The following is a 53,878-nucleotide window of genomic DNA, read 5'->3' on the forward strand; positions in this document are numbered from 1 at the left end:
GCAAGTTTGGCATCGCGAACGTGGTCGAGCAGATCGGCATCGTGCGGCGGGCCGCCGTGTACCACCCGGACGTCCTGGTCATGGAGTGCATGGCGGTGATGCCGGCGCTGCAGGAGGTCAACCAGAGCAAGTTGATCCGGTCGAACATCGGCGTGCTGTGCAACGTACGCGAGGACCATCTCACCGAGATGGGCCCCACCCTGGACGATGTCGCCCGGTCCCTGAGCCGGTCCATGCCGGTCGGGGGTGTCTGCGTCACCGCCGAGCGGGAGCGGCTGGCGATCCTGCAGGAGGAGGCCGAGCGGCGGGACTGCCGGCTCGTCGCGGTCGACCCCGAGTCGGTGACCGACCAGGAGATGGACGGCTTCGGCTGGATCACGTTCAAGGAGAACGTCGCCATCGCGCTGGCCGTTGCCGAAGAGCTGGGCGTCGACCGGCACAGCGCACTCAAGGGTATGTGGGAGGCGCCGCCGGACCCTGGCGTGCTGTCCGTGGCGCGGGTGATGCACGGCGACAAGCGCATGCGGTTCGCGAACATCTTCGCCGCCAACGACCCCGAGTCGACCTTCATGAACATCCAGCAGCTGGAAGGCCAGCACCTGATCACCCGCCCGCTGACAATGGTGATCAATTGCCGGCCGGACCGGATCGAACGCAACGGCCAGATGGGCGAGCTGAGCGGCCGGGTGCAACCCGAGACCATCATCCTGATCGGAGAGGTGACCAAGAGCGCGCGGACGAGCATTCCGGCGGAACTCCAGGACCGGGTGGTCGATCTCGGCGGCAAGCCCGATCCGAGCCGCCTGCTCGAAGGCGTCACCGCGGCGACGCCGGACGACTCCTCGATCGTCGCCGTCGGCAACATTCACGGGCAGGGTGAGGTGCTGCTCCACCAACTGGCGGGGCTGCCGGGGTGGACCTGCGAGGACGGCTCGGAATCCGGCTCCACGCTTCGCCTGCCGACCGGGGAAAGGACGCAACGATGACCTTCGGCGGAGAACTCAGTGCCCAACTGGCCACCGCGACCCTCGGCATCGGACTGGTGTTCGCGTTGCTGTGCTACCTGACCACCAACCTCTCACCCGGCGGCATGATCACGCCGGGCTGGATCGCACTGACCCTCATCGAGGACCAGCTCCAGGCGGTCATCGTCGTGGCGGTGACCGTACTGACCTACCTCATCGCCCAAGTGCTGCAACGGGTGGTGATCCTCTACGGAAAGCGGCTGTTCGCGGCGATCGTGCTCGTCAGCGTGGTGCTGCAACTGACGCTGTTCGTGATCGTCCAGCGTGACCTGCCGCTGCTGTTCGCCCACCAGACGCTGGGCTTCGTCATCCCGGGCCTCATCGCGTACCAGCTGGTGCGCCAGCCGCCCAGGGCCACCATCCTGGCAACCCTCGTGGTCACCGGGATCACCTTCGGGGTCGCGTACAGCGGCGTCGTCGCCGGTTTCGTGCCAGTGACCTGACCGATCGCGGAATCGAGTCGCGAAAGGAGAACAGGCATGAGGTACCTTCGCAGTCGGACTCCACTGCTGACGCTGGCCATGTTGGCCGTGGTGGTGGCGCTGAGCATGGCCACCTATCTCGTGGTACGGCCGTCGCCCACGGATCAACCGCAGCTGACCCTGGGTGCCGCCAAGGGCGCCGGTGGCCCGACGCGCGGTGCCATGGGCTACAGCTATCAACGGTCGACCGGCCCGGATCGCACCGAGATCCTGGACTCCTCCGGGCAGCCGGTCGCGGTCATGACCGATGGCGCGCGGACCGCGCACATCTACGGCCCGTCCCGAACCTTCGAGGATCCCCGCTTCACCGATGCCAAGATCGAGAACAACGTGTGGGTCCGGCTGGCGCCGCAGGCGTGGCACGCCGGTGCCGAAGGTGAGCAGTGGTTCGTCGACTGGCTCAGCGCCGCCCGCAACGACCGCTCGCCGGACGTGCTGGCGATCGCGTTCGAGTACGTCGACGGGGCCCCGGTGAAGAAGGACAACCAGGGACAGCAGTATTCCGGTGACGCGTCGTTCGGGCCGGTCGACCCGATGGACCCCGATGGTCGGCAGGAGCGCTCCGACTTCTTCGACTACCTGGGCCTGCCGTGGTCGTTCCTCGACGGAAAGGCGGGGGTGCCCGAGCCGCAGCGCGCGCTCTCCCTGGACTGCTCCGGCTACCTGCGCATGGTCTACGGTCACCGGCTCGGCTATCCGCTGCGGGGCACGAACACGCCCGGGGAGGGCCTTCCCCGCCGGGCGTTCGCGATGGCGGAGTTCGGACCGGGCGTCCAGTTGATGCCCAACTCGGGTCAGCGGGCCCGGGGGATGGACCGCCTGCTCCCCGGCGACCTGGTCTTCTTCAACGCTCAGCCGATACCGACGGGCCAGATCGATCATTCGGGTATCTACCTCGGCGTCGATGACGGCGGGCATCACCGGTTCATCTCCAGCCGCTCCCAGACCGACGGTCCGACCATGGGTGACCTCTCGGGGGCACCCCTGCTGGACGGCACCGGCTACTGGCCGGACCGGTGGCGCACCGCCCGCCGGCTCTGAGCCCATCGAGCGGCGCGTCCGGGCGGCTCAGTCGATGGCCACCCTGAGGGTTGGCCCGGCGGTGAGGGCGTCGCTGCCGACGAAGGCCAGGTCGACGGTGGTGTCGGTGAAGGTGATCGGGCTTGGCTGCGTGGCCGGGATGCCGTCGGGTAACGGCAGGTTCGGCGTCAGGATGATGTCGATGCCGACCATCCGGCCGGCGAAGCGGGTCGTGTAGAGGGCGACGTTCCCCTGCAGGGTCATTCGATCGGCCGCGAAGAGCGGTGTCCGGTCCGCCGGCCCGGTGGAGCGGAGCAGGAAGTCGTCGACGACCGCCTGGTCCATGGTGAACTTCAACGCCCTCAGGCTGCCCTCGGCGGTGGGCAGGTCCACGATGCCGTCCAGGCGCAGCCCGGTCATGGTCACCGCCGACCCGGTCAGCTTCCAGCGGCTTCCCGCGACCAGCGGCTGCGTCGGGTCGGCGGCGAGCCACGGCCACCCCCGCCGCACCCCGCCCCCGCCGCTCGGCGGCAGAGGCGCGGTGGCGCAGCCGGTATCGGGAGCCGGGGGCTCGGGGGCGGCCCACGCGTGCGCCGAACCGGCCGGGGCGCAGGCCTGCGCCGGCTCGGGGGCGGCGAGCGCCACGGCGGCAGACAGGCCGAGCAGCCCGAGCAGCACCGTGAAGAGCCGATCGGACTGCCCGGGCATCCTGGGAGCCGCCGACCCTCCGGCTCGCCGGGCCGCCCAGCACGATCGGGTCGACGGTGCGGAGGTTAACATTGTCGCCCTCCCCGGCGCCGTCGCCTCGTCACACCCGGCGGACGCGCGCCGCGCCAGCCGCGGCCCGGCGCGTCCGACATCAACTCTTCGACGAGGGCCGGCTGCCCGGGAGCGGGTTGCCGGCTGTCTCCCGGTCCAGCAGGTCAGGGTCCGCACCGCCCGTCCGCGTGTCCCGCGCCGCGGGCTCACTCTCGGCCGACTCGTCACGCCCGTCCTCGGTGTCGGTCGGTCCGTCAGGTGCGCCCTCGTCGGGAGCCGGCTCGTGCCGCTCACTGCCGTCGGCGGCCGACCCGCCACTTGGCGGGACGGTCGGAGCGGCCCCCGGCACCCAGGCGAAGCCGAGTGCGCTGCCCACCGCGCCGAGCATCAGACCCAAAAAGAAGCCGCCGAGGTTCACCCCGATCAAGGAGAAGAGCGCGGTCACCGCGGCGACCACGGCGTAGAAGATTCGCTGCTGCGGCTTGAACCAGATCAACAGCCCGCAGGTCACCAGGATGGCGGGTATCAGCCAGGACAGGAAGCCGGTCGGCCCCATCTGGAAGGTGAGACCACTGAGTGACATCTGGGTCGTGCCGAAGATTTCCAGACCGGCCAGTGCGGTGAGCAGGCCGCCCCAGAACGGGCGGGCCCGTCGCCAGCGGCGAAAGCCGTACCACCCGACCCAAGGGCGGTCGCGGCGTGGCAGCTGGACAGTCGTCACATCGTGCCTCCTGCCGGTTGACGGGACAGGGCTCACGGGGGTGCTCTCCGCGAGCCCCGCGGTCAGCTCAGAAGCATTCCTTGGCGGCCGACCCGACGTTGACCTTCAGCTTCAGTCCGGTCAGGTTGAACCTGCCCGCGTGGGTGGAACGGGCCACCTGTCGAAGGTTCTTGATGTTTACTGCATCGGCCTGCTGGCCGAAGGCCTTCCGCTCGCCTGTCGCGCCCGGAGGGCCGCCCTGGAGGGTCGACGCGTCCTGCCCGATGTTGATGTTCTCGAACACGACGTCGCCTTCCAGCGCCTCCGCCTCGATCAACAGGTCCTTCGCGGTGGCGGGTCTGCCGCCCCCACCGGCGGTGAGGGTGAGCACCACCGGGACCCCGGGTGTCTTCACCGACTGGCAGAGGTCGAACAACTCTGCCTTCCGGATGCCGGTGACGGCGACCGGATGCTTCGTCCCGTCAACCTCCTCGGCGACGCCCCCGAACTGGACGAAGCCCTCACCGCGCAACTCTGAGGCGGAGACCTTGAACGTCTGGCCGGAGACCGCGAACGAGGCCGCCATCGCCCCGTTCGACATGCCGAACACGATCGCGCCCGCGATGGCGGCGATGGGCACCAAGAGGGCGAGGAAACGCCCCCAGCGCGTACGACCCGGGTTGCCGGACACATCCTGCACGATTCCTCCTAGGGTGGACTTCGCGCGGGTGGACGGACGGGACGGGACGCCTCGCGTCGGGTCTCGTCGCTCGTTCCTGGGTAACGATCGGGCAGTCGTGGTGCGCCCATGCAGCGCACGTCACATTGCGTGACCCACTCCACGCTAACATGAGCCCGACTCAGGTTTGCGGATTGCCGCAGACAGGCACGGCGGAACGAGTCGCCAGAACAACCACCCAGGCCCCGCATCTCCGAAGCCGCCCCAGCTCCCCTCCTACTCGGGTATGCTGCGCCGTTTTCGCGGACCCCGACCGGGTAACCGGCTGGTGAGCGCCCGAGAGCCCGGGAGGATCCGGGACCGACCGGAGGCGGACGACCTCCGGCGCACCACGGGCGATCTCATCCCAACCGTGCTTGCGTCTCCGGTCCATGGAGGCGCCAACCGATGGGAGCTTGACATGAAGGCAACGCTCAGCCGGAGTCTGTCCGTCGGTCTCCTGGTCACCGGCACCATCCTCGGTCCGGCGACCACCGCCCAGGCCACTCCCGCACATAGCGGGCCGGTCAACGCGGTCCGGCCCGCGCCAACCGACGCGGGCAAGCGGGTGCTGGCGCACGACTACCAGCGCCAGCCGAACTCCTATTTCTGCGCCCCGGCCGCGACAAGGATCGCGCTGTCCACGCAGGGCAAGATCCTCAGTCAGCAACAGGTCGCCAATAAGCTGGGCACCACCAAGGCCGGCACCAGCTCCGCCAACGAGACCACCCGAGTTCTCAACGACGTGACCGGCGGGGGGTACGAGACCACCGAGATCAACGGCCCCACCGCCCAGGCGCAGCAGGTCGAGAAGCTGCGCGCTGACGTGGTCGAGGCGATCGACGCCAAGCGCGGTGTGGTAGCCAACATCACCGGCACGGCGGTCGACACCGAAGGCGCCGCGCACACGTACCCGGAGGGGCACTACCTGACCATCATCGGGTACCGCAACGGCGGCGAGACGCTGCAGATCGCCGATCCGTACGCCCGGGACGGGCACTACTGGATGAGCGACCAGAAGGTCGCCGACTGGGTCGCCGAGCGCGGCTACTCCAGCTGACCCCACCCACGGCCGCTGGCCGGGCTCCCATGAAAGGGTGCCCGGCCAGCGGCCGTCCGCGCCGGCTTTTGCTGGCCGGACCTCGGCCAGGGTGGCCGGAACGCCGTGCCGTTCAGGGCACCTGCCGACGGTGGTGAGGGGTTCTGTCGGTACCCGGATCAGCAGGCACTCCCCGATCCGACGATCGGTCGCTTCGCTGGCATTCCCTGCAACGGCAGCCACTGCCTCAGCGGCGCGGACCAGGGTCGGCTTGCCGCACCAGCCGGGCAGCCCGATCCGGGTACGAACACAATCGACCGCAGGAGGCTGCACAGGGGCGGCACCGGTTGCCGACCTGCGACCGGGTATAGGCCAAGCGGGGTTCTACAGCACCTGTTACGACAGAATCTCCCTGTCCCACGAGTACCCGTTTGAATGGGTATCGCACGGGCAGGCCGCTGCCGGGCGACAGCACCTGACAGACATATTCGGAAGGAATCTCATGCGAGCGACGCTGATGTACGGGGCCGGAGACGTACGGGTGGAGGACGTGCCCGACCCGGTGCTCGAGGAACCAACCGACGCTGTCGTGCGCGTGGTACGGACCTGCGTGTGCGGCAGCGACCTGCACCCGTACCACACCATGCCGGCATCAGCGCAGGGGGCGCCGATGGGCCACGAGTTCCTCGGCGTCATCGAGGACCTCGGCTCCGGGGTGACCGGGCTGAAGCAGGGCGACCTGGTGGTGGCGTCCTTCGCGTTCCAGGACAACACCTGCGCCTTCTGCCGCGAAGGTGTGCAGACCTCCTGCCGCCACGGCGGGTTCTTCACCACCGCCCAAGCCGAGTTCGTCCGCGTCCCCCAGGCCGCCGGCACCCTCGTCACGCTGCCGGTGGAAGAGGACTCGCCGCTGCTGCCGTCGCTGCTGACCCTCGCCGACGTGTACGGCACCGGGTACCACGCCGCCAAGCGCGCCAACGTCAACCCGCGCACGACCGTCACCGTCATCGGCGACGGCGCGGTCGGCCTGCTCGCGGTGCTGTCGGCCAAGCAGCTCGGCGCGGGGCGGATCATCCTCATGGGACGGCACAAGGCCCGCACCGACCTCGGTGTGGAATTCGGCGCCACCGACGTCGTCGCCGAGCGCGGCGAGGAGGGCATCGCCAAGGTCCGCGAGCTCACCGACGGCGACGGCACCCACACCGTGCTCGAGGCGGTCGGCCACCGGGAGGCGTACGAGCAGGCCCTCGGTGTGGTCCGCGCCGGAGGGGTGATCAGCCGGGTCGGTGTTCCACAGTACGACGAGGGGCCGATCGGGTGGGGCCTGTTCGGCGGCAACCTGACCCTGACCGGCGGGCCCGCGCCGGTGCGCGCCTACATCGACGAGCTGCTGCCCGCGGTGCTCGACGGCACCGTCCAGCCGGGCCGGGTGTTCGACCGCACCATCGGTCTCGACGAGGTGCCCGACGGGTACCGGGCGATGGACCGCCGCGAGGCCCTCAAGGTCCTGGTCCGCCCCTGACCGATCACCCGTGGTGGTGACACTCCCCCGCTTCGAAGGGCCGGGCGCGGCGTGCCGTCTCATGCTCGTCGCGCCCGGATCCAACCGCCTAGCAGCACGAAGGAGACCACCGATGCCCGGTTGGACACCAGACGAACTCACCAGCATCGCGCAAGCCGACGAGCTGGACCTCACCTCCGAACGCCGTGACGGCAGCCTGCGCCATCCCGTCACCATGTGGGTGGTCCGCGACGGCGACGACCTGTACGTGCGCTCCATGCACGGGACCTCCGGCGCGTGGTTCCGCGGCACTCAGACCCGCCACCAGGGCCACATCCGCTCCGGCGGCGTCCACAAGGACGTCACGTTCGTGGTCGACACCGACCCGGACCTCAACGACCGGATCGACGACGCCTACCGCAGCAAGTCCCGACGGTACGGAGCGGACATCGTCGGCGGCGTGGTCAACCCCGGATCCCGCGCCGCGACGATCCGGCTCGTTCCCCGCTGACGCAGGCCCTCGCCCATCCTTGCTACGGGAGGCAGGCGCCGCCCCGCCTGCCGACAGCGCTCACGACGATCCCTTCGGCATCAAATCATCAGTGCCCCAGAGCCCGCCGGACGTCGGCGTACCGGACGGTCTCGCTGGCGATCAGGGCGGCGAGGATGCCTGCCAGGACGGCGAGTGCGACCAGCGGCGGCAGGACCGCCGCGGCCGGTAGCCAGGCCAGCAGCACGGCCATGGTGACCAGCCGGCCGACGTGCACCGCGTACCGCAGGCGGTTGGCGAACAGCAGGTGCCCGGCGAGGTACAGCGCGGCTCCGCCGCAGAGCGCGGCGGCGTAGAACCAGCCCAGCGGGTGATCCCCGGCCGCGTGGGCGAGGACCAGGTGCACGCAGCGCACGACCAGATAGGCGGTCAGCAGCACCAGCGGACCGTTGAGACCGCCGGCCTTGTCATGCCAGGCCTCGGGGATGGTCAGGTCGACGACGAACAGCGCGGCCATCGCCACCGACATACCCACCCGCAGCAGGGCCTGATCAGCCCGAGCCTGGTTGCCCAGCCACGCGTACCCCGACCACGTCCACCACAACAGGGCGAGCAGCAGCAAGCCCTGCGCGACCCGTGCGCGGTGTGGGCGCCCGCCATGTAACTGGTGACCCGGGTGACGGCGAAGACGTACCCCAGGTCGAACAACAACTCGAACCGGGTGACCGGCTGACCCTCACCCGTGGGACTGACCGCGCCGAAGAACCCACGCCGCCCGCTGCCGCCCGCGGACACGCCGCCCGTCCCTCCCCTCCAGCCTCGGCCCGCCACGGGCCGGCGCCGCCGGCATCTGCACCGCCGGACTCGCCAACACTCTAAGCAGCAGACAGACGGAAGCATCGGTAGATGGCCACCACCGGGCAGGGAGGTGCTGACCGACGCGCACCGCAGATTCACTGGTTCGTCCGGGCGAACAAGGCCGCGGCGCGCCACCGCTTTGCGGGGAGGTTGTCCGTCCAGCGGACGATCAAGGAAAGGGGAAGTACGCACTCCCTTCCACTCTCAACATATACCGCACCGGGGGACTTGCCGCAAGACCCGGGTCGTGCCGCAGAATTGCCGGCCGAGGCCAGAACCTACGGAATTGGGAGCCGCGAAATGCGTGTGTTCTTGTCGACGATCGGGTCGCGCGGGGACGGGGTTTCATGCTGACGTGCATGGTCTTCACCCAAGCGGAACTCGACTACCTGGCCACGCAGCGCATCGGGCGGCTGGCCACCGTCTCGCCCGACGGGCAGGTGCAGAACAACCCGACCAACTTCTTCGTCGACGCCCGGCACTGGCACGATCGTCATCGGCGGGGGCGCGCTGGGCTCGTCGAAGAGGTTCCGGAACGTCCAGCAGGGCAGCACGGTCGCGTTCGTCGTGGACGACCTGGCGACGGTCGATCCGTGGGCGCCCCGAGGCATCGAGATCCGGGGCACGGCGGTCGCGCTGACGGACCAGGAGCCGCCCCTGCCGTACCTCTCTCGAGAGATCATCAGGATCACCCCTACCAGGATCATCTCGTGGGCTGAACGGGCCGCGAGCGAGCCGTACGGTGTGAAATCTCGCTAGGACGGGCTACCCAGGCCTGAGCGGGGGGATGGCGACGTAGCACACGGGGTGGAGCGGGCCTGGGCAGGCCGCTCGCCATGCTGTCGCGCCTGGACCGGTTGGGTGACTGCCGGTCGTGGTCATGCTGTCGTCCCCGCACCGCCCGCCGCACCCGCTGCCGGACCGGCCGTTCCCGCCGCGACGCGATCGACAACCGGGTGCGGTGGGACCTGGACGCCCAGAACTATGACGCGCTGTTCGACGCGGCGCTCAACATCCACCGGACGTCCATCGGCCCGCCAGCGGTGGACAACGTCCGCGACCACGTCTTGGGCCGCGCGACGACGCGTACGCGCAGGTCGTCGCGGCCGTGACGGGCGCCGCGTTCCGCACCGCGATGATCCGCCGGGCCACGGCGGGCGACGGCGCCTCCCCGCTCGCCGACCAGGTGGACGAGGCGTTCGCGATGCTCGCCGGCGGCCCGGCCACACCCACCAACACCAAGGAGAGCTGATGACGGTTCAACCCGAGCCGGGCGTGGCCGCTACCCCGGCGGCGATCGTGACGGACGACCTAGCTGATGACGTGGGCCCTCTGACCAACAGCGTGTTTGACCTTCCCGACCACCTTTCCCCCAAGGCCGACCCGACGCTGATCGCCCGCGACGAGCAGCACTTCGCGGCCATCGCGGAGAGCCTCGAGCAGTCGATCACCGACCTGTCCGACCGCCTCGATGCCGAGCGCAAGGCGCCCGGCGGCAAAGGCCGGCAGGCGGTGGTCCGGGACATGGAGATCCGCCGGCTGACCGCTCGCCTGCGCGCCCTGCGTCGCTTCGGTCTGGACCTGTGCCTCGGACGCATGGTCGGCGGGGACGGCTCCGAGCCGGTGTACGTGGGACGATTCGGCCTTACGGACAGCACCGGTCGTCGGCTTCTGCTCGACTGGCGCTCCCCCGCGGCTGAGCCGTTCTTCGGAGCGACCCACGCCAACCCGATGGGTCTGGCAAGCCGCCGCAGGTACCGCTGGACGCGCGGTCGCATCACCGACTACTGGGACGAGGTGTTCACCCCGGACGGGCTTGAGGCGCACGCCGCGCTCGACGACCAGTCCGCCTTCATCGCCAGCCTGGGCAGCAACCGGTCGGGCCGGATGCGAGACGTGCTCGGCACCATCCAGGCCGACCAGGACGCCATCATCCGAGCGGGATCCCGCGGCGCTCTCGTCGTCGACGGCGGTCCTGGTACGGGGAAGACCGTCGTCGCCTTGCACCGCACCGCCTACCTCCTCTACTCCGACCCTCGTCTCGGTCACCGCCGGGGCGGGGTGCTGTTCGTCGGTCCGCACCAGCCCTACCTGGCCTACGTCTCCGACGTCCTTCCCAGCCTCGGAGAGGAGGACGTGCAGATCTGCACCCTGCGGGACCTCGTGCCCGAGGGCGCCGCGGCAACCATCGAGACCGACCCGGACGTGGCCCGCCTGAAGTCGTCGGCGGACCTGGTGAAGGCGATCGAGGCGGCTGTCCGGTTCTACGAGGAGCCGCCGGCCAAGGGAATGACGGTCACGACCGGCGAGTCCGACATCTGGCTGAGCGCCGACGATTGGGCCGAGGCGTTCGAGGCGCCGGGACCCGGTACCCCGCACAACGAGGCGCGTGACGAGATCTGGGAAGAGCTGCTCACGATCCTGATGGAGAAGTACGACGGCGATGAGCCGGAGGACCTGGTCCGCAGGTCGCTGCTACAGAACAGGGAACTGCTCACGACCGTCAACCGCGCCTGGCCGCTGCTCGAAGCGACCGACCTCGTCGCAGACCTGTGGTCGGTGCCCGCCTATCTGCACAGGTGCGCTCCCTGGCTCAGCCCCGACGAGGTTCGGAGGCTACAGCGCGGCAACGCCCAGGCCTGGACAATGTCCGACCTGCCGCTGCTGGACGCGGCACGGCAGCGGCTCGGCGACCCGGAGGCGTCACGGCGTAAGCGCCGGCACGACGCCGCCGTCGCCGTCGAACGCGAGCGCATGGCCACGGTCGTCGACGACCTGATCGAGGCCGACGCCTACGACGACGGTGAGGGTCTGCTGACGATGCTGCGCCAACAGGATCTGCGGGATGCCCTGGTCGACGAGGCCGCACTGCCCAGCACCGAACCCGACCGGCTCGCCGGCCCGTCGCGCACATCGTCGTGGACGAGGCCCAGGAACTGACCGACGCGGAGTGGCAGATGCTGCTGCTCCGCTGCCCGTCCCGGAGCTTCACCATCGTCGGGGATCGCGCCCAGGCCAGGCACGGGTTCACGGAGTCGTGGCCGGAGCGGCTCGAGCGGATCGGGCTCGACCGGATCAACCTGGCGTCCCTGAGCATCAACTACCGGACGCCGGAAGAGGTCATGGCGGAGGCCGAGCCGGTCATCCGGGCCGTACTTCCGGACGCCAACGTGCCGACCTCCATCCGCAGCAGCGGGGTCCCCGTCGTACACGGATCTGCTTCTGATCTGAGCTCGATCCTCGACACCTGGCTCGCCGCGCACGCCGACGGAATCGCCTGCGTCATCGGCGACCCCACCTTCGGGGCGATGCCCCGCGTCCGGTCGCTGACCCCGGAGCTGTCGAAGGGGCTCGAGTTCGACCTGGTCGTCCTCATCGACCCAGAGGCGTTCGGCAAGGGCATCGAAGGAGCGGTCGACCGCTATGTCGCAATGACCCGAGCGACCCAGCAACTCGTCATCCTCACGAGCTCCTGACAACGTGCCCGCACCAGACACGGTGCCCGACGAGACCGCCGACAGGAGGAGTCTGCGCAGTGAGCGGTCGTGAGCAGCAGGTGTCAGTCACAGATCAACGCGTCGAACTCCGGCTCGCTGACCAATCTCGGCTCTGCGCCAGGCTCCCGCACGAGGATCTTCCCAACGGAAAGGTGCTCCAGGTCGTTCAGCGTGAAGCGGACATACACGACGGACCAGGAGTTGTCCGTGGTCCAGCCGCGCAAGGTGAAGGTCCGTTCCGGCGACATCGCCTCGGGTGGCCGCTCCGCGGTAACGCCCGCGGCGGATGTTGCCCCCAACGGCCAGGTCAGCGCTTGGGTCACGGTCGAGTCGGTGAACTCTCCCATCTCCCCACCACGGCGGCGTGCGGGTTGTCGGATCCCCCTGACTCATCCGACCACAGCGTCGCCCCGTCCAGCGGGTGCTTACAGGTGCGCAACACGCCGAGGGCGTTGCCGTTCTCGTCAAGGGTGACGCCCGCGAATCCGTCCCTCGGGACGGTGCAAGACGACAGCAGCATCGCAAGTGTCGCCAGCGCCATGGCGACGATCATGATCCGCTTCGGTCGGCATCCGCCCATGGCAGCAGTATCGCCACGCCGGCAACTCGTGCCCAGTGGTCCTGCCCCTTCCAAGGCTGAACCGTTACGTCCTGATCGACAGCTAGTGCTCTGACCACAAACGTTGGCGGGGTTGGTCGGGGTTGGGGAATTGTCGTAGGGCTGGTGTTGGCTTCGGTTCGTGCCTCGCCGTCGGGATCCCGCCTTGCCGCGGGTTGTGCATCGCACCGCGCGTGTCGCGTTGCGGGTGACGCCGGGGCAGCGGCGGCGGTGTTTCGGGCTGCTGCGCTCCGCCGGTGATGTGTGGGCGTGTGTGTTGGAGGTCAACGGGTGGCGGCGCCGGCGGCGGGACGCGCCGCTGTCCGGCTATCAGGAGTTGTGCCGCGAGCTGTCCGCGTCGGGGCCGGGCACGTTCGGGGAATTGGACTCGACGGGTGCGCGGTCGGTGTTGCGCCGGTTCTCCGATTCGTGGTTCGCGGCGGCGAAACGCCGCAGCGCCGGTGACCTGTCGGCGCGGTTCCCCCGTCGGCGGCGGGGGTTGGTGCCGGTGCGCTGGTATCACGGCACGTTCACCCTCGACGGCCGCCGGGTGCGGATCCCCACCGCCAAGGGCACTGCGCCGTTGTGGGTGCGTCTGGCGCGCGACGTGCCGTATCCGGTCGAGCAAGTCCGCTCGGTCACGCTGCTGTGTGAGGGTGGCCGGCTGTTCCTGGACGTGACCGCTGAGGTGCCGGTGGCGGTCTACCCGCCCGGCGACGAACCGGACCCGGCCAGGGTGGCCGGGGTGGATCTCGGGATCATCCACCCCTACGCGGTGGCCGGCCCCGACGGGGAGGGGTTAATGGTGTCGGGGCGGGCGATCCGCGCCGAGCACCGCATGCACCTGGCCGACACGAAAGCCCGCCGCCGTGCTGTCGCCCGCCGGGCCCCCAGGCCAGGGCAGAAGGGGTCCCGGCGGTGGCGGCAATACCGGCGTCGGGCGCGGCTGGTGGAGGGCCGGCACCGGCGGCGGGTCCGTCAGGCCCAGCACGAAGCCGCCCGCAGCGTCGTGTCGTGGGCGGTGCGGCAGCGGGTGGGTGTGCTGCACGTCGGCGACCCCCGCGGGGTGTTGGAGATTCCTGCGGGTCGGCGGCACAACCTGCGGTTGCGGCAGTGGCAGATCGGCCGGCTCCTGCAGGTCCTCACCGACAAGGCCACCCTCGCCGGCATCGCCGTCCGGCTGGTCGACGAACGCGGCACCTCGTCCACCTGCCCCGCCTGCCACCGCCGGGTACCGAAACCCCGCGGCCGGACCCTGTCCTGCCCGCACTGCCGCTTTTCCGGGCACCGCGACCTGGTCGCGGCCGCCAGCATCGCCACCCGCACTCCGGGTGGTGGACCCACCACCCCGACAGCCGTCGTGCTGCCGGAGGTGGTCGAGCACCGTCGAGCCGGCCGGCACCTACCCGGTGCCGGGCGGTCCCGGCGTGACCCCCGCCGCCCACCCCGGGCGGCGCGAGGATCAGTTGGCCCGCGCAGGCCCGCCCCACCACCCGATGGGGAGTCGCTCGCCCAACAGGCGAGGATCCACAACACCCACCGCAAACCCGGTGAACGTTAGTGGACACCGCACTAGGCAGCGACGCCCTCATCTAGGCAACACCAGACCGAACGCCTGAAGTGGCCGTACGCCGCCGACCAGCCCGGCCATCGGTCAACGGCGTCCGTGCAGCGGGGCCACGATCGAGGGGTCAGTGATCCGGGCGTCGTCGGCAAGCAGAAACGCCTTGCTGAGGATCAGCGCGAGCCGGTCGTCCTCGAAGGGCAGGAAGACCGGCTCGTGCCGATCGCGCCGCCGTTGCCGACAGCCTTGAGCTGCGTGCGGTCTTTGCCACCTTCGCGGCTGCCCGTGGGACGAGCATGGCGTAGGCGATGCCGAAGGCGAGGCTGGCCAGCAGTGCCAGGGGCAGGGAGATGTCGTCGATGGGCCGGAAAATCTGCCAGTGGGTGAGATAGATGTAGATGGAGCTGGTGGCCAGCGCTGCTGTGGCGCGGTTGAGCACCGGAAGGCTGGGTAGGTCGGCTACCCAGATCATGAGCAGAAGGCCGGTGACGATGACGCCCTCGCGTCCGACGTCCCCGAAGAACATTGGCACGGTGGCGATGATCGCGAGTGTCACGAGCAGTTTCCGGCCGGTGGTGGTGGCCTTCGCCGCTGCCCAACCGCGAACAGCCAGAACACGACGACCGGGGTGGGCAGTTCGACACCGGGTACGAGCTGGTAGCGCGATATGAGCCCGAGCGACTTATCGACCTCGTCGGTTTCGCCGGGTACGGCAAGCGGATGCCCCACCAGCTGTCCGGTGGACAGCAGCAGCGGGTGGCGGTTGCCCGCGCCCTGGCACCACGCCCACCGCTGATCCTGCTCGACGAACCGTTCACCGCACTCGACGCCAGCCTGCGCGCGGAACTACGCACCGACGTGCGCGCCGCGCTGCGCGCAGACAACACCACCGCCGTCCTCGTCACGCACGACCAGACCGAAGCACTCTCCATCGCCGACCAGGTCGCCGTCATGTACGACGGCAGGGTCAGGCAGACCGGCAGTCCTTCCGACCTCTATCACCGGCCGGCCGACCAATGGATCGCCGCCTTCGTGGGCGACGCCAACCTCGTGGACGCCACCGCCCACGGCAGCACAGCCGAGATGCGGCTTGGCACCATTGCCCTCGCCAGCTCGCACCAGGGGGACGTCACCCTCCTGATCCGGCCTGAGCAGCTGCGCCTGAACGACGCTGCCGCGTCGGGTGTATCCGCAACGGTCCGTCACTACCTGTTCCACGGCCACGACGCCCTCCTCGCCCTCCAGCTGCCCGACGGAACACGAGTGACCGCACGGATCCTGGATCAGCCAACCGACTATCCGCCAGGGGCACACGTCCGGCTCACCGTCCGCGGGACCGCCTACGTGCTACCTGGACCCGCCCTTTCCCGTTGACCACGGTAGGGACCATTCCGGAGGCGGGATATCATCGCGCCGTGGCGATTGATTGCACCTCGAGGCTGACCCCTGCCGTGGCGCTGTTCCGGTCGCTCGGCGACCCGACCCGGCTGGCTGTTCTGCGCCGGCTGGCGTACGGGGAGGCGCGAGTGGTGGACCTGACCGGCGAACTGGGATTGGCGCAGTCGAGTGTGTCGAAGCATCTGGCGTGTCTTCGTGACTGTGGCCTGGTCGACTACCGGGTGGAGGGCCGCCAGTCCTTCTACACCCTGACTCGGCCGGAGCTGCTGGACCTGCTGCGCTCGGCGGAACAGCTCTTGGCGGCCACGGGTGAAGCGGTTGCCCTGTGCCCGGTCTACGGACCTCCCGTCGACACCCCGGCCGAGGTGAGCGCGTGAGCCTGTCGCTGCTGACCCCGGAGCGTCGGGCGGTGCTGTCCCGGCGCAGCCTGTGGCTCGCCTACGCCACCGCCGGTTACAACCTTCTGGAGGGCCTGGTCGCGATCGCCGCCGGCGCGGCGGCCTCCTCCACGGCCCTGATCGGCTTCGGCCTGGACTCGTTCGTCGAGGTGTCCAGCGCCGCCGTGCTGATCTGGCAGTTCCGCTCCCGGGTGCCCGAAGACCGGGAACGGCTCGCGCTGCGGCTCATCGGCTTGTCGTTCTTCGCCCTGGCGGCCTGGGTGACCTTCGACGCCGTTCGCTCGCTGCTTGCCGGCGGGGACGCTGACGCCAGTCCTGTCGGCATCGGCTTGGCCGTGGCGTCGCTGATCGTGATGCCGCTGCTCGTGGCCGCCAAGCGGCGCACCGGTCGAGAACTGGGCTCGGTCACCGTCATGGCCGACTCGACGCAGACCATGCTCTGCACGTACCTGTCCGCGGTGCTACTTGTCGGCCTGGTCCTCAACGCCGCGTGGGGTTGGTCGTGGGCCGACCCGATCGCCGCGCTGGTCATCGCCGGCGTCGCGGTCAAGGAAGGCGTGGATGCCTGGCGCGGCGAGCACTGCGACGACTGCGCACCCCTGCCTGCCGCTGGCGCAGGCACCGGCCAACCCGCGGACTGCGTTGACGGCTGCTGTACCGACGGGAAGGCGTGACGATGCCTCCGGCTTGCTGGCTCGCTGTCTCACCAGCCGTCCTCACCGCAACTTCGTGACCGGCCGAGCGAACTGAGGATGCCGCCCGACGATCAGGAGTGGTCGGGAGGGACCACAGAGGCGGCGGCCGTCACGGTCGGTCGTTCCCGCGATCGATTGCCCGGTGGGCGAGCGTGCTTCCCGATCGGCTGGTGATGCCGATGGCGGCCAGCGCGCAGCAGGCGGCGACGGCGCCCAGGAGAGGCTGGTAGCTCCCGCTTGTGTGGAGCAGAGCTGCGGCGGCCAGGGGTGCGGCGGCTTTGGCGATGGTGACGGGGGCGGCGAGTCGTCCGGCGATGGTGGCGTAGGCGCTCGTGCCGTAGCGCTCGGCGAGGAGCGCGGGAGTGGCGAGGCTGGTGATGCCGAAGCCGAGTCCGAAGCCGACGACCGTGATGACGGCGCCGGCGCGGGTGCCGGCGAGCAGCGGCATGGCGAGGACGGCCACGGCCTGGATGGCGAAGACAACGGCCACGATGGTGGTGACGGGCAGCCGTCGGCGGGCGCCGGTGAGAACGAGCCTTCCGGTGACCGACAGGAGGCCGAGCAGGCCGGCGACGGCGGCCGCGAAGGTGGCAGGGTGGCCTCGGCTGGCCAGGTAGCCGACGAGGTGGACGGTGATGGTGCTGGTGGCCGCCCCTTGGGCGATGAACGTGGTGGCCAGGATCCAGAATCTGGCGTCACGCATCGCGGCCTTGACGATCGCGCGCCGCTGGTGGTGGTCCGGCCGGGTCGGGACGTCCGGTGCCGGCGTCGCCGGGGCGTGCGGGGGCCGGCGCACGGTCAGTGCGTGCAGGGGCGCGGTGAGCGCGCCGTGGACGGCGGCGAGGACGAGGAGGGCGCCGCGCCAGCCGAGACGTTCGGTCAGGAGGCCGGTCAGCGGCATGAAGATGGTGCTGGCGAAGCCGGCCACGATCGTGACCGCGAGCAGGGCGGTGGCGCGCCGGTCGGGGGTGAACCAGGAGACGATGACGGCGAAGGCTGGCTCGTAGAGCACCATCGCGCCGGTGATCCCGATGCCGATCATGACGGCGTAGAGCTGCCGGAGGGTGTGGACCTGGGACCAAGCCACGAGCAGGGCGGTGGCGGCGAGGGAGCCGCAGGTCATGAGGGCGCGCCCGCCGTGGTGGTCGAGCCACCGTCCGACGGGGATGGCCATGAGTGCACCGGCGAGGACGGAGGCGGTGAGCGCTCCGGTGAGGGCGGTGGTGGAGGCGCCGAGGGTGGTGGCCATCGGGTGCAGCAGAACCGCGTAGGCGTAGTAGAGGGTGCCGTAGCCGACGGTGGAGGTGATGGCGAGGGCGGCGACGATGCGCCAGCCGTGCGGATGGTGCCCGTCGACCGCGGGGTCGGCGGGCACCATCGTGGGGTTGCTGGTCATCAGCTGCCGCAGCAGCCGCCGGCCTGACCGCCAGCGGGTGCGGCGTTGAGGGTGATGAGGTTCAGCGGTGCGGCGAGCAGGCCGCCGGAGATGCCGGTGGCCAGTCCCTTGCCGGCCGGTTCGAGGCTCGGGGCGGGGCCGCAGCAGCTGTCGCCGCCGGTGGAGTCGGCGGGGTTGCTGTTGCAGACTCCGGTTCCGGGCAGGTCGAGCTGGACGTCGCGGGCCGCCTGCCAGTCGCCGGCGAGGGCGGCGACGACGGAGCGGACCTGCTCGTAGCCGGTGGCCATCAGGAACGTCGGCGCCCGGCCGTAGGACTTCATGCCGACGGCGTAGTAGCCGGCCTCCGGGTGGGCGAGTTCGTCGACGCCATGCGGCGGGACGGTGCCGCAGGAGTGCTCGTTGGGGTCGATCAGCGGCGCGAGGGCGCGGGTGGCGCCCATGACCGGGTCGAGGTCCAGCCGGAGTTCCGCGGCGATGGAGTGGTCCGGGCGGAAGCCGGTCGCGGTGACGATGCGGTCCACGGTGATCGACTCTTCGCCGCCGTCGGTGTGCCGCACGACCACGGCGAGCCGGTCGCCGGTCGGGGTGAGGGCGTGGACGGAGAAGCCGGTGAGCAGCCTGATGCGGCCGGCGTCGACGTGCTCGCGCAGCCGCGAGCCGAGCGCGCCGCGCGCCGGCAGGGCGTCGGCGTCGCCGCCGCCGTAGGTACGGGCCGGGGACGCGGACCGGATCGCCCAGGTGACCTCGGTGCTGGGCTCGGCGGCGGCCAGCTCGGCGAGGGAGAGCAGGGTGTTGGCGGCGGAGTGACCCGCGCCGACGACGAGGGTGTGCCGGCCGGCGAACCGGTCCCGGTCCCCGCCGAGCACGTCCGGCAGCGCGTGCTCCAGGTAGGCAGCGGACTGCCTCTCGCCTCGGGCGGGCAGGCCGGACGAGCCGAGGACGTTCGGGGTGCCCCAGGTGCCGGAGGCGTCGATGACCGCGCGGGCGAGGATCTCGTCGCCGTCGGCGAGGCGGACCAGGAACGGGGCGGAGTCGCGTCCCGCGGTGCGGAGCCGGTCCAGGCCGAGACGGCTGATCGCCTCCACGCGGGCGCCGTAGCGAAGGCGCGGCTTGAGCTGCGGCAGCTCTGCCAGGGGTTGGAGGTAGTCGTCGACGAGTTCCGCGCCGGTGGGCAGGGCTTCCAGGTCGGGGGCGACCCAGCCGGCGTCGTCGAGCAGCCGCCGGGCGGCCGGGTCGATGTTGTACCGCCACGGGGAGAACACGCGCACGTGACCCCACTGCCGCACGGCGGCGCCGGCGGTGTCGCCGGCCTCCAGGACGGTGAACGGCAGGCCGCGCTCGTGCAGGTGCGCGGCGGCGGCCAGGCCCACCGGACCGGCGCCGATCACCACGACGGGCAGGTCGTCAAGGGCACTCATCGGACAACTCCTCTTGTCTTGAAAACTTTCGAATCAAATCTGGATGCAGGCCCGCTTCGGGGCCAAGGGTTGGTCAGGTGATGGTGGGGCCGCGCCGTTCGAGCAGGACGACGTCGCGCCATCGGCCGTGGTGGCGGCCGACGCGTTCGCGGGTGCCGATGATCCGGAAGCCGGCGCGCTGGTGCAGGGCGAGGCTGGCGGTGTTCTCGGGGAAGACACCGGACTGGATGGTCCAGATGCCGGCGGCTTCGGTGGAGGCGATCACCGCATCGAGGAGCAGCCGGCCGGCGCCTCGGCCCTGCGCGGCGGGGTCGACGTAGACGGAGTGCTCCACCACGCCGGCGTAGACGGCGCGGGTGGAGGTCGGTGAGACGGCGATCCAGCCGATGACCCTGTCGTCGCCGTCGACGGCCACGAAGCGGTACGCGGGCAGCTTCCCGGCGTCGAACGCCGCCCAGTTGGGTGCGGTGGTCTCGAAGCTGGCGTGCCCGCCGTCGAGGCCCGCCTGGTAGATGGCCAGGACCCGGTCGGCGTCGTCGGCCGTCATGGGGCGGACGGTGAGGTCGACCATCAGAAGGCTCCGTTCGGGTTGGGGGCGGGTCGGCCCATGACGACGTCGGCGGCCGACGGGAAGCAACCGACGCAGGCGTCGTTGATGCGGTAGTGGCGGGCCGTGCCGACCGGTTCGACGAGGACGAACCGCACCTCGGTGAGGATCTTCAGGTGTTGGGAGACGGTGGACTGGGCCAGGCCGACCGCGGCGACGATCTCGCCCACGCTCATCGGCCGGGCGTGGCGGGCGAGGTATTCGACGATCTGCACCCGGGTCGGATCCGCGAGGGCCCGGAACCACGACGCGTACGTCTGTGCGGTCGCCCGGTCGAGCAGCTCGTCCACATCCGCCTCCTTCTATCGTCTATCGCCGATTTACGATGGAAGTGTAGCGGGCGCCGGCACCGCGAGGCAGGCGGTGGCGACAACCAGGCGGGCGATCGCCCGGAGCGTGTCCGGATCGACGCGGTCCGGGGTGTCGGCGGGGCTGTGGTAGCCGCCCATGCCGGCACCGATGCCCACCGCCGGAAGGCCGGCGGCGGCGTAGCGGCGGTTGTCGGAGGCGACCGGTCCGGCGGCGAGGGGGACGCCGGTGTGCCGGCCGGCCTGGTCGAGCAGGGCGAGCAGCGCGTGGGCTGGCCCGCCAGCCTCAACCGCGGCGGCTTTGTCGAGCAGGCCGGCGCCGTCGACGTTGATGACCAGGGGGTGAGCGTCGCTGGCTCGCAGCCGCCGGCTGTGGTGGGCGGAGCCCAGCGCGCCGACCTCCTCGGCGTCGAGCAGCGCGACGCACAGCCCCACCCCCGGGGGCCGTGCGGCGGACAGGATCCGGGCGGCTTCCAGGACCACGGCGACGCCGCTGGCGTTGTCCGCCGCGCCGGGCTGGCGCAGGTCGGGGTGGTCGCCGACGCCGTCGTAGTGGGCGGTCAGCAGCAGGTCGACCCCGCCCGGTGGCGCCGGGTGGAAGGTGGCGTGGATGTTGGTGCCGGTGACGTCGCGACGGCGCAACGGGGTGTTTCCGCTCAACCAGCCCCTACCGGTGGGGGCGGCGGCGAGGACGGCGCGGTGGGTGTCCGCGCCGAGGGCCAGGATGGGCAGCGGTCCCGGGTCCGGGCCGGCAAGGGTGGTGTACTGCCAGCCGTCGGCGTCGACGGCGCGGCTCACGAGCAGGCCGGCGGCGCCCTGGGCGTCTGCGTAGGCGTCGAACAGGCTCATGCCCGTGGGCACCACCAGCCAACGGTGCGTCGGGTCGCCGCTCCCGGCCACGCCCAACGGGCCGCGCCTGACCTCGTTGGCATCGCAGGAGGCCGAGTGGACCGCGACCTGCCGGCCGAAGACGAGCAGTGTCGAGGCGGAGCCCTCGCCCCACACCACGGTCGGCGCCGCGTACACCTCGGGCACGGCGCGTACCGGGAATTCGTCGGTGTCGACCGTGGCGCCGAGCGCGGTGAGGTGGCCGGCGAGCCAGGCACGGGCGGCGGCCCCGCCGTCCGTGCCGACCCGCCGGCCGGTGAAGTCATCCGAGGCAAGGGTGGTAACAGTGGCGGCCATCCGCCCGGCTGACACTCTCGCGAGGATCGCGTCCACGCCGGCTGATCCCGACGGCGGGGTCATCCGCAGCACCCCTGACCCGCGTTCACGGCTTCGGTCTTCGGCTCGGTACCGCAGCAGGAGCCCGCCGCTTCGGCGGCCTGTGCGGTGCCGCAGCACGGTCCCGCGGTCAGCGCCTCGCCGGCGGGCGGGAGGATCGAGCCGACCGCCTGGGCCGGGCTGCCGCAACAGGAACCGGAGCCGGTCACGGCCAGGGCAGCGGCCGGATCGCCGGCGAACCCGCCCGTCGTCGCGGGGGCGGTCTGGGTGTTCTCACTCATCACACGTCCTTTCCGATCCGGGGTTACCGAGGGCCGATCAGGGTGTAGGCGCTGGTGCGGGCGCGGTCGTAGCGACGCTCCACCCGCTGTGCCGAGGTGGAGACCTCGGCGCAGGAGTCGCAGAACCGCGCTCCCGCCTTGGCTGCCGCCGACCGCCGAGCCTTGTCGAACATGACGATCCCCTTCCCACGACGCCTGTCTAGACGTCCGTCGAATCAGAGAGTTGCACGCTGCTTAGACATCTGTCAACCTAGAGGCATGTCAAAGCAAGCGGCGTCGCTACCCGTCATCGACCTCACCGCCGATACGCCGTGCTGCCCGCCGCTGGCGCAGCGCCGGGTGCCGGCCGAGACCGCCGCCGTCCTCGCCCCCGCGTTCAAGGCGCTCGGCGACCCGGTGCGGCTGCAGTTGATGTCGATGATCGCTTCCGCCGAAGGTGGGGAGGCGTGCGTCTGTGACCTGACCCCCGCGTTCGACCTGACCGGGCCGACCATCTCGCATCACCTGAAGACGCTCCGCGAGGCCGGCCTCGTCGATGCCGAGCGGCGGGGCACCTGGGTGTACTACCGGGCTCGGCCGGCGATCCTGCGCCAGCTCGCCGCACTGCTCACCGTCGAACCGGCAACCGCCGCGTAAACCGTGGCCGGCGCCCCGCGCCGCGCACGTGCTCGGCCAGGGCGGTGACGACGTGGGTGGCGTCGCGGCCGACGCCGCGGAGGGTGTTCGACGAGAACGACCGCTGGAGCTCCAGCCCCAGGTAGACCAAGCCGGGGTGGGTGGTGGAGATGCCGCCCACCTGCTGAGGCATGCCGCCGAGCTCCACGGCTCCGAGTGGGGCGAGATAGGCGAGGTTCGGGCGGTAGCCGGTTGCGAAGATCACCGCGTCGACCGGCTCGGACGTCCCGTCGGGCCAGGTGACGCCGTCGGGGGTGAAGGCGGTGAACATCTTTCGGCGGGCGAGCAGGCCGGAGGCGAGGGTGTCGCGGTAGACGCCGGTGTCCAGCACGGCGGCGTGGCGGACCAGGCGGGTCAGCACCGAGCGCGGCAGGCGGTCCGCGCCCGTCACGTGGAGCCAGTGATGCAGGTCCCGGCCGCGGATGCGCTGGGGCACGAGCTGAATCGGCGCCCGGGCGGCCAGGGTGACTCTCGCCAGCGGCGCCAGTTCGTACGCCACCTGGACAGCCGAGTTGCCGGCACCGACCACGATGATCCGCTTGCCGACGTACGGCTCGGGCCGTCGGTAGTGCGCGACGTGCCGCACCTCGCCGGCGTAGTCGTCCTGGCCGGAAAGCTTGGGTAGGTACGGGTTTCCGAAGGAGCCGCTGGCAGCGACCACTCCTGCGGCCGCGATCTGATCGCCGGCGTTCGTGTTCACCAGGTAGCCGCCGCTCGGGCGGGGGTGCACGGCGGTGACACGGACGCCGGTGCGGATGTCGGCGTCGACGCTGCCCGCATAGCGGTGCAGGTAGGCGAGGACCTCGTCGCGAGCCGGGTAGCGGTCGGGATCTCCCCCACCGAACGCCATGCCGGGCAGCGCGCTGTATCGGGCCGGGGAGAACAGGGTGAGGCTGTCGTAGTAGGCCGGCCAGGAGCCGACCGGCTCGGCGCCCGCCTCGAGAACGACCGGGCGCAGGCCCGCGGACAGGGTGGCACGAGCGGCGGCGAGACCGGATTGGCCGCCGCCGACAATGATCACAGGTTCGGAGGAGGTGCTCACCTCAACATCATATCGTCGTTTTGTTGAATGACAATATGATGATGGTGCGGGAGGGTAGGAGACATGGACCAGCCAACGCCCAGAGCCGAGACACCCGGCGCCGGACAGAACGGGTTGGGACCGGACACGCAGGAGTTCCTCAAGGCGCTGGGCAGCCCGACCCGACAGCGGATCATGATGCTGTTCGCGAAGGGCGCCGAACTGTCGGTCGGGGAGGTGGCCGAGCGCACGGGCATCAGTCAGGCGACCGCGTCGCAGCAACTGACCCTGCTGCGCCGAGGGCGGGTGGTGACGTCCCGGCGCGACGGCAAGACCGTGTACTACCGGGCCGACCGCGACGGCACACTCGCGGCGCTGGCAGAGCTGCAGTCGTACCTGATGACCTGCTGCTGACCGCACCCTCACCATCGAGCGGCTTCGACCGGCCGCCCGAGCGGGCGCGCCGATCCGCACCCAACGACCACCGACTCACTCCCGCTTGACAGCTTCCCATTTGCTCAGTGATAGTTGAGTCAATGACTACTGAGTTTGCTTCCCTGCAGGGGCGCGCTCGGATCCACGCCGCGCTCGGCGATCCGGCGCGCCTGGCAATCGTGGACGCGCTCACCCTGGGCGACGCCTCCCCCGGCGAGATCGCCCACGACCTCGGCATGCCCACCAACCTGGTCGCCCACCATGTCAAGGTCCTCACCGAGGCCGGCCTGGTCGTCCGCGGCCGGTCCGAGGGCGACCGCCGCCGCACCTACCTCCGTCTACGGCCCGAAACGCTGGCCACGCTGACTCCGCCCCCGCTGACCGACGTCGGCCGGGTGGTGTTCGTGTGCACCCGCAACTCCGCCCGCTCCCAACTCGCCGCCGCGCTGTGGGCGAGCCGGGCCGGCATGCCGGCAGCCTCCGCGGGCACGAAGCCCGCATCCCGGGTTCACCCCCGCGCCGTCGCCGTGGCCCACCGCCACGGACTGCACCTCGACCCCACCGGCACCGCCCACCTCAACCAGGTCGCGCACGACGGGGACCTGGTGATCGCGGTCTGCGACAACGCCCACGAGGAACTCACCGGCCGGGTCCGGCCCCGGCTGCACTGGTCGGTGCCCGACCCGGTCCGCGTCGACACCGACGCCGCGTTCGAGGCCGCGTTCACCGACCTCGCCGCCCGCGTCGACCGGCTCGCCCCCGTCATCAATTCCGGAGACCGTCATGACTGACACCAGCCCGCAGTTGCGCGAAGGCTTCTCCGTCGACCAGCAGCTCGCGCTGCGCACCGCCGCGACCCGCCTCGCCGCCGAGTTTGCCGAAGTCCGGCCGATCCGCGACGAGATCGCACGCCGCGTCCGCCGGCTCCTCGACGCACTGCACGTCCCCGCCACCCGTCAGACCACGCAGGCCGACACGCGGCCCGCGACCTCACTGCAATGGGAGAGAACAGACCGATGACCATCGCACTCCGGCGGCGCTTGCTGGCCGAGTTCACCGGCACCGCGCTGCTGGTCACCGCCGTGGTCGGCTCCGGCATCATGGCCACCACGCTCTCCCCCGGCGACGTCGGCCTCCAGCTGCTGGAGAACTCGATCGCCACCGCGTTCGCTCTGGCCGCCCTGATCCTGATCTTCGGCCCGGTCTCCGGCGCCCACTTCAATCCCGTCGTCTCCGCCGCGGACTGGTTCCTCGGCCGCCGCACCGGCACCGGCCTGACCGGCCGCGACCTCGGCGGTTACGTCGCCGCCCAGGTCACCGGCGCGATCGGCGGGTCGATCCTGGCCAACCTGATGTTCGATTTGACCGCCGTCGACTTCTCCGCCAAGGACCGGTTCGCCGGGCACCTCTGGCTCGGTGAGGTGGTCGCCACCACCGGTCTGATCCTGCTGATCTTTGCCCTCGCCCGCTCCGGCCGCGCCCCGGTCGCCCCGGCCGCCGTCGGCGCCTACATCGGCGCCGCCTACTGGTTCACCTCGTCGACCTCGTTCGCCAACCCCGCGGTGACCATCGGCCGGGCGTTCACCGACACCTTCGCCGGCATCGCGCCCGCCTCGGTGCCCGGCTTCGTCATCGCACAGCTCGTCGGCCTCGCCGTCGGCATCGGTCTCCTGGCTGCGCTCTACCCCGACGCCGGGGAGGCCGCCGACCAGGTCGTCGTGCCGACCGAGGAGCGCGATCCGGCGCTCGACCACCGCCCATGAGCACCGACCCGGAGCACGGTGGAGCCGACAGGTCGTACCGCGAACTGGTCAATCCGCCGCGGTCGGCCGGCCGTTACCGGCTGCTCGACCGCAACAGCGATCCCCGCTGGTCCCTGCCCACAGCCCACCCGGAGGCGTCGGTGAACCGGCCCTGCGACCGGCACCGCCAGAAAGGCTCCTGATGTCCGACAAGCCCAGCGTCCTGTTCGTCTGCGTGCACAACGCCGGCCGCTCCCAGATGGCCGCCGGCTGGCTGCGCCACCTCGCCGGCGACACCGTCGAGGTCCGCTCCGCCGGCTCCGCCCCCGCCGAGACGGTCAACCCCGCCGCCGTCGAGGCCATGCGGGAAGTCGGCATCGACATCACCGGCCAGACCCCCAAGCTCCTCGAATACGAGACCGCCAAGTCCTCCGACGTCATCGTCACCATGGGGTGCGGCGACGCCTGCCCGGTCTTCCCGGGCAAGCGCTACGAGGACTGGAAGCTCGAAGACCCCGCCGGCAAGGGCGTCGAGGCCGTCCGCCCCATCCGCGACGAGATCCGCACCCGGGTCGAGCAGCTCCTCGCCGAGCTGCGACCCCCCGCCTGACCAACCCCCTCACCGCCCGCCGGCGATTGCTGGCGGGCGGTGACACCCTGAGCCGGAGCCCCTCGTGTCCGACCCGCACCGCCTGATCATCATCGGCTCCGGACCGGCCGGATACACCGCCGCCGTACCTGGGCTACGGGCGCAGCGAGGACTTCGCGTCGCCGAACGGCGCCCGTTCGACGAACGCCGCGCCTACGAACTCCCCGAGCGCCTGCGCCTCAACCACTGGGCTTTCCCTTGAGGACAATGCACCACCTACGCCGCTGGGTGGGTATCGGTGTTCTCCTCGCCACCGGTGCACCACTACTGGCCGCTCCGCCGCTGACCGCTGGGGTCACCGCCGCCGTCGTCCTGTTCGGCATCGCGGTTGTCGACGCCCGCCGCACACCCGAATCCCGCCAAGGCGGCGGACGGACATCGGCTCCACCGGCTCGACCTCGATCCCGTCACCGCGCAGTCGTAGAACTCAGCTTCCGGCAGTACGGTCGCGGCCGAGGGCTGCTGGCAATCGCCGGAAGACCTCACCCGCGAATCCGCAGGTTAGGAGCCCATGAGTGCGCGTCAGTATGGCGACTAGCGCCGGTAAGGCCGGCCAGCCGAACGAGGACTTCGCTGGCGCTGTTCCCGGCGCTGCGGTGCTGCTGGACGGCGCCGGCATCCCGGGAACCGAGTCGATCTGCTCCCACGGTGTCGCCTGGTATACGCACCGTCTCGGCGGCGCGCTGCTCGGCCGGCTGTCGCGTGACGACGGGCGAGACCTCGCGGCGATCCTCGCCACCACGATCGGCGAGATAGCCGCCGATCACCGCGGCGCCTGCGACATCACGAACCCCAGCAGCCCGCAGGCGACCGTGGTGATGGTCCGCGCCCACCGGGGCCGCCTGGACTATCTCCTGCTCGCGGACTCCTTCCTCGTCCTCGACCCGGTCCGCGGTGGCCCGCAGGTCATCACCGACGAGCGTGAGGTCACCACCAGGCGCATCTGCTCAGCGTCCCTGGATGGCGTTCCGAGCGGAACACCGGAGTACGACCGCATCCGAGACTCCTGCGTCGAGGCGCTGCGGGCTCGCCGGAACCAGCCGGGCGGCTACTGGATCGCCAAGGACGATCCGCACGCGGCGGAGGAAGCGGTAACCGGCAGCAGGCCCCTTCATGACCTGGACAGCGTCGCGCTGCTCAGCAATGGCGCCAGCCGCATCGTCAGCCCGTACGGCCTGACCGACTGGCCCGGCGTACTGGAACTGCTCGCCGCTGGCGGGCCGGCGGATGTCATCCGCCGCGTCCGGCAGGCCGAAGCCCGCACCTCCGCAGGCCCCGATGCTCGGGTCCCTGACGACGCCACGGTTGCGCACTGCACCCACCTGCCACGCTCCGAGGTCGGCGAACTGTCGCAGCCCTCACCACAATCGTGACCACAGCAGGGCGCCCGATCGGCCTGGTTAGAAGGCCGGCTCCCGGCCGCCCTCACGGCCATCACGTCCTTTCGTGGTCCGGCCGACTGAGGCCGAGGAGCAAGCCAGCAGGCGCCGACCGGTGTCGAGCGCATCGGTGACGCGTCGTGCATCGCCGGCACGAGTAGGCGCCTTGGCCCCTGCGGGCCGTCGATGTCATCGGTTGCGTGGGGCTACCAGGCCGGATTCGTAGGCGAGGACCACGAGTTGGGCGCGGTCACGGGCGTGGAGCTTGGCCATGGCCCGGTTGATATGGGTCTTGGCGGTCAGTGGGCTGATCACCATACGTTCGGCGATCTGGTCGTTGGACAGGCCCTGCGCGAGGAGGGCGACGGTCTCGCGTTCGCGGTTGGTCAACCCTTTCAGCCTCGCGTCGGCGCCTGTGTGGAGCGGCTCGGTGACGTACCGGTTGATCAGCTTGCGGGTGATCGATGGTGCGAGCAGGACGTCGCCGCGCGCGGCGACGCGAATGGCGTGCAGAAAGTCTTCCGGCTCGATGTCCTTGACGAGGAATCCGGCCGCGCCGGCGCGCAGCGCGTGGAAGACGTGTTCGTCAAGGCCGTAGTTGGTCAGGATGACGACGTGCACCCGGGCCAGGGTCGGGTCTGCGGCGATGCGCCGGGTCGCCTCGATGCCGTCCATGACCGGCATCTGGATGTCGATGAGCGCGATGTCGGGCAGGTGTTCCTTGGCGAGAGCCAGGCCCTCCTTACCGTCGGCGGCCTCGGCCACCACCTCGATGTCCTCTTCGACGTCGAGGAGCGCGCGGAAGCCGCTGCGAAGGAGCGGTTGGTCGTCGACCAGCAGAACGCGGATCATGACGTTCGGCCCACGGGGAGCTCAGCGTGGACGGTGAAGCCGCCCTCGTTGCGTGGTTCCGCGCGGAGGCGACCACCGAGGGCGGTGACTCGTTCGCGCATCCCGAGCAGCCCGACGCCGGGGATCGGGGTGGTGTCCGGCATGGCCTTGCCGTCGTCATCGACTCGGATCGCGAGGGCGTCCGGACGGTAGTCGATCCGGACCGACGCCGTAGCGGCGGCGGCGTGACGGGCGATGTTGGTAAGGGACTCCTGAACAATCCGGTAGGCGGTCCGGTCCACCGCGGCCGGCACGTCGTGTCGTTCTCCTTCGATCGTCAACGTCGCGTCCAGGCCGGTCATACGGGCCCGTTCCACCAGTTCCGGCAGATGGTCGAGCCCATGCGGCGGGGTCTTGCCGTCGTCGCGCAGCGCCTCCAGGGTCGCTCGCAGTTCTCGGGTCGCCTCACGACCGGCCTCCCGGATCGCGAGCAGGGTCTCCGGTACCTGTTCACCACGCTTGCGGGCCAGGTGGACGGCTACTTCGGCCTGCACCTTGATGATCGAGATCTGGTGGGTGAGCGAATCGTGCAGCTCCCGCGCGATGTGCAGCCGCTCCTCGTCGGCGCGGCGCCGCGCGGTCTCCTCCCGGGTGCGCTCGGCTTCGTCCGCCCGCCGCTCGGCCTGCCGCAGCGCTTCACCCGCGGCACCGGCGGCGACCAGCCAGGCCAGCTCGAGGGCGCCCCGGGCCCGTGCGAGCGCCTCGCCCACGGGCATGTCTTGGGGCAGGGCGAGGGCCGCGAGCGGGAGAGCGGCCAGCATCATCACAGCCGCCACGACCGTGATGATGCGGTGGCCTGCTCGCACGGCGGCGTACACCGCGAACAGGAACGCGACGGCGGGCACGTCAAAACCGACCGCCTGGTAACCCACCGCGCACACCCCGGTGACGGCCAGGACGAGAACCGGAGCCCGGCGGCGCGCGGCCAGAGCCAGGCCGCCGGCCGCCAACAGCGCGTAGCCGAGTAGGTCGAAATCCGTGGTGGAGTGGTTCCCGGACAGCCCGGCGACCAGCAGCGTCGCCGCGACGCAAACGGCGATCGCCCAGTCTCTGACACCGGCCCGGACACCGGACCGTCCTGTGCTCATGCGCGCACCTTAGCCGGATGTTGCTGCGGGCGACTCCTGCTCACGGACGAGCGGTCGCCTACCGCACACGCAGTACCTGGGCGGCGCCTGCGGCGTCTGCAGCAGCCGGGTGCGCCATCGGCGGCAGCGCTAATTGCCTCCGTCTGCTGGACGACCGGCGGTGCGCTCAGCGACATGATCAGGCGACATCCAAACCTCGGAAGCAGACGCACGAAAGAGAAGAGGGACATGAACTCATCAGGAGCCCTGAAGTCAGTCCGACTGGTGCTAACCGCCGCCGCAGCCGCCCTGCTCGGGGGGTTCGGGCTCGCCGCACCGGCGGCCGCGCACGTCTCGGCCCAGCCGGCCGCCGTCAGTGTTTACACCATGAGCGCCGGGCGACTCGGAGCAAGCGTGGCCGCCCTGTTGGGGCTGACCGGCGTGATCATCGGCGGGCTGGCTCTGGCTCGCCCCACCAGTGGTATCGGCACCGGGCGACTCGGAGCATCCATGGCCCTGGTGGCGGGAGTGATCGGCATCGCCCTCGGTGGGCTGGTTGTGGCCACCTCCGACAGCGGCATCGGCACCGGCAACGGACGAGGCGGAGCCTACGTGGCCCTGGTGGTGGGGCTGATCGCCATGGTCCTCGGTGGGCTGGCTCTGGCCCGCTCCCGCCGCACCGGCTGACCGACTGACCCGGCCATGGTTCCGGGACTCCACGATCAACCGAACCGTGGCTGGCCCGCGTCGCGGGCCAGCATTATTCAATTCTGCGTTCGCCTTCGGTGGCCATCGGAAGCCGAGCTGTTGTGCGGCTGCCTGGCTACCGCCGGCCAGCCGGTCTTGCCGGCGCCGGTCGCTGTCACAGAGTTCTCTGACGATGTCGTTGGCGACGTTCGCCGGGTCGCCTGGGGGGACGTCGAGAACAGCCACGAACTGGACCCAAGATTCCGCGCCGGCGCTCGGGCGCCGCGGATAGTAGTACGACACGTGGATGCAGCCGCGCTCATTCGGACGGGCTTCCATTCAACCTGGATGGCAGTCCCATCTGCCCAGCAGTTCGGGTTCCTCGCCCAGGCGCTTACGTACGAGGCGGGCCACGGTTCGCTCGTGCCACTCCCAGGTGTGGTCGGATTCGGCGCCTTCGATTTCGGCGCCGCGTCCCGGGCCACCGCCCGCACCAACGGCGCATCATCATCCAGGTATCCGGCGACATCGGCGTCTTGGCCGACCCGCACCAGCCCGGTCAACGCCACCACCCGCACCTCGGCCCGAGCTCACCGAGCCAGCGGACGTAGGACACGCCAGGCGCTAAGCGGATGATTGCCATTGATTTCTCACGGTCCGCAGGTGGTTCTGCCGCTGCCGGCGGATCGTCTCGCTGTCGGGTCCTGCCGGCCAGCGGAGGTCGCGTTCGGCGCAGCGGTTAGCCTGTGCGTATGCAGGAGGCGGTGTCCTGGAGCAACCTCGATGGGTGACGCCGACGATGTCCGCCACCTGGCACTGGCGCTGCCTCACGTAGTCGAGATCGACAGTGACGGCTTCGACTTCCGGGTCGCAGACAAAGGGTTTGTCTGGTCCTACCCCGAGCGCAGACCCGGTACGTCGCGCCTCATTCGGACCGATATCGCGGTGCTGTACGTCGGCGACGAAGCGGAGAAGCAGGCGTTACTCCTCGGCGAGCCCGAGGTCTTCTTCACCACGCCCGCGTACGACGGGCTGCCCCTGGTCATGCTGCGGCTGGCGCAGGTGAACGTCGATCGCCTGAAGGAGCTCATCACCGACGCGTGGCGCATGCGCGCCCCGGACTCGCTCGTCGACGACCTTGATAACGGCACCGATTCGTTGAACCCAGATCTGGGCAGAGCCGATCAGTAGGTCGAGGTAGCACTCGCCCGATGCCGCAGGCGGAAGCAGTCCTCGGCATCCGAGACATCGCCGTCGGGGTGGGCCGGAGTACTCATCGAGAGCCCTACATCGAGCCCGAGCCGCCGTCATTCGGTCGAAAAGTCCTGTTGGAGCGCGTCTGCGCTTCGAGCACCACCTGATCGAGGTTTGGCCCGGAGCCGACCAAACGACGATCATCTACAAGGCGACCGATCAAATCGGGGCGTACCGGCGGTTCGCCGAGCGGGACCAGCTGTCGGCCATCACATCGGCTCCCAGCGACATGGCGGTCTTTGGGCCGCCACCGTGGGACAGCGCTCCGCGGGGCGAGGCAGACCGTCGCGTGCCGTGTGGTCGAGTCCTGGTACGGACACCCACGCTGGAGATCACGCTGACGGCCGTCGTCGTGTACTCGACGGGCTGGATGTTCGAGCTCTCTGCGCACGCCATCCGCGGGGACCAGGACGAGAAACGGTGGCGTCGCATCGGACGGATCGTCGGCCAGGGATTTGTGTCCCTCAACGGGCCCGGTAGACCACCGACCAGTCATCAGGACGGCCTCCGACTGAGCGTCGCGTATGAGGGGCACCCGGCCGTGACGACGGCCCGGACTGTCGAGACGGCACCGGAGCTGTTGCCGCCGAATGCGTCCAGCTTCACCGGCTACTGGCAGGGTGGCAGCGTCCTGGGAAACACCGTCCACGCACAGCACCGCGCATGGTTGTGGCCGACTCCTCCGGCTGGACCGATCGCGCTGACCCTGCAATGGAACGCGATGGGCATCGCACCCGTCACCGTCGAACTCGACATCACTTCACTGAACTGACCTTCATCCGAAGAGCGCCCACAGCCGGGGGTATCGGCGGGACACCGCGTCGGCGTTCAATCGGCGCCACTCGGCGTCATCGGGGTTCGGGTCCATGCGTACGCGGACGCCGCGCTCTTCAGTGAGCACGTCGCGGACGTCGCCGTCAATGTCGGCGCGCTGCTCGCCGATCGCGAGCGCGACGTACTCCAGCGCCTCCCAGTCTGGATAGTCGTCGTCCTGCCATGGCCTCGTTAGGGAGGCCAGCCGACGTACCTCTGGGACGGTGGCAAGGCTGTCAGGGTCGGCGATCGCGGCCTCGTACGCGTTTCGACCGAGCCCGACAAGTCACATCTGGAAGTAGTGGAACGAGTCCGTACTGCAACGCCCATCCATGATGATGCCGGCGGCGCGCCATAGCCGGTACGTGTTGGCCGGTTCGCGAGTCGCGGAGAGATGCTGCACAAAGTCGAGCAGATGAGGACGAGGGGCGCGCCACAGCCGCTCATGCAGGAATGCCTCACGCTCGTCCCGCTTCGATCCGGCGCGACGCGACGCTTCGATGAGGTTCCAAAACTCGTCCACGTTCACGGCGTCAGCCTAGATCGGCAGTGCCGAGCCAGGACCAAACGCCAGGCGAGCATGATCGCTGTCTGCGACGCACTCATTGCGGCGGCCACTCGACACCCAGACATCCCCTCAATGGCAGGACCCGGCGCGCGGTCGACGGCGGGAGAGTGCGAGCGGGGCGCCGCAGCGGGCCTTTGTGATTCGACCATCACGCGACGCAGAACTCGTTGCCTTCCGGGTCGAGCATCACAACATGGCCAAGGTGCTCACCGTAGGACTCCTCGCGGACTGTTGTAGCCCCAGCGGTGACCAGTTCGGCAGCCTTCGCACGGATGAGCTGCTCGCGCTCGGCCATGTCCCATGGCGGCTCCCCTGCCACCCGGATGTCGATGTGCATCCTGTTCTTGGCGGTCTTGCCCTCGGGCACCCTGAGAAAGCCGATGGCTGGGCCCAGGCCCTCTGGGTCGACGATGGAAGCACCGTCGGGGTCGTCGTATCCCGGCTCAGCCACATACCCGAGCGCGATCGCCCAGAACGCGGCAATCCCATGCGGGTCGGCTGCGTCGCAACCGAGCGTCCAGTGTGTCGCCATGTTCGCACGGTACCCCCAAGCGCACTCTTCGGCGTGAGCGCTCTGATCGCCGGCAGGGGCTGGTGGCGGCAGGCTTCGGGTTTGGCCACGTGCCCCCGGCCTTCGCCCCGGCGCTCGGCGCGCTGGCGGACCGGATGCCGGTGGTGCTCACCTCGCCACCGGCGCCGGGTCGGTGCTGCGGCACGTACGGTGCGGTCGGATCGCGGCCAGATCCGCGCACCTGGTCTTGAGCCCTTGCTCTCCCAGGGTGTCGCTGAATCGAGGCCAAGCGAGGACGGGGGTTGCCTCGAGATGCGCCGATAGGTCAGGGCGGGCTGGGCACGTGGTGCACGGACAGTTGGCCGGTGTCGCCACCGCAAGCGAGCAAGGTGCCGTCGGCGGAGAAGGTGACGCGGTGGGTGCGGCCGGTGTGCGACGGTGCCAGCGCCATCGGTGAGGGCTCGCCGTTAGGCAGGTGCAGGCTGGCGCCGAGACGGCCGCCGATGGCGAGAAGATCCCCGTGCGGAGAGTACTGCCAACTGAAGCAGGCGCCGTAGCGGTCGGTGCGGTACGGGCCGGGCACGGCCCACGCGAGGGTGTCGCCGTTGACGGGCAGGGCGAACGGTCCCTCCGCGAAGCCGCCGGTGGCGAGAAGAAATCGTTCGGTGGGGTCAAAGCCCAAGCGGCTGATCCCGGTGCGGCCGGTCGTGCTGGTGAACGGGAACGGGAATCGGGTGCTATGTAGTAGCCGGCCGGTGTCGACGTGCCACAGCTGCACGGTGGAGTCGTGCACGCCGTAGGCGAGGGCAAGCAGCCGCCCGGAGGGCGACAGGGCCCCAGCGCGGCACTCGGGTTGGTCGGCGGTGTGCAGGACCAGCACGTCATCGCCGGTGCTGGTGGCACGGACACGAACCCGGTCATCGGTGTCGAACAGCAGCAGCCGCTGCCGGGCGGCGTCCTGGACCGGCCGGGCGCAGAAAGGGTTGAACCGAGCCGTGCTGAACTGCTCATAGCGTGCGAGAACGCGGGTGGTGCCGGTGCTGAGGTCGAGGTGACGCGTCTCGCCGTTGAGCGTGTACATCAAGCCGGTGCCGTCGGCGTCGAACAGCACGGTGTGGATGAAGGTCTGCCCCCCGCGGCCGGTGCCGGGTGTCTCGGTGTGCAGGAGTCGGCGCCGACCGGTCGTGACGTCGACGAGGTGCAGGTCAGCGCCGTAGGCATCACGGTGCAGCGAGGCAACTGCGAGGGTGTGGCCGTGTGGATGCAGGTCGAAGGTCTGTGGGCCGTCGCGGTTCGGCGGGGCGCACCGTAGGACGGGCTCACCGGGTGGGGTGGCGGCCGAGTCACGGACGAAGACGTAGCCTTCGCGCATGCGAGTGGCGGCCTCACGTGCGAGGGCATCGCGGGCGGCCTGCGGGTTGGGGAACTCGCGGGCACTGTGCCGACCTTTAGCGCTGCCTCGCCATGAACGGCGTAGCAGGCGGGCGCCATCGACCGCGAGGAGCAGGTGTCTGGCGGTGGGCGGGTCCGGATGGGTGAGCAGCAAGTCCTCGGTCGGCACGGGCGGACTGTAGCGGACCAGCGGCCGCATCCAAGCCCAAGACTGCTAGGCCGTCGCGGATTTTCCACGGTGACCGCGCCCGATACGCGTCCGGTTTTCGACACCCTGGACGCCGGACTCGCCTGGGCAGCCGGGCACCAAGTGAACCTCACCAGCCAGGGGCTGCTCGATCGGCGCCGCTGCCAGACCAGGCCGAACCGCTACGAGTACGTCCTCACCGAGCTGGGCCGCAGCCTGCGTCCCGTCGTGGTCGCCCTCGCCGCCTGGGCGGAACTCCCGCCCCGACCCCAGCGAAGGCAGCATGATCCTGGTCGACCGGAACACCGGTGGGGAGGCCGACCCGGTCATCGTCGACCGGACCACCGGGCGCCCGCTCGACGTCGACGACTTCGTCTTCGCCGCCGGCCCGGCCGCCAGCGAGGTCATGCGCAAGCGTTACGAGCGCATCCCGACCCGGCCGGTCCCGAGCCAGCACCGGCCCTGACCGGCCGGCGGGGCGAAAACCCGGGAACCGTCGCGACACCATCGGCGGGTGAGCCAGGCCCCTGGCCAAGGTCATCTCCGTACTCGCCCGACGTCGTCGGTGAGCGGCGCGAATACTCGGGGCGGAAAGGTTCGGCCGGGTCAGGGACGGGGCGTTCCGGGCCGCGCCCACGAGGGGGACAGATGGTTTCCGTGCACCATCGCACCACGAACATCGACGGCATGGAGGTCTTCTACCGGGAGGCCGGCCCGACCGGCGCCCCGGCGGTGGTGCTCCTGCATGGCTTCCCCAGCAGCTCGTTCATGTTCCGCGAGCTGATCCCGCCGCTCGCCGACCGGTACCACGTGATCGCCTCCGACCACATCGGGTACGGCTCGTCCGCCGCGCCTCCGCCGGACAAGTTCCCGTACACCTTCGACGCCCTGACCGACGTAACGGCGAAGCTGCTGGACCACCTGAAGGTCAAGAAGTACGCCGTCTACATGCACGACTACGGCGCACCGATCACCCTGCGGCTCGCCCTGCGCCAACCGGACCGCATCACGGCGATCATCAGCCAGAGCGGCAACGCGTACATGGACGGGTTCGGGGAGAAGTTCTGGGCCCCGCTGTTCGCCTACGCCAAGGACCCCGGGCCGCAGACCGAGCCGGGAGTCAAGCAGGTCCTGCAACCGGAGACCACCCGGTGGCAGTTCTACCACGGCGTGCCCGACCCGACCCTGGTCAGCCCGGACGGCTGGCAGCACGCCCAGGACATCATCGACCGGCCCGGCAACGATCAGATCCAGCTGAAGCTGTTCGAGGACTACAAGACGAACCTTCCCCTGTATCCGAAGGCGCAGCAGTACTTCCGGGACAGCAAGGTCCCGGTGCTCGCCGTCTGGGGACGCAACGACGAGATCTTCATTCCGGCGGGCGCCACCGCCTTCCAGCGCGACCTGCCCGACGCCGAGGTCCACCTGCTCGACGCCGGGCACTTCGCCCTGGAGAGCCACCTGGACGCCATCGCCGGCTACGTCCGAGGCTTCCTGGGCCGAACGGTCGGCTGAGCCGGCACGATCAGGTGTCGGGCGCGTCGGGCCGCCGCGGCGATGACCGGGACTGCAACGCCAGCCGCCCGTCGCGGACGGTGAGCAGGACCAGCGCGCCGATCAGCAGGCCGGCCAGGACACGGAGCATCGCGGCGTACTCGATGACGGCACTCACCCGGCGGCCCCCCGCGACCGATCCACCGGCTCCGGCGGCGACCGGAACGGTCGTCGGCCTGGGCCAGCTCGGCTCGTTCCTGTGAGTCGATCAGAGCTGGGGCGACGGGAGCGGGAGCGTCGGCGCGTCGACGGGGCGCGCACCCATCGACTGCAGTAGCGACAGCACAGGGTCGAGCTTCTCGTACAGGATCAGCAGGAGGTCTCCAGGCCCGGTCATGGCCGTCGCCTTCGTGATCGCCTCGGCGACATTTGCTGCCTGCTCGCATCGGACGCGAGGATTCTCCTTCGTCATCTCCCGGCACATCAGCTCCGGCACTTCTCCTGCCGCCCGGCCCCGCAGGTCCGCGTCGGGATAGACCACCACTCGAGTGAACATTCGGCCGATCACGCGCGCGGATTCGGCGAGTAGGTGGTCACAGCGATCGCCCGGCAGGGTCACCGCGGCCACGCAGCGGTCCGCACTCCACAGGCTCTGTACGGTGCCGGTGATGGCCTCGATGGCCGCCGGATTGTGGGCATAGTCGACGAAGACGTGCACATCGTCGATACGCAGCAGCGTTCCCCGCCCCGGATTGCGGTCGTACGAGCTGAAGGAGCGCAATTGCGCCTCAACCACCTGCCTCGGGATCTCCAGCGCTCTTGCCGCTGCCGACGCGGCGAGAGCATTGGCGATCATGTACCGCGCGGCGCCGTTGAAAGTGCCGGGCAGTTCCACCGCCGGCAGCAGAAGCGTTCGAGCTTCGCCGACCATCTCCACCAAATGCCCGGCGGCGACGACATACGCCATGCCGCCGTTCGCGCAGTGCTGGCGCACCACTGGATTCTCGGGGTCCAACGTGAACCACACGAGCCGCTTGTGCTCGGCGCGCACGCGGGGACGGTCGATCAGTTCACGCAGATACGGATCATCGGCATTGAGAACAAGCGTGCCGCCGTCACGTACCCTTTCCGCGATCAGGGCTTTGACGTGCACGAGGTCTTCGACCGTGTCCAGCCCGTCCTGGCCGAGGTGGTCGGCGGCGACGTTCGTGATCACTCCCACATCGGTCCAGTCGTAGCCCAGCCCCTGGCGCAAGATTCCACCCCTTGCCGTCTCCAGTACCGCAGCCTGCACGGTGGGGTCCCCGAGCACGGTCTGGGCGGAGCGCGGTCCGGTGGCGTCCGCTCGCTGGACGAGGCGCCCGTCGATGTAGATGCCGTCGGTGCTGGTCAAGCCGACCCGGAGTCCCGAGCCCGCCAGAAGGTGAGCTGCGATTCGAGCAGTGGTGGTCTTGCCGTTGGTGCCGGTGACGGCGATGGTGGGGATCCGGCCGTCCCGCCCGTCAGGAAACAACGCGTCAACGATCGCCCCGCCGACATCGCGGGGTGTCCCGACTGATGGCGCCAGGTGCATACGCAGACCGGGAGCGGCGTTCACCTCGATCAGCGCCCCCTGGGCACCGCCGTCGAACGGCGGAGGTGCCGCGATATCGGGCAGGCGCAGGTCGATTCCGGCGATGTCGAGACCGACGACGGCGGCCGCCCGGCAACATAGCTGCGCCAGCTCCGGGTTGACGCGGTCGGTCACGTCGATACTGGTGCCTCCGGTGGAGAGGTTCGGCGTGTCACGCAGCCACACGGTGCGACCGGCGGCCGGGACAGCGTCAGCGGCGAGCCCTTGCCGTTGGAGCAGTGCCACGGCAGTGCCGTCCATGCGCAGCCGAGTCAGCACCTTCTCGTGGCCGTTGCCCCGACGGGGGTCAGCGTTCAGCCGTTCCACCAGCTCTTCGACGCTGCTGGTGCCGTCCCCGACCACATGCCCGGGTACCCGCTGGGCCGCGGCCACGACCCGCCCGGCCACGACCAGCACCCGGTAGTCGAGGCCCTCGACGTACTGCTCCACCACCACGTCGCCCCCAGCCGCGACGAAGGCGCCCATCACCGCTTCGGCGGTGTCCAGCGCCAGGTGTACGTGCTGACCCTGCCGGCCGTTCACCGGTTTGACCGCGACCCGCCCGCCGAGCTGAGCGAACAGGTCCAGGGCCTGTCGCAGGCAATCGGCCCGTCCACCCGCCGGGACCGGGATACCGGCCCGGTGCAAGAACTGCCGGGTCAACTCCTTGTCACCGCATATCTCCAGACCGATCGCGCTGGTCTGGTCGCTCATGGCCGCCCAGGCCAGCCGCCGAAAACATCCCTGACCGAGTTGCAGCAGGCTCAGGGCATTCACCCGCTCTACCGGTATTCCTCGCCGACGCGCAGCCTCGATGATGGAAGCGGTGCTGGGCCCCGGTGTCTCCTCCTCGACTTGTTCCCGCAGCGCGGTGACCGCTGGCTCGTGCTCCGGCGGGCGCCCGGCCAGCACCTGCCCGACTGCCAGGATGGCGGCCTCCAGCAGTGCCTCCGGCAATGGGGAATCTGCTCGCTCGTCCTGCGGGCACTCGATGAGGACGTCGTAGAGACCGGCCTCACCGGCGTAAACGGTACGACCGAAGCTCACCGGCCGGCCGATCAGGTGGGACATCTCGATCGCGACGTGCTCGACGACATGACCGAAGTAAGTACCCCCATGGAGGCGGGTGACGAAGCCACCCGGCTCGCCCGCGGCGCAATGGTGGTCTGCCAGGCCGGGGAAGGCATCGAGTATCCGGTCGGGGAAGCCAGCGAAGTGGTTGCTCTCGCGCTCGGTCAGGTCACCGAGGGCGACCCGGGCAACCTGCACCGGTCGGTCCAGATAAACGTTTGGCCCACGCAACCGACGAACACTCAGAATCCTCACGACGCGGTCCTCCCGCCGTCCGCACCGTCCCCGGTCCGGACGATGCACGGCTCTCTGTCGTTCAGCTCGAACGTGTAGCCGGCGGGCAGCACGTGCAGTCGAGCCCCGATGATCCCGATCGGGCCGTGGGGACCGGCAAGAACTTCGACGTGGTTTGCCGGCCCGGCGTCGACCATCGTTACCGAGCCGCTGCCAATCACCTCGAACCGCTCACCCTCAACGACGAGCGCGGTGTCCTCGTCAATCCCCACGCCCAACTCATGTGGGAAGTTCGCGACCGCGCTGAGCAGGCGGGTAAGCCGGCCCCGTTCGGCGAAATGCATGTCGATGAGCAGGCGGGGCAGGAACTCCATGCCCGGCCCGGTGCGGACGCTCCCGGTGTTGACCCCGACACCCTCCCCACCCAGCACCATGGTGCTGGACATCATCGCCGCACCGGCACTCGTACCCGCGAGCACCAGACCGTCCCTGACCCTGGCGTGAAGCAGCGAATCCACTCGGGTCCCCCCGAGCACGGCCGCGATCCGGAACTGGTCACCCCCGGCGAAAAACACCCCGGTAGCCGCCGTCAACACCCTCCGCGCATGCGCCGAATTGGCCTGTTCCCGATCCTCCAGGCGCAGCGCACAGACGTGCTCCACACCCAGCGCGTCGAAGACCTCGAGGTACTCCGACTCCACCCGGCGCGGCTCACCACTGGCCGTGGTAATCACCACAATCCGCGCCCGCGGCCCTCCCGACAGGTCCACGAAGCGCTCGAGTATGCCTGTGCCGTCCGAAGCTCTCTGCTCACCTCCGCCGATGACGACCATCCGGCGGCTCTCCGCTCCGGCAACTCTCCGGGGAATACCCTCCGCCATTGACCACCTCACCGAACCAACACGCGGGAGCCACCCAGCAAGCGGGCGCCCAAGTGCAGGCGCCCGGAGCGACAAACCGACCGGCACCTCCGAGCGTGCCGGGTTACCCCTCGCGGGGGCGCATAGTCTCGACAGCCGCCCCTGGCACGAAAATCCGAGCGAGTGTGCTCGTCGCAATCCGGCCAGCCTGACAAGGCCAGGGCCGCCGGCAGCCCACCAGCCCTGAACCAGGCCATCTAGGCACCGGCCAGGTGAGCGTCAGCCTCATCCGCATCGGCCGCCACCTGGCCCCAGTTCCTGCCCTCCGGCAAGTCGGCTCACTGCCGTGCGGCGCGTCGCTCCAACCAGTAGCCGACGAGCGCGAGCGCGATCAGGGCGTCCTGGGTGACCAACGAGGCCGGCAGTCCGAGCAGCCGCATCGGGCGCCCGCCCTCCTCGTAAGGAGACGTTCCAGGCACGGCGAGGGTCACGTTGAAGGCGCCATAGCGCAGCACCGGCAGCAGCGCGGCCACCCCGGTCGCAAGCCCCCGCTCCTGCTGTCCATCGCGGGTGACCAGCCAGAGCATCATCAGCCCGGACCAGCTTGCGCCGACCACCTCCGCGGTACCGTGCCAGCGGGCGTGCGGCCCGTAACCCGGCCCGAAGGTGTGGCGGCGGTTCCAGTCAGCCATCCACGGCACCAGCGTCATCGCTGCCCCACTCGCAACGAGCAGGTACCGACCCCACCTTGATCGCATGGGTACTCCCTCACGCGCGACTTGTCGACAGGTCCCTCTCCATCGTCGGCCGGTTGACCGTCAACCCGACACACATCCACAAAGTCGAGCAGATGAGAACGGGGTGCGCGCCACGGCGCTCACGCAGGAATGCCTCACGCCCGTCGCTTCGATCCAGCGCGGCGCGATGCCTCGATGAGGTCCCAAAACTCGTCCACCTTCATGGCGCCAGCCTGGATCGGCAGCACCGAGTCAGGACCAAACGCCCACCGAGAATGATCGCTGTGTGCGACGCATTCATCGCGGCGGCCACTCGACACCCAGACATCCGCTCGATGGCAGGACACGGCGTCCGGTCGAGCAACGCCCGGCTACATGCCGTGACGGCGACCCGAAGTCGATCGCACACGGTCGGCGGCAGGTGCGGTTATCTGATCAAGGTATCTGCAGGACGGGACGCACCGGGGTCTCACCGGTAAGGCCGCCGTCGTAGACGGCCTCCGCCAGGTCTGGGTCGCGGTAGGCGGTGGCGAGGGTGAGCCAGGTTAAAAAGTCGCCGTAGCCCCCGCAGAGTGCGGAGCCGCCGTCGCCGCCGCACAGGACCGCCGGGTCGGTGGTGAACTCGGCCCGGTACGGGTCGTCGCCGATGACCAGGCCGAACAAGTTCGGTTCTTGGATGAGGGGCACCTCGCCGTAGGGTTCGCCCTCGGGATACTCGTCGCCCCAGCGGAAGAGGTTGGTGGCCCCGCCTGCGCAGGCGTACTCCCATTCGTCGGGAGTCGGCGGTCGTAGACCGCAGCGCTCGAGTCCGGCCATCAGCCAGGCGTGGTCGTACTCCGCGTGGCTGTCGTCGTGACCGGCCTCGTCAGATGCCAGCAGCGCGTCGGTCTCCTCGGAGCGGACCGCGACGAGCCGGGCCGGTAGAAACACGTGGCGCGGCGGCGAGGTCGCCTCGGCTACGAAATGGTTGAGTGGCCGGGTCAGGTCGTACTCTGCGACGGCCTCGGTGAAGTCGGCGAGCTGCCGGGCGCTGGGAACGAAACGGTCGGCGTCATGGCCGAGCCGCACGGTGCCGCCTGGCACCAAGGCGAAGCGGATACCGTCGCGATCGAAGAATGCAACCCGGCCGGTCCGGCCGGCGTACGCATGCGGACCTGTGCCAGCGAGACGGGCGTCGGTGCTACGCGCGATGGCGGCGGCGGTGCGGCTGGCGGCCTCGTCGGATAGGTCCAACCAAGCGGTCAATGTGAGATCGGCGTGCGACACGTGCGCATTATGCCTGCGGGACGTGCTTCGGACAGGGTCGATAAGCCGGGCGGACCACCCGGGACGTGATGGACCTCGGCGACTCGGCGCGCACGGTACACGGCAGAAGAGGATGCCCGCAGGCTTCAGGCGCGGTTTGTATGACGCACACGCTCACGCTCACGCATCGAACAGCACCTGCACCGCCCCGGCGAGCCTGACCAGCCACGGTCCGGCGTCGGCGCCCGACGGGACGGGACCGTCAATTGCCCAGCTTCGGACCGTGTCCGGGCTGAGAACGGCCGTGCCGAGCACCAGGCGGCGCAGGTGGCGGGACACCCGGATGCCGTCGAGCTCCGCGAGCAGCACCGCGTCGTACAGGTCCTTCGCCGCGGAAACCCCCTTCTCGGCCTGGTCGGTGCAGAGCCATTGCAACTTCCAGGCCAGTGACAGCTCCCGACTCGCCGTCCACAGAGCCGCGGGGGGCCGGCCGTCACGGCGCGGCACGGCGGTGAGCACCGGCGGCTCGGGTAGACGTTCGTCGTACGCGAAATCGAGCTGAACACTTCCTGCGGAACCGTCCGGCGCGTGCCACGGGATATGCAGCCGGACACCCGCTCCGCCGTAGGAGTCCCCATACTCGGTGTATCCCCACGTCGCGTCACGATCGGCCGCTTCAGCGTCGAGCCGAATACCGCTGTCGGCGTAGGGCTGGCGCGCCACCAGCTCGAGCAACTCGTCGTGCGGGCGATCCAGTTCCTCGACTGCGGACAGCCAGCCCAGCCCCTCCGGCGGCAACCGCGGGTGCTGTCCGCCGGTCTCGAACTCCTCGAACGTCCAGATCTCGTTGCGGGCCGCCCCGTGGGCTGCCTCCGGCCAATGCTGGACAGGATCCAGCCCGGGCAGGTACGGATACGGGTCCCGGTCGTCGCGCGGAACGAAAGCCAGTGGCCGCACCACCCAGTCGATGTCCCCCGGCGGTCGAGCCTGCTCACCGACCCACGCTGGCATTGTCAGGCTGCCGCGCAGGACGAGAGTGTCGGCGCAGCGCGACTCGGCGACCAGACCTAGCAGGTGATCAAGCACTGCCCGGTGCGCACCGTCCACCGGACCGGTCATCCGCGCTGAGCCGACTCGTCGAACCAGCCTGCGTCCCAGGCGAGGTTGTCGTCAAGAAGCACGAACTCCTCCTCGACCTCGGCGATATCCAGATTCTCCGTCGCCAGCGCGGTCAGCAGCTCGTCCAGCGCGCGGCGTGCTTCGTCGCGCCCGACACCGTGGCAGCGCTGAGTAACGAAGCGCTCCCGTCGTCCGTCCGCGCGGACCCGCCGGGCATTGCGGGACAGCTGTGCCGCATGCCGCCGGCTCAGCTCACGAATCGGCGTCAGCGCCACGTCGGCGGCCATGACCAGCTTGACGTGATGCTCGAAGTAACCGTCCGGCACCATGGCAGCCTCAACGGAGGTAGCCGGCACCTCGTCGTTGAACGGCGCGGCCTCGATCTTGACTCGTACGACGGTGAAACCCTCGGCCTGCAGATGCCGGCGTATCTCCCGCACGGTCGCCAGCTCCCCGTCCAGCGTGCCGCCGCCGCGCCAGGTCAGCATCGGCTGGTCGGGCTGATCGCCACGATCCAGCACGATCCGTGTGTACTTGACCTGCCGTTGTTCGGCCCACCAGCGCAGGCGCTCCAGATCGACGCCAGTCGCGACGGTCAGATGCGTCTCGTAGTGATCCACGGCCGCACGCTAGCGCGCGGGCAGGACAAGGCCCAAAGGCTGCGCCATGGAGCACGCAGCGACCGGTTCGTGGCATCTCTGAGCTCCTGTCGACCTCATCGATGTCCAAGAGCATGAACTCAAGGCGCGATGCCGAATGGGCCCATCCTGCCGTAGTCCAGGCGCAAGGCTTCTGCCATCGTCCATGCGTTCGGCAGGGTGAACAGGTCGGCGCCGCCTAAGCGCTCTGTCCATCGTGGAACGAGCTGGTCAGCCGCCTGCGCGGCCACGGCGTCTAGGTAGGCTTTGAAAACGGCCCAGGCATTGGCGGTGTCGACTGGTGCCATGATCTCATTCAGATCGACCGAGGAGAGCGCTGCCTCGGTGGTGGAACGCAGGTCATTCATGTACTCGATTTGCGTCCGTATGTCGTCCGGAGTGCCGGGTCGGTTGACGTGTCCGCCGACCAGCTTCTCGAACGGGTAGCCGAGTGCCTGCTCGTGGGCGTTGACGAAGCCCGGGATGTTCGCGGAGACCGCGAGGTTCGAGAACGGAACCCAGCCGGGGAAGATCACGTCTACGAGCATCAAGACGCGTTGCTTCGGGGCGTAGATGAAGATGTTTCCCTCGGCGTGGTTGGGGCCCTTGTAGTCGAGCTGCAGGCTGTGGTCTCCCGCGTCGATCGTCAGGGTGTCGTCGAACACATGTGTCGGCAGGGGGCGGTTCGGGTCGTCGAGCGCTGCAAGCCGTTCCGCCGTGATGCGTTGGGCATAGCGTGGCACCTCATCGGGGTAGACCGAGATCGCTCCGACGTGGTCTGAATGCTGGTGGCTGTAGACGACGTGGGTGATTGAGCGGCTCGTCACGCTACGGATCGCTCGGAGGATGTTGTGGCCGAGGGTCGGTGGCGCGTCGACAGCGATCACGCCCTCGTCCGTGACGACGAACATCATGTTGTACATACCCTCACCGAGGAAGAAGACACCGTCGGCGATCTCCTCCAGGGCATAGCCGGCCTTGGAAATCTCGGGCCCTTGGGCAGCCTGCGGCACAGGAGCTTTCGGCATCTTCCGCGCGCGTTCAGCAGCGTCGGCGTACGGGGTCATCGACATTTCTGATCCACTCCCTGACGCTCGCCACTGGGTTCGCGAAGGACTGCTCGTATGCGCGTTCGACACGTTCTGGGCCCGATGGAGTACGGCCACGACCGTCGATCATTCAGGCGAGCGTCGCGCCCCGCAGCCGTATGGCCCCAGGCTCACCCTCGTGAGGGACTACGGGTATGGGTAAGACGGTGCCGTTCGCGGCTGATGCTGATACGCGCGGCGGGCTTGGCGCTGTGTCTGGTCGACAACGGCGTCATCCCCGCCGATGAGAACACCGCCTGGCGGCCCACAGCATCAGTCCGCGGCGTCGATGCCGGAGTGAAGGGCGGTGGAATTGCCACCCGTCAGCGGTTTCTCCGCGCTGATCGCTTGCGTGGCGGGGTCAGCAGATCCGCAACCGTGGCGATCGCGCTCGGCACCAGCCGGTAGTACGCCCAGACACCGCGCTTCTCCCGCTCCAGCAGGCCGGCCTCAGTGAGGATGCGCAGGTGGTGACTGACCGTGGGCTGCGAGAGCCCGAGCGGCGCAGTCAGGTCTGAGACCGACGCCTCGCCCTCGGGGGCTGACTGGATCAGGCTGAGCAGCCGCAGCCGAGCGGGATCCGCGAAGGCCTTCAGGACCCCGGCGAGCCGCTCGGCATCGGCACGTTTGATCGGCTCACCGGCGAGCGGCGAGACTTGAGGCCTAGTCATTCCAGCCGATGCATTTCCCACATATGCCATCCTTCCACCAGCAGCATCCACCCACGCGCATATCGGCGCTGCACGATGCTTGCGCAGTGAACTGGACGGCCTGGCGGCGCGACAGTCCCACGAGCGGCCATGAGCGTGCGGACCGCGCGTACACGATCACGAGCAGGTACCGAGCGGCGTGGCAGAATGCGGCCATGGGTAGCGACGTCCCGCCCGAGGTGAGCGCCTTGGCGATCAACGTTCCGATCCCGGAAGCGCTTCGCTGGACGGACACTCGCCGCGGTGAGACATTCACCCTGACCACGCTCAACGTTCGGCTGCTCCCGGACGGGCACCTTGCGGCGAAGGCCTACGGCCGTCCGACGGCCGGCGGCCGCGGTACCTATGTGTCATTCCCCGTCCCCGATCGGGCCGAGCTGGCGGTCCTCATCGCTGAAGCTGCCGGTCGCGCCGGCGAGCTCTGGATCGCCCACCGCGGGCTCAACTCGGCATGACTGCGCAACTCCATTAGACGAGGATGGCCGACTCCCGGCCAATGGGTGGGCAGACCTACGTGAGGCCGCCTGCTCTGGACAAGCGCTGACACGATGACGGCCACAGTCCAGACGCGCGAGGGACGGACGGCGTGCAGATCATCGAGGTGACCGATCTCGGGGTCCGGTCGGCGGTTATCCGGCTGCGGCGTCGTGAGACAGCGCTTCAGTTCGTGCTGTATCCAATGATCCACATGGCGAACCCGGCGTTCTATGCGGCAGTGACCACCCGGCTCAAGCGGGCGAACGTCGTAGTGGCCGAGGGCGTGGGTGCCGGCCGGCGGAAGCGCTCGGTGCTGGTCGGCGCGCTGACGCTCAGCTACACCGTGCTTCGGTTCAATCGACGGGCGAAGCTGGTCGAGCAGGACATCGACTACGCGGCGCTCGGCGTTCCGGTGGTCCGCCCCGACGTCAGCTTGGAGGAGTTCGCGGCCGGCTGGCGGCGAGTGCCGCTGGCGCACCGGTTGATGATGTGGTGCGTGCTGCCATTCGTCGTGGTGGCCCGACTGTTCGGCGGCACCCGCATGATCTGGTCGCGTTCGATGGAGCAGAACGACCTGCCCTCACCGGAAGAGGAGGACCTCGCCGACCGGTCGCCCAAACTGGAGGCTGCCTTCCGCGGTGAACGCGACGAGCGGCTGCTGGCCGTGCTCTGCCGTCTGCACGAGGAGCGCAGCGGGGAGGACATCGAGGTCGCTGTCGTCTACGGTGCTGCCCACGTGCCCGCTATCGTGCTCGGGTTGATGAACCGGTACGGCTACCGGCCACGCTCCGCCGACTGGCTGACCGTCGCCGACGTGTGACCGGGACCGACGAAACGTCCTCGTGTCGAGCGTCGCGTTGGGTACGGCCCAGGCCGGGTAAGCGCGCAGCGACCAAGCCTAGGACCAGGGAGGCAAAGTTGAACTACGACAAGTCAGACGTCGAGGTCGTCTACCGGCGCGGTGACTGGAACAGCTGGAGCGACTCGTGCGGTGGCTCGAACGCGGTCTCAGCCGCGACCAGCAGGCGGACAACGAGCTCAGCGAGGCTGAATCGCGGCAACTGCTGAACGGCTTACGCACGCTCGACCAAAAGGGCGAACGCTTCACTGACGACCCCGTCGGCGCCTACCGCGCCCTGCAGTCCGTCCAGTGACCCGAGGGAGGATCCCATGGCACGCGATCGTGCGGAGATGACGACCGGCCAGCTGCGCAAGGAGGCTCAGCGGGCTGGCATCGACAACACCGACCAGTTGAACAAGGACGAGATGATCGACGCGCTCGGCGGGTCGACCAACGTCAACCGCGGCGGCGGCCAAACCCAAAAGGATCCGAAGCCGAAGGGGGTAAGCCCGAAGGACTACAAGAACCTGCCGGGCAATCAGACCTGACCCGGATCGGCGTCTCGCCCAGCGGCGAGACGTCGAACGTCTGGATCGAGACCCCACCCCCGGGCTGCCCGCAAGCGAGCGTTCCGGGCGGCAAGCGCCGCTGGCAACCCGCCCTCACCGGAAGGTTGCACTTCACTTCACCCGACTGACGTGCCATCGGTCCGCCGCGTCAGGTAGCCGGGGCTGCCCTGGTCAGCGGGCGGCGTAGAGCCTGCGGAGCGCTTTTGCTCCTCCTTCAGCGCACGGTCGTCCGGCGGCACCCGTCGCTCCCGTCGATCATCGGCGGCCAGTCAGTCGGCCCGCTGCGGGATCGTGGTGTCCGTCGTGCCGGGCGGGATCACTACCCGGCATGACGGCCGCCGCGATGGCGTCCCCGCCCCCCGGCGACCAGGCGCGTCCCTCAAGCGCCCTTGAGGACTCGGGGCTGAGTCGGCGTGGTGGGTGCCTTCCGCCTGATCTCGGCCAACTGTTTGCCCAGGTCCTGCAACTGCTCGGCGGTCAGTCCCTCGCGCACGGCCGGGAAGAACACCTGCTCTTCTTCCTCGATGTGTTGCAGCGTCGTCGTGATCAGCACCATGGCCTTGGCGTCGAAATTCTCGTCCTGCTGGGTCATCCCGGCGAGTTCGAAGCAGAGCACATCGACCAGGTGGTGCTCCTCGAAGGCTTGCAGCACGTCGGCCTCGAGATCGGGCAACATCATCCGCGTCGCCGGATACATGCACTGCTCCTCGATGTAGGAGTGTGCGGTCAGGGCTTGGACGATCTGCTGGACAACCTCCCCCCGCTTCTTCGTCGTGCCGTCCCCGCTCTCCTCGAAAGCTTGGAACAGCTTCCGCATCTTGTCGTGCTCGGCGGTCAGCAACTCGATGGCGTCGTTGGGCATGGGCTCCTCCTCGGCGGCTTTGGGGGCCTGCACGAGCTTAACGTTGCAATCCCCGCATTCGGGATGTTTACGGCATCACGGCCCCCCTGGTTCGTTCCTCGGCGGCATGTTCCGCCGCTGCGCCCCATGAGGCAGTGCGCCGAAGGCGGTTTGGATCGGACGAGCGACGGCGCATCCCGTCGCCGCGCATGGACTGTTCGAGTTACCCCTGCCGTCGTTTTGCCCGCTGTCGGCAGATATGTCCTACGGTGAGGGCTAGGACGTCAGGGGGCTGTCATGCGGGTCCGGGATGCGGTTGTCGTGATCACTGGCGCCTCAAGCGGGATCGGACGGGCGACCGCCCTGGCCTTCGCCGACAAGGGCGCGGCGGTGGTACTTGCCGCGCGGCGTGAGGAGGCGCTGGCGGAGGTCGCGGGTGAGTGCGCGCAGCGCGGCGCTCAGGCGTTGGTCGTACCGACCGACGTCACGGATCCTGTCGCGGTGGAGGCGTTGGGCCGGCGGGCTATGGAACGGTTCGGCCGCATCGACGTGTGGGTCAACAACGCCGCGGTTACCGTCTTCGGGCCTTTCGAGGAGACGCCGCTGCAGGACATCCGGCGGGTGCTGGATGTGAATGTCATGGGTTACGTGCACGGGGCACGCACCGCGCTGCCGTATCTACGTGAGCAGGGCCAGGGCGTGTTGGTGAACGTCTCGTCGATCGTCGGGGTGGTGTCGCAGCCGTACACCCACGCGTACGTCATGGCCAAGTTCGCCATCCGGGCGCTGAGCGCCAGCCTGCGGCAGGAGCTGCGGCTGACCGGGCCGCGCGGTGTGCATGTTTGCGCCGTCCTACCGGCCACCATCGACACCCCACTGTTCCAGCACGGGGCCAACTACACGGGTCGCAAGGCGATCGCCATGCCGCCGGTGTATCCGCCGGAGCGCGTTGCCCGGTCCATCGTCAACCTGGTCCGTCGCCCACGGCGAGAGGTCATCGTCGGGCCGGCAGGGCGCAGCATCGTGATGCAATCGAAGCTGACGCCCGGGCTGATGGAACGCGTGCTGGCTCGGCAGGTCGACAAGGCGCATCTGTCCCGCGACGAGCCGGCCCCGGCATCCTCGGGCAATCTCTTCGCACCCGCGCCGGGCGCCGGTTCAGTCGACGGCGGCTGGGGCGGTCGCCGGCGGACGGCGAGGCGACGCCTGGTCACGGCCGCCCTGCTAACGACGGCCGCTGTGGTGGGCGCCCGCCGATGGCGGCGATGAGTGCCTGGGACGTTCACGAGTTGACAGCGGCGCCCGGCACGCATCGGCGCGCCCGGCCGACGCCGCCCTGGTCCTGCCGCCGCGCTGCCCGCGGGTGCGGGAGTGACCTCCAGCGCCGCCCGTGCCGACCATGCACACGTCTCACCATTCGCCCCCCACGTCATCGTGGGTACGGCAAGACGTGGCGGTGTCACTTGGTTCCGCTCGGGTAGCCCGTTCCATGGGAGGCGGACGGATCGCGGACCAGGGCTTCCTGGCCGATGGCCGCAGCGCAGTGCTGGTGGACCGCGCCGGGTCGGTGAACTGGTGGTGCCCTGCGCGGTTCGACGCTCCGTCGGTGTTCGCCCGCCTACTTGACGATGAGGCCGGGCACTGGGTGATCCGCCCCGAGGGTAGGTTCAGCACGGAACGCGCCTACCTTACCGATACGCTCGTGCTTCGTACCGTCTTCACCACCGCGACCGGCAGCGTGGCGGTGATCGACGCGCTGGCCCTGGAACCAGGGGCGCGGGGCCATGAGGTCGGTCTGCACTCGCCGAGGGTGCTGGCCCGGGTGGTGCGGGGGCTCTCTGGCGAGGTCCCGCTGCGGTTGCACTACCGGCCACGGTTCGAGTACGGCCGGATGATCGCCCAGCTGGTGCGGCAGGACGACGCGTTGGTCGCCAGTGCCGCGTCGGCCCGGCTGGATCTGCGCGCGACCATCCCACTGGTGTCCGAGGTTGGGGAGGCGTTCGGGTCGTTCACGGTGCGGGCCGGCGAGACGCATGGCTTCACCCTGGGGTACGCGCCGGCTTACGATGCCGGCCCACCGGCGGTGCTCGATGCCGAGCAGGTGATCGACAACGCCGTCGCAGGCTGGCGCTCCTTCATGGGCCTGCACGACTACCGTGGCCGCTACCGGGAGCAGGTGCGACGCAGCGCGCTGGTGGTACAGGGCATGACCTACCGGCCCAGTGGTGCGCTGGTGGCCGCCCCGACGATGTCCCTGCCCGAGGAGTTGGGCGGTGAACGAAACTACGACTACCGCTACGGCTGGGTACGCGACTTCAGCTTCACGCTGGAGGCGCTCTGGCGCGTGGCCTGCACTGACGAGGTCAACCTGCATGTCGGGTGGTTGGCACGGTCGATGGGCATGAACGAGGGCATCGTGCCGATCATGTACGGGGTGGAGGGGGAACGGGACCTCACCGAGCACCATCTCGAGCACCTGGCCGGCTTCGCCGGCAGCCGCCCGGTACTGGTGGGCAACGACGCCTGGCGACAACGGCAGAACGACGTGCACGGTGAGCCGCTCAGCGCCGCCTGGCTGATGCGGGAGCACCTCGACCCGATGCCGCCGGACATCCGCCAACTGCTGCGCGCGTTGGCCGAGCGGGCCGCGCAGGACTGGCACCTGCCGGACGCCGGGATGTGGGAGGCACGCGACGCGGAACGCCACTACGTGTCATCGAAGGTGCAGTGCTGGACGGCGTTGGACCGAGCCGTCCGCTTCGGGTCCCACCTGGGCTCCGAGGCGGACGTCGCCAGGTGGGCAGCGGCACGGGACGAGGTGCGACGAGCTGTGCTGACCCGGGGCTGGAGCGACCGGGTGGCGGCCTTCACCGCGGCCTTCGACACCGATGAGCTGGATGCGTCGGTGCTGCTGATGCCGCTGGTCGGCTTCCTTCGCGCCGACGACCCGAGAATGCGTTCCACCATCCGGACGATCGAGGAGAGGTTGTCCCATGACGGCCTGCTGCGCCGCTGGGACGGCGACCCCGCCGGCTTCGTGATCTCCTCCTTCTGGCTGGTCAGCTGCCTGGCGCTGGCCGGCGAGCGCGACCGGGCCGGGCAGCTTTTCGAGCGGCTCGCCGACCGGGTCAACGACCTGGGCCTGTTCGCCGAGCAGATTGACCCGTACAGCGGGGAAGCCCTGGGCAACTTCCCTCAGGCGTTCTCACACATCGGCCTCATCAACGCCGCCGGAGACCTCACCGACCTGGACGCCGGCCGCCACGACCTTCCGCCGGCACCAGAGCGGATCATCCCCGCCACCCAGGGAGCGGTCGACCGGTGACCGACCACTGACCGCACCGTTGACCGCCCGCACGACAACGACGGCGGCCGAAATCCGCTCTCGCTTGAGGTTGTGAGCGCAAGGCTCGAAGACGGCAAGGCGCCGCTAACGGTCTAACGGGCCGATGACAATCAGTCGAGCCTGGTCGCGAAGCGGCGCATTGGTTCGGACCAGGCCTTCGGATCCAGCCATGGGAAGGTGTGGGCGCCGGCGACTTCGACGTACTCGCCGGTGGCCGGTAGAGCTGCGAGCTGGCGGCCCCACCGGGAGGAACTGATCAGGTCGTCGCGTCCGCGGATGACCAGCAGGGGAACCCTGAAGCGGGTCACGGGTTCCTCGATCCTGTGGTCGAGATGTGCGCGTGCGAGGTGCAGCATGCGTGGAAGCCCTGCCCGCTTCCACTCGGGGCGGTGTGAGTCGCTCAGCCCGGGTGGCTCCCGGCGCCCGTCCAGTCGCCAGCGGATGAGCAGACGCAGCGGGCTCCGAGCGACGGGGTCAACCGTGGGGCTGGCCAGGACGACACCACGCACATCGGGGTGGCCCACGGCAGCCTGCGCGGCAACCTGAGTGCCGCTGGAATGGCCGGCGAGCACCACCGGACCGAGTCGCTGGGCGGCGAGCCAGTCCGCGACCGCATCGCCAAACTCCGCCACGGTGAGCTCGTGCGGCGGTTCACCGCTGCCGGCAAAGCCGGGGAGTTCGACGAGGTGCGCCCGCGTCCACTCGCCGAGAGCGCCGAGGCCCGGCATGAGGTAGTCGGCCACTCCCATGCCCTGGACGAGCACCAGCTCGGGCACATCGGCTCGCGGCTCGCCGACCGCCCGGCTGCGCATCCGACCCAACGGACCGTCGTGGTACGACGTCGTCACATCCGAGGGAAACGGTGGCGCGTACGGCTGGGGCTTCTTCCGCATACCCGGGATTACCCGACAGCCTTGGACGGAACCGGGCGTACCGGATGATTTTCGGGGTAACCGCCGCCGGGAGGTGGGATGAAACTACCCCGCGAGGTGGCGGCATTCGACTCCGCTTCTGCCATGGTGATGGCAACTGCCCGCTACCTGCATCACCGCGACACGCCACCAATGGGCAGGCCCGCTGGGCGGCTCTTGCGTCCCCTCGCGACCGCCGCGAACCGGCTTCCGGTCCGGCTCAGAGAGACGATCTACAGCCTGGCCAGCGGAGCCGAGGCGCAGCCGGCGGCACGAATGGCGGCCCTCGACATCGAGCAGGTCGCCGCCTCGATCGTCCGATTCTATCCGCAGCGCCGGTACCCGGCGGTCATCCTCGGCTCGTCCAGCGGAGCGCTCGTGCATCTGTGCGCGGCCCTCGGTATTGCCTGGTTGCCCCAGACGCTTCTGCTCCCGCTGCGTCAACGGCACGTGCCCCCGGATGATCCGATGCGCGCCCTGCACGCCTTCGACGCCACCGCCCAGGCGCTGTTGGCACGCAACCCCGACTTCGTCCTGCACCACATGCATGATCCGAACCAGGATCGGTTGACGTCGCGGCGGATGGCCTACTTCCGGGTCAAACGCACCCGGCTCGGACCCGCGTACGAACGATTCCTGACCAACACGCTCGATCCCGGCGGCGTGGTCCTGCTCGCCGAGTGCACCCGGCGATGGCCCACCACCCGCGTCGGCGAGCGACACGTCTTCCAGTTCGGTGCCGTCGGCGGACTGCAGCCGTCGCAGTATCACGAGGGCGATCCCCGAATAGCGGCATACCTACGCCGTTACGGAGTCAGGCGGACCCGGTGGGAGGCGC

General features: G+C 69.7%; 61 protein-coding genes and 5 pseudogenes (2 of these 66 running past the window's edge). 34 read left to right on the forward strand and 32 right to left on the reverse strand.

What is annotated here, in order from left to right; all coding sequences use genetic code 11:
• The 3 genes in view from pgsB to I8N68_RS03965 are tightly spaced (at most 36 nt apart) and all read left to right on the forward strand, a layout consistent with a single transcriptional unit that may run on beyond the window.
• Nucleotides 1-986 carry the 3' portion of a poly-gamma-glutamate synthase PgsB gene (gene pgsB, locus I8N68_RS03955; protein WP_307812563.1) on the forward strand. It extends 301 nt beyond the left edge of the window, so 986 of the gene's 1,287 nt are visible here — the last part of the coding sequence; its start codon lies off the left edge, out of view; it ends in the stop codon at nt 984-986.
• Complete coding sequence (locus tag I8N68_RS03960) at nt 983-1,468, forward strand: poly-gamma-glutamate biosynthesis protein PgsC/CapC (protein ID WP_200207725.1); 486 nt, start codon at nt 983-985, stop codon at nt 1,466-1,468. The genes pgsB and I8N68_RS03960 overlap by 4 nt, the downstream gene beginning before the upstream one ends.
• 36 nt (nt 1,469-1,504) lie before the next feature.
• Nucleotides 1,505-2,548 carry an NlpC/P60 family protein gene (locus I8N68_RS03965; RefSeq protein ID WP_200207728.1) on the forward strand — a complete coding sequence of 348 codons (1,044 nt, stop codon included), beginning with the start codon at nt 1,505-1,507 and terminating at the stop codon, nt 2,546-2,548.
• A gap of 27 nt (nt 2,549-2,575) precedes the next feature.
• On the opposite strand, the gene I8N68_RS34160 is transcribed toward I8N68_RS03965, so the two are convergent.
• From I8N68_RS34160 to I8N68_RS03980, 3 genes and pseudogenes are all read right to left on the reverse strand, one after another.
• Nucleotides 2,576-3,235, reverse strand: a complete 660-nt coding sequence (locus I8N68_RS34160; RefSeq protein WP_200207730.1) for a hypothetical protein — start codon at nt 3,233-3,235, stop codon at nt 2,576-2,578.
• A 304-nt stretch (nt 3,236-3,539) separates the two neighbouring features.
• Nucleotides 3,540-3,986, reverse strand: a pseudogene (locus tag I8N68_RS03975) (DUF6114 domain-containing protein); the annotation flags it as partial.
• Nucleotides 3,987-4,074: 88 nt separating this feature from the next.
• Nucleotides 4,075-4,686, reverse strand: a complete 612-nt coding sequence (locus I8N68_RS03980) for a DUF6230 family protein (RefSeq protein ID WP_200207732.1) — start codon at nt 4,684-4,686, stop codon at nt 4,075-4,077.
• A 439-nt stretch (nt 4,687-5,125) separates the two neighbouring features.
• On the opposite strand from I8N68_RS03980, the gene I8N68_RS03985 reads away from it, so the two are divergent.
• The 3 genes from I8N68_RS03985 to I8N68_RS03995 all read left to right on the forward strand — a co-directional run bounded on the left by I8N68_RS03985 (nt 5,126) and on the right by I8N68_RS03995 (nt 7,755).
• A complete protein-coding gene (locus I8N68_RS03985) occupies nt 5,126-5,764 on the forward strand; it encodes a C39 family peptidase (RefSeq protein WP_200207734.1) in 639 nt (212 codons plus the stop codon).
• Nucleotides 5,765-6,245: 481 nt separating this feature from the next.
• On the forward strand, nt 6,246-7,265 hold the full coding sequence (locus I8N68_RS03990; protein ID WP_200207741.1) for an alcohol dehydrogenase catalytic domain-containing protein: 1,020 nt from the start codon (nt 6,246-6,248) through the stop codon (nt 7,263-7,265).
• 112 nt (nt 7,266-7,377) lie between these two features.
• On the forward strand, nt 7,378-7,755 hold the full coding sequence (locus tag I8N68_RS03995; protein ID WP_200207743.1) for a DUF2255 family protein: 378 nt from the start codon (nt 7,378-7,380) through the stop codon (nt 7,753-7,755).
• An 88-nt stretch (nt 7,756-7,843) separates the two neighbouring features.
• Here I8N68_RS03995 and I8N68_RS33520 read toward each other — a convergent pair whose 3' ends face one another.
• Together I8N68_RS33520 and I8N68_RS33525 are read right to left on the reverse strand one after the other, a co-directional pair.
• Nucleotides 7,844-8,140, reverse strand: a complete 297-nt coding sequence (locus tag I8N68_RS33520) for a low temperature requirement protein A (RefSeq protein WP_307812595.1) — start codon at nt 8,138-8,140, stop codon at nt 7,844-7,846.
• Nucleotides 8,120-8,371: pseudogene (locus tag I8N68_RS33525) on the reverse strand (low temperature requirement protein A); the annotation flags it as partial. The pseudogene I8N68_RS33525 and the gene I8N68_RS33520, both read right to left, overlap by 21 nt.
• Before the next feature lie 731 nt (nt 8,372-9,102).
• Here I8N68_RS33525 and I8N68_RS34165 point away from each other — a divergent pair.
• From I8N68_RS34165 to helR, 4 genes and pseudogenes are all read left to right on the forward strand, one after another.
• Nucleotides 9,103-9,351, forward strand: coding sequence for a PNPOx family protein (locus I8N68_RS34165; protein ID WP_372433674.1), 249 nt, complete (start codon nt 9,103-9,105; stop codon nt 9,349-9,351).
• A 77-nt stretch (nt 9,352-9,428) separates the two neighbouring features.
• A complete protein-coding gene (locus I8N68_RS04010) occupies nt 9,429-9,704 on the forward strand; it encodes a hypothetical protein (RefSeq protein ID WP_200207747.1) in 276 nt (91 codons plus the stop codon).
• Complete coding sequence (locus I8N68_RS04015; RefSeq protein ID WP_200207749.1) at nt 9,701-9,844, forward strand: hypothetical protein; 144 nt, start codon at nt 9,701-9,703, stop codon at nt 9,842-9,844. Before I8N68_RS04010 ends, I8N68_RS04015 begins: the two co-directional genes overlap by 4 nt.
• An 80-nt stretch (nt 9,845-9,924) precedes the next feature.
• Nucleotides 9,925-12,068, forward strand: a pseudogene (gene helR / locus I8N68_RS04020) (RNA polymerase recycling motor ATPase HelR).
• An 83-nt stretch (nt 12,069-12,151) separates the two neighbouring features.
• On the opposite strand, the gene I8N68_RS04025 reads toward helR, so the two are convergent.
• Both I8N68_RS04025 and I8N68_RS04030 read right to left on the reverse strand, forming a co-directional pair.
• Nucleotides 12,152-12,436 carry a hypothetical protein gene (locus I8N68_RS04025; RefSeq protein ID WP_200207752.1) on the reverse strand — a complete coding sequence of 95 codons (285 nt, stop codon included), beginning with the start codon at nt 12,434-12,436 and terminating at the stop codon, nt 12,152-12,154.
• Nucleotides 12,409-12,642, reverse strand: coding sequence for a hypothetical protein (locus I8N68_RS04030; RefSeq protein WP_200207754.1), 234 nt, complete (start codon nt 12,640-12,642; stop codon nt 12,409-12,411). Before I8N68_RS04030 ends, I8N68_RS04025 begins: the two co-directional genes overlap by 28 nt.
• Nucleotides 12,643-12,895: 253 nt before the next feature.
• Here I8N68_RS04030 and I8N68_RS04035 point away from each other — a divergent pair, with 253 nt between their 5' ends.
• Complete coding sequence (locus I8N68_RS04035; RefSeq protein WP_307812596.1) at nt 12,896-14,248, forward strand: RNA-guided endonuclease InsQ/TnpB family protein; 1,353 nt, start codon at nt 12,896-12,898, stop codon at nt 14,246-14,248.
• A 93-nt stretch (nt 14,249-14,341) separates the two neighbouring features.
• Here the strand turns inward: I8N68_RS04035 and I8N68_RS34460 are convergent, their stop codons facing one another.
• Nucleotides 14,342-14,641, reverse strand: a complete 300-nt coding sequence (locus I8N68_RS34460; protein WP_443673257.1) for a DUF7737 domain-containing protein — start codon at nt 14,639-14,641, stop codon at nt 14,342-14,344.
• 159 nt (nt 14,642-14,800) lie between these two features.
• On the opposite strand from I8N68_RS34460, the gene I8N68_RS04045 reads away from it, so the two are divergent.
• Genes I8N68_RS04045 through I8N68_RS04055 form a run of 3 tightly spaced genes read left to right on the forward strand, consistent with a single transcriptional unit; the run spans nt 14,801 to nt 16,721 of the window.
• Nucleotides 14,801-15,625, forward strand: a complete 825-nt coding sequence (locus tag I8N68_RS04045) for an ABC transporter ATP-binding protein (RefSeq protein WP_307812566.1) — start codon at nt 14,801-14,803, stop codon at nt 15,623-15,625.
• Nucleotides 15,626-15,666: 41 nt separating this feature from the next.
• Complete coding sequence (locus I8N68_RS04050; protein ID WP_200207760.1) at nt 15,667-16,026, forward strand: ArsR/SmtB family transcription factor; 360 nt, start codon at nt 15,667-15,669, stop codon at nt 16,024-16,026.
• Nucleotides 16,023-16,721 (forward strand): cation diffusion facilitator family transporter, encoded by a 699-nt coding sequence (locus tag I8N68_RS04055; protein WP_200207768.1) that lies wholly within the window; start codon nt 16,023-16,025, stop codon nt 16,719-16,721. Before I8N68_RS04050 ends, I8N68_RS04055 begins: the two co-directional genes overlap by 4 nt.
• Nucleotides 16,722-16,851: 130 nt before the next feature.
• Here I8N68_RS04055 and I8N68_RS04060 read toward each other — a convergent pair whose 3' ends face one another.
• From I8N68_RS04060 to I8N68_RS04090, 7 genes are all read right to left on the reverse strand, one after another.
• Nucleotides 16,852-18,138 carry an MFS transporter gene (locus tag I8N68_RS04060; RefSeq protein WP_200207770.1) on the reverse strand — a complete coding sequence of 429 codons (1,287 nt, stop codon included), beginning with the start codon at nt 18,136-18,138 and terminating at the stop codon, nt 16,852-16,854.
• A complete protein-coding gene (locus I8N68_RS04065; protein WP_200207772.1) occupies nt 18,138-19,556 on the reverse strand; it encodes an FAD-dependent oxidoreductase in 1,419 nt (472 codons plus the stop codon). The genes I8N68_RS04060 and I8N68_RS04065 overlap by 1 nt, the downstream gene beginning before the upstream one ends.
• 73 nt (nt 19,557-19,629) lie before the next feature.
• Nucleotides 19,630-20,127: a GNAT family N-acetyltransferase gene (locus I8N68_RS04070; protein WP_200207774.1), complete on the reverse strand. Its 498-nt coding sequence runs from the start codon at nt 20,125-20,127 to the stop codon at nt 19,630-19,632.
• Nucleotides 20,127-20,453: an ArsR/SmtB family transcription factor gene (locus I8N68_RS04075; RefSeq protein ID WP_200207776.1), complete on the reverse strand. Its 327-nt coding sequence runs from the start codon at nt 20,451-20,453 to the stop codon at nt 20,127-20,129. The genes I8N68_RS04070 and I8N68_RS04075 overlap by 1 nt, the downstream gene beginning before the upstream one ends.
• A gap of 30 nt (nt 20,454-20,483) precedes the next feature.
• A complete protein-coding gene (locus I8N68_RS04080) occupies nt 20,484-21,719 on the reverse strand; it encodes a M28 family metallopeptidase (protein ID WP_200207778.1) in 1,236 nt (411 codons plus the stop codon).
• Nucleotides 21,716-21,976 carry a hypothetical protein gene (locus I8N68_RS04085; protein ID WP_200207780.1) on the reverse strand — a complete coding sequence of 87 codons (261 nt, stop codon included), beginning with the start codon at nt 21,974-21,976 and terminating at the stop codon, nt 21,716-21,718. The genes I8N68_RS04080 and I8N68_RS04085 overlap by 4 nt, the downstream gene beginning before the upstream one ends.
• 23 nt (nt 21,977-21,999) lie before the next feature.
• Entirely contained in the window at nt 22,000-22,149 is a 150-nt protein-coding gene (locus I8N68_RS04090) for a hypothetical protein (protein WP_200207782.1), read from the reverse strand.
• 85 nt (nt 22,150-22,234) lie between these two features.
• Between I8N68_RS04090 and I8N68_RS04095 the strand changes: the two genes are divergently transcribed.
• The gene (locus I8N68_RS04095) at nt 22,235-22,612 is read left to right on the forward strand and encodes an ArsR/SmtB family transcription factor (RefSeq protein WP_200207784.1); all 378 of its coding nucleotides are present in this window, start codon (nt 22,235-22,237) and stop codon (nt 22,610-22,612) included.
• Here the strand turns inward: I8N68_RS04095 and I8N68_RS04100 are convergent.
• Nucleotides 22,584-23,693, reverse strand: a complete 1,110-nt coding sequence (locus I8N68_RS04100) for a flavin-containing monooxygenase (RefSeq protein ID WP_200207786.1) — start codon at nt 23,691-23,693, stop codon at nt 22,584-22,586. The genes I8N68_RS04095 and I8N68_RS04100 overlap by 29 nt on opposite strands.
• 63 nt (nt 23,694-23,756) lie before the next feature.
• Here I8N68_RS04100 and I8N68_RS04105 point away from each other — a divergent pair, with 63 nt between their 5' ends.
• The 6 genes from I8N68_RS04105 to I8N68_RS04130 all read left to right on the forward strand — a co-directional run bounded on the left by I8N68_RS04105 (nt 23,757) and on the right by I8N68_RS04130 (nt 27,871).
• Nucleotides 23,757-24,086, forward strand: a complete 330-nt coding sequence (locus tag I8N68_RS04105) for an ArsR/SmtB family transcription factor (RefSeq protein WP_200207788.1) — start codon at nt 23,757-23,759, stop codon at nt 24,084-24,086.
• Nucleotides 24,087-24,208: 122 nt separating this feature from the next.
• Nucleotides 24,209-24,898, forward strand: coding sequence for an arsenate reductase/protein-tyrosine-phosphatase family protein (locus I8N68_RS04110; protein WP_200207790.1), 690 nt, complete (start codon nt 24,209-24,211; stop codon nt 24,896-24,898).
• Nucleotides 24,891-25,127, forward strand: a complete 237-nt coding sequence (locus I8N68_RS04115) for a hypothetical protein (protein WP_200207792.1) — start codon at nt 24,891-24,893, stop codon at nt 25,125-25,127. The genes I8N68_RS04110 and I8N68_RS04115 overlap by 8 nt, the downstream gene beginning before the upstream one ends.
• Entirely contained in the window at nt 25,124-25,870 is a 747-nt protein-coding gene (locus I8N68_RS04120) for an aquaporin (protein WP_200207794.1), read from the forward strand. The genes I8N68_RS04115 and I8N68_RS04120 overlap by 4 nt, the downstream gene beginning before the upstream one ends.
• 181 nt (nt 25,871-26,051) lie before the next feature.
• Nucleotides 26,052-26,459, forward strand: a complete 408-nt coding sequence (locus tag I8N68_RS04125; protein WP_200207796.1) for an arsenate reductase ArsC — start codon at nt 26,052-26,054, stop codon at nt 26,457-26,459.
• A 635-nt stretch (nt 26,460-27,094) separates the two neighbouring features.
• The gene (locus I8N68_RS04130) at nt 27,095-27,871 is read left to right on the forward strand and encodes a hypothetical protein (RefSeq protein ID WP_307812568.1); all 777 of its coding nucleotides are present in this window, start codon (nt 27,095-27,097) and stop codon (nt 27,869-27,871) included.
• A gap of 195 nt (nt 27,872-28,066) precedes the next feature.
• Here I8N68_RS04130 and I8N68_RS04135 read toward each other — a convergent pair whose 3' ends face one another.
• Nucleotides 28,067-28,729 carry a response regulator gene (locus I8N68_RS04135; protein WP_200207798.1) on the reverse strand — a complete coding sequence of 221 codons (663 nt, stop codon included), beginning with the start codon at nt 28,727-28,729 and terminating at the stop codon, nt 28,067-28,069.
• A complete protein-coding gene (locus I8N68_RS04140) occupies nt 28,726-29,856 on the reverse strand; it encodes a sensor histidine kinase (protein WP_200207801.1) in 1,131 nt (376 codons plus the stop codon). The genes I8N68_RS04135 and I8N68_RS04140 overlap by 4 nt, the downstream gene beginning before the upstream one ends.
• A gap of 228 nt (nt 29,857-30,084) precedes the next feature.
• Between I8N68_RS04140 and I8N68_RS04145 the strand changes: the two genes are divergently transcribed.
• From I8N68_RS04145 to I8N68_RS04155, 3 genes are all read left to right on the forward strand, one after another.
• Entirely contained in the window at nt 30,085-30,522 is a 438-nt protein-coding gene (locus tag I8N68_RS04145) for a DUF6223 family protein (protein WP_200207803.1), read from the forward strand.
• 783 nt (nt 30,523-31,305) lie between these two features.
• Nucleotides 31,306-31,713: an MmcQ/YjbR family DNA-binding protein gene (locus tag I8N68_RS04150; RefSeq protein ID WP_200207811.1), complete on the forward strand. Its 408-nt coding sequence runs from the start codon at nt 31,306-31,308 to the stop codon at nt 31,711-31,713.
• 433 nt (nt 31,714-32,146) lie between these two features.
• Nucleotides 32,147-32,548, forward strand: a complete 402-nt coding sequence (locus I8N68_RS04155; RefSeq protein ID WP_200207813.1) for a hypothetical protein — start codon at nt 32,147-32,149, stop codon at nt 32,546-32,548.
• A gap of 3 nt (nt 32,549-32,551) precedes the next feature.
• Here the strand turns inward: I8N68_RS04155 and I8N68_RS32680 are convergent.
• The 3 genes and pseudogenes from I8N68_RS32680 to I8N68_RS04175 all read right to left on the reverse strand — a co-directional run bounded on the left by I8N68_RS32680 (nt 32,552) and on the right by I8N68_RS04175 (nt 35,229).
• A pseudogene (locus tag I8N68_RS32680) lies at nt 32,552-33,118 on the reverse strand (DUF4240 domain-containing protein).
• 187 nt (nt 33,119-33,305) lie between these two features.
• On the reverse strand, nt 33,306-33,689 hold the full coding sequence (locus I8N68_RS04170) for a VOC family protein (protein WP_200207817.1): 384 nt from the start codon (nt 33,687-33,689) through the stop codon (nt 33,306-33,308).
• A gap of 304 nt (nt 33,690-33,993) precedes the next feature.
• The gene (locus I8N68_RS04175) at nt 33,994-35,229 is read right to left on the reverse strand and encodes a WD40 repeat domain-containing protein (RefSeq protein WP_200207819.1); all 1,236 of its coding nucleotides are present in this window, start codon (nt 35,227-35,229) and stop codon (nt 33,994-33,996) included.
• Between I8N68_RS04175 and I8N68_RS34170 the strand changes: the two are divergent.
• The 3 genes and pseudogenes from I8N68_RS34170 to I8N68_RS32695 all read left to right on the forward strand — a co-directional run.
• Nucleotides 35,200-35,490: pseudogene (locus I8N68_RS34170) on the forward strand (winged helix-turn-helix transcriptional regulator); the annotation flags it as partial. The gene I8N68_RS04175 and the pseudogene I8N68_RS34170 overlap by 30 nt on opposite strands.
• 40 nt (nt 35,491-35,530) lie before the next feature.
• A complete protein-coding gene (locus tag I8N68_RS32690; RefSeq protein WP_234038688.1) occupies nt 35,531-35,713 on the forward strand; it encodes a hypothetical protein in 183 nt (60 codons plus the stop codon).
• A complete protein-coding gene (locus tag I8N68_RS32695) occupies nt 35,710-36,762 on the forward strand; it encodes an alpha/beta fold hydrolase (protein ID WP_504739814.1) in 1,053 nt (350 codons plus the stop codon). Before I8N68_RS32690 ends, I8N68_RS32695 begins: the two co-directional genes overlap by 4 nt.
• Nucleotides 36,763-36,772: 10 nt before the next feature.
• Here I8N68_RS32695 and I8N68_RS04185 read toward each other — a convergent pair whose 3' ends face one another.
• The 9 genes from I8N68_RS04185 to I8N68_RS04225 all read right to left on the reverse strand — a co-directional run bounded on the left by I8N68_RS04185 (nt 36,773) and on the right by I8N68_RS04225 (nt 46,046).
• Nucleotides 36,773-36,919 carry a hypothetical protein gene (locus I8N68_RS04185; RefSeq protein WP_200207828.1) on the reverse strand — a complete coding sequence of 49 codons (147 nt, stop codon included), beginning with the start codon at nt 36,917-36,919 and terminating at the stop codon, nt 36,773-36,775.
• 90 nt (nt 36,920-37,009) lie between these two features.
• The gene (cphA, locus tag I8N68_RS04190) at nt 37,010-39,679 is read right to left on the reverse strand and encodes a cyanophycin synthetase (protein ID WP_200207836.1); all 2,670 of its coding nucleotides are present in this window, start codon (nt 39,677-39,679) and stop codon (nt 37,010-37,012) included.
• Nucleotides 39,676-40,491, reverse strand: coding sequence for a cyanophycinase (locus I8N68_RS04195; protein WP_234038690.1), 816 nt, complete (start codon nt 40,489-40,491; stop codon nt 39,676-39,678). Before I8N68_RS04195 ends, cphA begins: the two co-directional genes overlap by 4 nt.
• A 365-nt stretch (nt 40,492-40,856) precedes the next feature.
• Nucleotides 40,857-41,210, reverse strand: a complete 354-nt coding sequence (locus tag I8N68_RS04200; protein WP_200207841.1) for a hypothetical protein — start codon at nt 41,208-41,210, stop codon at nt 40,857-40,859.
• 480 nt (nt 41,211-41,690) lie between these two features.
• On the reverse strand, nt 41,691-42,521 hold the full coding sequence (locus I8N68_RS04205) for a hypothetical protein (protein ID WP_200207843.1): 831 nt from the start codon (nt 42,519-42,521) through the stop codon (nt 41,691-41,693).
• Nucleotides 42,522-42,680: 159 nt separating this feature from the next.
• Entirely contained in the window at nt 42,681-43,619 is a 939-nt protein-coding gene (locus I8N68_RS04210) for a nucleotidyl transferase AbiEii/AbiGii toxin family protein (RefSeq protein WP_200207846.1), read from the reverse strand.
• Nucleotides 43,616-44,239 carry a hypothetical protein gene (locus I8N68_RS04215; RefSeq protein ID WP_200207848.1) on the reverse strand — a complete coding sequence of 208 codons (624 nt, stop codon included), beginning with the start codon at nt 44,237-44,239 and terminating at the stop codon, nt 43,616-43,618. Before I8N68_RS04215 ends, I8N68_RS04210 begins: the two co-directional genes overlap by 4 nt.
• Before the next feature lie 119 nt (nt 44,240-44,358).
• On the reverse strand, nt 44,359-45,330 hold the full coding sequence (locus I8N68_RS04220) for an MBL fold metallo-hydrolase (protein WP_200207850.1): 972 nt from the start codon (nt 45,328-45,330) through the stop codon (nt 44,359-44,361).
• Between the two features lie 338 nt (nt 45,331-45,668).
• A complete protein-coding gene (locus I8N68_RS04225) occupies nt 45,669-46,046 on the reverse strand; it encodes an ArsR/SmtB family transcription factor (RefSeq protein ID WP_200207852.1) in 378 nt (125 codons plus the stop codon).
• A gap of 164 nt (nt 46,047-46,210) precedes the next feature.
• Between I8N68_RS04225 and I8N68_RS04230 the strand changes: the two genes are divergently transcribed.
• The 4 genes from I8N68_RS04230 (at nt 46,211) to I8N68_RS04245 (ending at nt 47,921) form a co-directional block, all read left to right on the forward strand.
• Nucleotides 46,211-46,510, forward strand: coding sequence for a hypothetical protein (locus I8N68_RS04230; protein ID WP_234038691.1), 300 nt, complete (start codon nt 46,211-46,213; stop codon nt 46,508-46,510).
• Between the two features lie 131 nt (nt 46,511-46,641).
• On the forward strand, nt 46,642-47,352 hold the full coding sequence (locus I8N68_RS04235; RefSeq protein ID WP_200207854.1) for a hypothetical protein: 711 nt from the start codon (nt 46,642-46,644) through the stop codon (nt 47,350-47,352).
• A gap of 166 nt (nt 47,353-47,518) precedes the next feature.
• Nucleotides 47,519-47,686 carry a hypothetical protein gene (locus tag I8N68_RS04240; RefSeq protein WP_200207856.1) on the forward strand — a complete coding sequence of 56 codons (168 nt, stop codon included), beginning with the start codon at nt 47,519-47,521 and terminating at the stop codon, nt 47,684-47,686.
• A gap of 16 nt (nt 47,687-47,702) precedes the next feature.
• Nucleotides 47,703-47,921, forward strand: a complete 219-nt coding sequence (locus I8N68_RS04245; RefSeq protein WP_200207858.1) for a hypothetical protein — start codon at nt 47,703-47,705, stop codon at nt 47,919-47,921.
• Between the two features lie 400 nt (nt 47,922-48,321).
• Here the strand turns inward: I8N68_RS04245 and I8N68_RS04250 are convergent, their stop codons facing one another.
• Nucleotides 48,322-48,804: a hemerythrin domain-containing protein gene (locus I8N68_RS04250; RefSeq protein WP_200207860.1), complete on the reverse strand. Its 483-nt coding sequence runs from the start codon at nt 48,802-48,804 to the stop codon at nt 48,322-48,324.
• A gap of 276 nt (nt 48,805-49,080) precedes the next feature.
• Here I8N68_RS04250 and I8N68_RS04255 point away from each other — a divergent pair, with 276 nt between their 5' ends.
• The gene (locus I8N68_RS04255; RefSeq protein WP_200207862.1) at nt 49,081-50,052 is read left to right on the forward strand and encodes an SDR family oxidoreductase; all 972 of its coding nucleotides are present in this window, start codon (nt 49,081-49,083) and stop codon (nt 50,050-50,052) included.
• 220 nt (nt 50,053-50,272) lie between these two features.
• Nucleotides 50,273-52,108 (forward strand): glycoside hydrolase family 15 protein, encoded by a 1,836-nt coding sequence (locus tag I8N68_RS04260; RefSeq protein ID WP_200207864.1) that lies wholly within the window; start codon nt 50,273-50,275, stop codon nt 52,106-52,108.
• A gap of 131 nt (nt 52,109-52,239) precedes the next feature.
• Here the strand turns inward: I8N68_RS04260 and I8N68_RS04265 are convergent, their stop codons facing one another.
• Nucleotides 52,240-53,022 (reverse strand): alpha/beta fold hydrolase, encoded by a 783-nt coding sequence (locus tag I8N68_RS04265; protein WP_200207866.1) that lies wholly within the window; start codon nt 53,020-53,022, stop codon nt 52,240-52,242.
• Nucleotides 53,023-53,100: 78 nt separating this feature from the next.
• On the opposite strand from I8N68_RS04265, the gene I8N68_RS04270 reads away from it, so the two are divergent.
• Nucleotides 53,101-53,878: the 5' portion of a nucleoside phosphorylase-I family protein gene (locus tag I8N68_RS04270; protein ID WP_200207868.1), read on the forward strand. Its footprint extends 614 nt past the window's final position; only the first 778 of its 1,392 coding nucleotides appear in the window; the start codon lies at nt 53,101-53,103; its stop codon lies beyond the right edge, outside the window.

This window comes from Micromonospora coerulea, from assembly GCF_016598485.1.
GTDB classification, from domain to species: domain Bacteria; phylum Actinomycetota; class Actinomycetes; order Mycobacteriales; family Micromonosporaceae; genus Micromonospora; species Micromonospora coerulea.

Bases quoted from the DNA above. Each gene is read 5' to 3' on its own strand.
- I8N68_RS03960 (WP_200207725.1), top strand. From the start codon at position 983: ATGACCTTCGGCGGAGAACTCAGTGCCCAACTGGCCACCGCGACCCTC.
- I8N68_RS03965 (WP_200207728.1), top strand. From the start codon at position 1,505: ATGAGGTACCTTCGCAGTCGGACTCCACTGCTGACGCTGGCCATGTTG.
- I8N68_RS34160 (WP_200207730.1), bottom strand. From the start codon at position 3,235: ATGCCCGGGCAGTCCGATCGGCTCTTCACGGTGCTGCTCGGGCTGCTC.
- I8N68_RS03985 (WP_200207734.1), top strand. From the start codon at position 5,126: ATGAAGGCAACGCTCAGCCGGAGTCTGTCCGTCGGTCTCCTGGTCACC.
- I8N68_RS03990 (WP_200207741.1), top strand. From the start codon at position 6,246: ATGCGAGCGACGCTGATGTACGGGGCCGGAGACGTACGGGTGGAGGAC.
- I8N68_RS03995 (WP_200207743.1), top strand. From the start codon at position 7,378: ATGCCCGGTTGGACACCAGACGAACTCACCAGCATCGCGCAAGCCGAC.
- I8N68_RS04010 (WP_200207747.1), top strand. From the start codon at position 9,429: ATGCTGTCGCGCCTGGACCGGTTGGGTGACTGCCGGTCGTGGTCATGC.
- I8N68_RS04025 (WP_200207752.1), bottom strand. From the start codon at position 12,436: ATGGGAGAGTTCACCGACTCGACCGTGACCCAAGCGCTGACCTGGCCG.
- I8N68_RS04030 (WP_200207754.1), bottom strand. From the start codon at position 12,642: ATGATCGTCGCCATGGCGCTGGCGACACTTGCGATGCTGCTGTCGTCT.
- I8N68_RS04060 (WP_200207770.1), bottom strand. From the start codon at position 18,138: ATGACCAGCAACCCCACGATGGTGCCCGCCGACCCCGCGGTCGACGGG.
- I8N68_RS04065 (WP_200207772.1), bottom strand. From the start codon at position 19,556: ATGAGTGCCCTTGACGACCTGCCCGTCGTGGTGATCGGCGCCGGTCCG.
- I8N68_RS04070 (WP_200207774.1), bottom strand. From the start codon at position 20,127: ATGGTCGACCTCACCGTCCGCCCCATGACGGCCGACGACGCCGACCGG.
- I8N68_RS04080 (WP_200207778.1), bottom strand. From the start codon at position 21,719: ATGACCCCGCCGTCGGGATCAGCCGGCGTGGACGCGATCCTCGCGAGA.
- I8N68_RS04085 (WP_200207780.1), bottom strand. From the start codon at position 21,976: ATGAGTGAGAACACCCAGACCGCCCCCGCGACGACGGGCGGGTTCGCC.
- I8N68_RS04090 (WP_200207782.1), bottom strand. From the start codon at position 22,149: ATGTTCGACAAGGCTCGGCGGTCGGCGGCAGCCAAGGCGGGAGCGCGG.
- I8N68_RS04095 (WP_200207784.1), top strand. From the start codon at position 22,235: ATGTCAAAGCAAGCGGCGTCGCTACCCGTCATCGACCTCACCGCCGAT.
- I8N68_RS04105 (WP_200207788.1), top strand. From the start codon at position 23,757: ATGGACCAGCCAACGCCCAGAGCCGAGACACCCGGCGCCGGACAGAAC.
- I8N68_RS04110 (WP_200207790.1), top strand. From the start codon at position 24,209: ATGACTACTGAGTTTGCTTCCCTGCAGGGGCGCGCTCGGATCCACGCC.
- I8N68_RS04115 (WP_200207792.1), top strand. From the start codon at position 24,891: ATGACTGACACCAGCCCGCAGTTGCGCGAAGGCTTCTCCGTCGACCAG.
- I8N68_RS04120 (WP_200207794.1), top strand. From the start codon at position 25,124: ATGACCATCGCACTCCGGCGGCGCTTGCTGGCCGAGTTCACCGGCACC.
- I8N68_RS04125 (WP_200207796.1), top strand. From the start codon at position 26,052: ATGTCCGACAAGCCCAGCGTCCTGTTCGTCTGCGTGCACAACGCCGGC.
- I8N68_RS04135 (WP_200207798.1), bottom strand. From the start codon at position 28,729: ATGATCCGCGTTCTGCTGGTCGACGACCAACCGCTCCTTCGCAGCGGC.
- I8N68_RS04140 (WP_200207801.1), bottom strand. From the start codon at position 29,856: ATGAGCACAGGACGGTCCGGTGTCCGGGCCGGTGTCAGAGACTGGGCG.
- I8N68_RS04145 (WP_200207803.1), top strand. From the start codon at position 30,085: ATGAACTCATCAGGAGCCCTGAAGTCAGTCCGACTGGTGCTAACCGCC.
- I8N68_RS04150 (WP_200207811.1), top strand. From the start codon at position 31,306: ATGGGTGACGCCGACGATGTCCGCCACCTGGCACTGGCGCTGCCTCAC.
- I8N68_RS04155 (WP_200207813.1), top strand. From the start codon at position 32,147: ATGTTCGAGCTCTCTGCGCACGCCATCCGCGGGGACCAGGACGAGAAA.
- I8N68_RS04170 (WP_200207817.1), bottom strand. From the start codon at position 33,689: ATGGCGACACACTGGACGCTCGGTTGCGACGCAGCCGACCCGCATGGG.
- I8N68_RS32690 (WP_234038688.1), top strand. From the start codon at position 35,531: ATGATCCTGGTCGACCGGAACACCGGTGGGGAGGCCGACCCGGTCATC.
- I8N68_RS04195 (WP_234038690.1), bottom strand. From the start codon at position 40,491: ATGGTCGTCATCGGCGGAGGTGAGCAGAGAGCTTCGGACGGCACAGGC.
- I8N68_RS04200 (WP_200207841.1), bottom strand. From the start codon at position 41,210: ATGGCTGACTGGAACCGCCGCCACACCTTCGGGCCGGGTTACGGGCCG.
- I8N68_RS04210 (WP_200207846.1), bottom strand. From the start codon at position 43,619: ATGACCGGTCCGGTGGACGGTGCGCACCGGGCAGTGCTTGATCACCTG.
- I8N68_RS04220 (WP_200207850.1), bottom strand. From the start codon at position 45,330: ATGTCGATGACCCCGTACGCCGACGCTGCTGAACGCGCGCGGAAGATG.
- I8N68_RS04225 (WP_200207852.1), bottom strand. From the start codon at position 46,046: ATGGCATATGTGGGAAATGCATCGGCTGGAATGACTAGGCCTCAAGTC.
- I8N68_RS04230 (WP_234038691.1), top strand. From the start codon at position 46,211: ATGGGTAGCGACGTCCCGCCCGAGGTGAGCGCCTTGGCGATCAACGTT.
- I8N68_RS04245 (WP_200207858.1), top strand. From the start codon at position 47,703: ATGGCACGCGATCGTGCGGAGATGACGACCGGCCAGCTGCGCAAGGAG.
- I8N68_RS04250 (WP_200207860.1), bottom strand. From the start codon at position 48,804: ATGCCCAACGACGCCATCGAGTTGCTGACCGCCGAGCACGACAAGATG.
- I8N68_RS04255 (WP_200207862.1), top strand. From the start codon at position 49,081: ATGCGGGTCCGGGATGCGGTTGTCGTGATCACTGGCGCCTCAAGCGGG.
- I8N68_RS04260 (WP_200207864.1), top strand. From the start codon at position 50,273: ATGGGAGGCGGACGGATCGCGGACCAGGGCTTCCTGGCCGATGGCCGC.
- I8N68_RS04265 (WP_200207866.1), bottom strand. From the start codon at position 53,022: ATGCGGAAGAAGCCCCAGCCGTACGCGCCACCGTTTCCCTCGGATGTG.